The following is a 57,671-nucleotide window of genomic DNA, read 5'->3' as shown; positions in this document are numbered from 1 at the left end:
TGGGTTGGTGTACCATTAGAAAACTGAGTTAATAGCTTTTTAACTATACCTGGGCCTAATTGAGTATATCCTTTATGAACGGCACGAATAGCAACAGCTAATTCTTCTGAGGGTGTATCTTTCAACAAGTAACCCATTGCTCCATTTTGCAACGCTGCTGATACATATTCATCATCATCAAAGGTCGTCAGTACTAAAATTTTAGTTTTGCCAAAACGTTTTTGAATTTGTCGCGTGGCTGCAACTCCATCCATAATGGGCATTCGGATATCCAGCAATACTACATCTGGCTGAAATTCAGCAACTAAATTAATCGCTTGTTCACCGTTTTCTGCTTCTCCCACTATCTCTAAATCTGGTTCTAATTCTAATAACGCTCTTAATCCTTGGCGAATTAAACCTTGGTCATCTACTAGCAGCACTTTAATCATTATGTCAAGCTCGTTAAGGGAATATTAACTGTAATTTTGCAACCAGAACCAGGAGCGCTATTAATATTAAACTCACCTCCAAGCGCTAAAGTGCGATCGCGCATACTATGAAGTCCAAAACCTGTAGTATTTTGCCCTAAATGAAAACCTCTACCATTATCTTGAATTATCAACCGCACATTGCCTTTAGTCGTATTGAGTTCTAGTTTAACCTCTGTGGCATCCGCATATTTAGATACATTTGTCAAAGATTCTTGAATAATCCGGTAAATAGCAGTGTTTATTTCAGGTGGTAGAGGATATTCAAAGTTGATTTCATAAATTGGTAAAATACCATTTGAGCGATGAAAGTTTTCTGAAAGACTAGCGAGCGCCCGTTCTAAAGATTGTTCTTGTAATGGATTTAAACGCATAGTAGAAACAGATTCGCGGACATCTTTTAGCGCTTTTGAACCTAATTCTTTTGCTGTTGCTAGAAATGTTTCAGCCTTACCTGGGTTAGATTGCCATAGTTTTAAAGCGGTTTCTAATTGCAGATTTAAAGCAGTTAGAGAATGTCCTAAAGAATCATGAATTTCACGAGCAATGCGGTTGCGTTCTTTTAAGGTAGCTTGATTTTCAATTTGCATGGCATATTGGCGCAGTTTTTCATTAGCGATCGCTAGCTTTTCTCGACTTTGCCGTTCAGACAATACTGCATTCATCATCAACAACACAAAAACCAAACTTAAGCCAAATACTAGCGACGAATTCAAAATTAAAAATCGATATCGCTCTTGTGCTTGTGGCGATGCTTGAAAATTGAATAACTGATATTTTAGTTGTGTAGTAACTAAAAATAAGCAAAATGATAACCCTGTAATGAATAAACGCCCATTTAACTGAAAAATCAAACAACTACGAGTCACTAAAATTATGTAGAGAAACGGAAATAACCGAGCAAATCTTTCCCCAAAAAGCCCAATTATTAAAATTAATAGAATTTCAATGGCTGTGTAAATTACCTTATTTTTCTGGTTATTACTGGGTAATTTTAAACCCATCGCTGCAAAAATAATCAGACTATAAATTGATAGTTCTGGTAATATGCTACAAACTGACAAGTCTGGAAATGCGCCACAAATTGATAGTTCTAGAGGCTTAGGACGAAAATGCTTTAACGGAGGTGGTATAAAGGCTATCAATGCGGTGATCGCCAGTAATGTCCACTCTAGATAAAGTAGAGACGGAAAAGGATGTTTCTTAATTGGAATTGGACGACTCATTAGCCACGTTGCTCCAGTTATAAATGAGTTAGAAGTTAGGAATTAGAAGTTAAGAGTTTTGCATATTTTAACGGTAGCCTCTACTATTTCAAATTTCCGCTGGCTTATTTAAGACTTAAGAGTAAATCCAGTGTATGGTATAAAAATTATGTAATAAGCTCAATAAACATTTATAAATTAATCATAATAAAAATTTTCATCCTTCCTAACTCCTAACTATTTATTGTCAATCATGTTTGTCTAAATTCAATCATGACTAAAGTCATGGGTAAAACCATGACTTTCTCCTCATGTGATTACTAAAGATAAGTTCTTATGATAGTGGCATCCAACCAGGAAAAACCCACCACACAAGTAATGAAACTCAAAGCATTCTCACTACTCGCTGGAGCGATCGCTCTAACTTTAACTGCTACCTCCTTTGCTGTTAACGCCCAAACAGCTTCTCCTTCACCCGTGTTACTTGCACAAACTCCACAAAAAGAAAGGGGCCCTTGGAAAGAATTGGGTCTAACAGATGCCCAAAAAACCCAAATCCAAGCAATTAAGCGCGATAGCCGCACCAAAATGGAGGCAGTTTTCACCCCAGAACAAAAGGCCAAGTTAGAGGCGGCGAAACAAGCACGTCAGGCTCAACGGCAAGCTGGTCAAGGTCAACGCCAACCAGGTCAACGTCGAGGAAAGGGTGGTTATGCTGACTTAAATCTGACTGAAGCACAGAAAACCCAAATCCGACAAATCAGGGAGTCTGAAAAACAACAGATTCAAGCAGTCTTGACCCCCGAACAGCGCCAAAAAATAGAGCAATTCCGTCAAAATGCTCCTTCGCGCCGTCAACAAGGCAATCCCCAATAAGGCACAAAATATCCCATTGCTTTAAGGGGAGGGAAAGTCGTAGTGAAGCCCAGAAATTGGATAATTTATTTTTTGGAGTTCCCTAATAATTTTTCAAAAAATAGCTAACTTGACTGATGTCTAAGCATTGTTTTCCATAATTAAAAATTAATAGACTTCTTGCAGAAGATGCGGAAAGGGGATGAAATTTTTCCCCTTTCCCTTTCCCTATTTATTGAAACAGAATTCAGGAGTTAGCCCCTCCGGGGAAGTCAAAAGTCAGAATGGGCTAAACCTTAGCTATCCGCTAACAGAATGAATTTTGTGCGACTGGCGGATGGCGCAGCGTCTCGCACCAGAGCGTCAAGATTGCTGACTCCTGAATTCTGACTTCTGAATTCTTCTTCAATCCCATGCTCAATTTAGTAGACTAGACTTTCAAGCTAGTTATAAGTTATGAGTTAATTCAAAACTCCTAGCTTGATTAAAATGTCTAAAGAATTTGCAATTGGTAGTAAAGTCCGGGTTGTGGCACTGCCGCCCTACGTGAAAACTGCTGAACCCATGCCCATGCTGCGCCCCGCCGACGTAATTCACCTTGGCGAAGAGGGTATAGTCATTGACCGCAGACCTGGTGGATATTGGGGTATTCGCTTTACTAGGGGAGCCTTTCTATTAGATAGCCAATATATCGAAAGCACAGATACCCCACCCGAATCTGATTTAAAGTGAGATTAGCAGCAACCAAGAATTGTAAACTTGTGTAAAGTTGTAATTCTGGTTTTCACCATGATTTCCCGCCGCACTTTTTTAAGCATATTATTTGCCAGCTGTATTTCTCTCATCAGCTGGCTGAATTTTACCCCTGCTGCTGACGCCCTTGGTGGTATACTTCCTGCAATTAATCAACCCGCACCAGAGTTTACTTTGCCAACCAATACAGGTAATGGCAAAATTTCCCTCTCTGACTTGCGCGGTAAGTGGCTAGTCCTCTACTTTTATCCAAAAGACTTTACCTCTGGTTGTACTATAGAGGCTCGCCGTTTTCAGCAAGATTTACCCCAATACGTCAAAAAAAATGCCCAGATTATTGGTGTAAGTGCTGATGATATTGATTCTCACGCCGAATTTTGTGATTCAGAGGGACTAAAATTTCCTCTGTTGGCTGACACTGATGGTTCAGTGAGTAAAGCTTACGGTTCGTGGCTGGGCTTTTTATCTATGCGCCATAGTTTTATCATCGATCCTCAAGGCGTATTGCGCGAAACTTTTGTCAAAGTCAACCCAAACATTCATAGTTCAGAAGTGCTAGCACGATTAGAAAAATTACAGTCCGCAGCTTCTTAAACGATTAAGACAAGCATCTCTAAGTTTTTTAATTGCTCTCTTCTCTACGAGACGCTGCGCGAAAGTAGCGGGGCGTTCGCGTTTAGCGTCTCGCCTTCTCTACGAGACGCTACGCGAATGACGAGTATTGCAAATTGCGAATTAGTATGACCGGAGCTAACGGAAACGTTTTCAGCTTCGCTACTGAATTCTTCAACTGGCGATAAGCTGGGGATATCATAGCAGTAGAATAAGTTAATTCTGCGCTTTGGTAATTGATATCAATTGTTCGTAATCCTTTGGTGTATCAATATCGATATCCCCTAGTGGAAACGGAATGGAAAACACGTCATTAAGGTTTTTGTTAATAACTCTTTTTGCCCCTGAATTTTCTTTCAAAGCAGCAAGTTCTAAAAAATATATCTGACTAAATAGAGCAGGTACACCTAATGTTCCTGCATATTCACAAGCTATAATCGGTTTTTTTGTCGAATAATATGCATCAACAAGTTGATTAATAACTTGGTGAGAAACAAATGGTTGGTCGCAAAGTGTAATAACTACTGCTTCTATTTTTTTAGGAAGATTATTTAACAATTCAATACCGCTCTTGATTGAAGCACTCATCCCACAAGCCCAATCCAAGTTCTTAACTACTGTAACGGGAAGTTGCTTAAGTTGGGGATAAATCTGTTCTGCATTTGCTCCAAGTACTACTACTACAGGTTGACAAACTGAAGCGATCGCCATTTCTGTAATGTATTGCAAAAAACTACGTCCTTGGTAAAGCAATAGTTGTTTAGGTGTACCCATCCGAGTAGATGCACCAGCAGCAAGAATCATAATGGCTATAGTTGATTTCTCATTGTCTATTTGCTCAGTGTTAAATACCATAACAGATAAAAACTATGTGGTAAGTAGCAAGTTTGAATTGCTTTCATAGGATTGATGAATTGGTTGATTGCGATTTCTTAAAAAACTACCACTGCGATTTGTTAGCACAGCTTGAATTTCAGCAATAATGGCGATCGCTATTCCTTCAGGTGTATCCGCTCCGATGTCAATCCCAATAGGGCCATGCAATCTTTTTAATTGTTCAGTAGTATAAACTATTCCTTGCGAACGTAAATCTTCAAGTAATCTTTCAGTACGCGCCTTTGGGCCTAAAACTCCTATGTAGCGTGCAGGAGATGGCAGCAATATCTTTAAAATTTCCAGGTCGTCAAGGTAATTATGCGTCATGACCACAGCAACTGTGTAGGCATCTATAAATATCTGTTTTTGTACAGTTTCTCGCCGAGTAAGAATCACATCACAAGGTATAGTAAATCGTGCTTTAGTTGCCTCATTAGCTCGACAATCTACTACAGTAATGTCCCAACCTAATGATTGAGCAAACTGTGCTACAGGTACAGCATCGTAACCTGCACCAAATATTACTGCATGTGTCGGTGGTTTGATAACTTCGATGAAAACTTCTACACTACCTAAAGGTAAGTGATAGTTATTTACCTTTGACTTTTGATGAGCCAAAGCTGCTTGACTATCTGCAAGCAGAGATTGAATTAAATTTGGATCTTTGATGTCGGTGATAATTTTACCATTTGGATATAGCAGTAAGCGCGACCCAAGTTTGACTTTTACTGCGCCTTCAAATGCAAAGACTGTAGCAATAATACCCAAATGTTTTTTATTAAAGCACTCCTGTGTAAAAGCGATCGCATTCGGCGTGTTTTCTCTCTCAAGACGTTCGATGAGAACTTGCACTATTCCATTGCATCCCAGACCAAAGCCCCAAAAAATATCTTCAGAGGCGGTGTTATCGTAAGTAACAACAATTGGTTCGCCGTCTGACATTCGCTGTTGAGTATGCTCAAATACGTCATTCTCCAAACAACCAGCGCTGATTGTTCCAATCATCTCACCTGTATTTGTCATCAACATTTTGGCACCTGGTCGGCGATAGGTTGAACCTTGAGTTTTGACTACAGTGGCAAGGAAAGTGATTTTACCAATTTTTTGACTTGACTCGAAGCCTTCTAAAATTGCTTGTAGTTCGTTCATTTGATTGCTTATTTTTCTGTTTATAGCAGTTTATCAGCTTGAGCAAGAAGTCCTAATGAAAACAATGTGATAGATTGTGCCATTGTGCATTGCTGCTAGTGTCAAACACTTTAAAGCTTTGAGGATCAATACATTTTCTAATCGATAGACTTAGCAGCAATAAATACCGATATAGTAGTCAATCTCCTAGCTTTTTATGAAAATGCATTGAGTCAACTGACACAAGAATTGATTTTAAGAGGATGTGTATAACTCACACCTGCAAAACTACGGTCGCTGTTGGCGTAAACAAAACAGTTAAGAGTTATCCATAAAGTTGATGCCGTTTCACGGCATTTGGAAAACCTCTCTCTAAATCTCTCTCCTTTTAGGAGAGAGACTTTGAATTTCTCCCTTCCCGCATCGGGGAGGGGGTTAGGGGGTTAGGTTTTAGGTAGACTTTTCACTTTATGTGCAAAAGTCAGGTATCATTGTCGCGTATGAAGTTCTTGCTCATACTGGTAATGTAGCGATCGCCATATCTACAGCAGTTTGTCTAAGGTAATTGGCAAATCGCGGACGCGCTTACCTGTGGCATGATAGACAGCATTAGCGATCGCCGCCGCAGTGCCGGTAATGCCAATTTCACCAATTCCTTTGACACCAAGCGGGTTGATATGTGGATCATGTTCATCGACAAACAACACTTGAATATCGGGAATGTCTGCATTCACAGGTACGTGATATTCAGCTAAATCATTGTTAACAACGCGTCCTCGATTTGGGTCTATTACCGTATGTTCCATTAACGCCATACCGATGCCATAGACAATCCCACCGATTAGCTGACTGTTGGCTGTTTTAGCATTGAGGATGCGTCCTACACCAAAAGTTCCCACCCAACGCGATACTCGCACTTCACCCAAATCAGGCTCAACGCGAACTTCGGCAAACTGCGCTCCAAATGCGTGCATTGAGAACTTTTCTTGTTCTTCTCCAGGCTTGGCATCTGCACGCGCTTCGATCATTTTCATTCCGTGCCGTGCCAAGATTGCCTGATAAGTTTCGCTGGCAGAGGATTTATTTTTTAAGAAAAAGCTGCCATCTTGAGCAATGACATCCTCAGCGTTTGAATTATAAAGGGGCGATTTTTGATCGGCAAGTGCTAATTGCAAAAGCTGACTGCGAGCTTGATTTCCCGCTAAATGCACGGCTGAACTGACACTGGCGGCGGTTTGTGAACCACCGGAAATGGGGGATTGTGGCATCTTGGTATCCCCTAGTTCAAAGCGAACTTTGTTAACTGGTAGACCAAGTGCCTCAGCTGCAACTTGAGTCATGACAGTGTAAGTCCCTGTGCCAATATCTTGCGAACCGCTCAATACAACAGCTGTACCGTCTGCCATAATTCGGGCGATCGCTGATGCTGGAGAACGGTAGCTAGGATAAGTGGCTGTCGCCATGCCCCAACCAATTAAATAATTACCGTCTCGCATCGAACGGGGTGTAGGATTGCGCTTTTGCCAGCCAAACTTTTCTGCGCCTAATCTGTAGCATTCTCTAAGTGACTTGCTCGACCAAGGTAGCCCTTTAGTAGGATCGACTTCAGCATAGTTACGCAAACGCAACTCAATGGGATCGATATTGAGCGCATAAGCCAGTTCGTCCATTGCCGATTCTAGGGCAAAGGAGCCAGAAGCTTCTCCAGGCGCACGCATATAGGTTGGTGTTCCTTGATCGATCTCAACTAGATGGTGTCTGGTTGAGATATTCGGGCTAGCGTAGATCATGCGTACACTCTTACCAACTGGTTCGATAAATTCATCGAAAGTTGAAGTTTGGGAAGTTCCAGCGTGTCGCAGAGCGGTCAATTTGCCATCGCGGGTTGCGCCTAGAGAAACCTGTTGAATTGTCTCTGGGCGAAAGCCAACAGGGCCATACATCTGTGTCCGTCCCAAAACTAATTTCACTGGGCGATTAACCTGCCGTGCTGCGATCGCCGCTAGCGGCACATGCGACCAAGCCATCCCTTTGCAGCCGAAGCCACCGCCAACAAAGTAAGACAGAATGCGGACTTTCTCAGGCTCAATTCCTAATACTCCCGCAACTTTTTGTTGAGTTGAAAAGATTCCTTGAGTTGCGTCATACAGCAATAGTTCATCGCCTTGCCAAACTGCTGTTGTGGCATGAGGCTCCATTGGATTGTGATTTTCGATTGGTGTAGTATAGGTTTGATCGATGCGAACAGCAGCATTTGCTAATCCCTGGTTGACATTGCCGTGAGTTAAATCGGGCGGTTCCCCTCCAGGTATTTTACCTTTAGGCAAGTATGCCTTAGCGAGGTTGTCCCGCATATTAATGGTGGGTTTCTCTTCCTCATAGCGGATTTGTACGAGGGAAGCAGCATACATAGCTTGTTCAAAGGTAGTGGCAACGACAACAGCAATATGCTGACCGCTATACAGGACAATGTTATCTTGTAGCACTTGCAGCTTGCGACCGCCGCCCTTTTCTCCAGAAGCTTTGGGTGCATTGAGGTGGGTAATAACTGCTAATACACCGGGTACTTGTTCCGCCGCCTTTGTATCAATTTGGGCTATCTTACCTTTAGCGATCGTGCTTTGAACTGTTACTGCATAAGCAAGCTTGGCAACTGGAAACTCAGCCGCATAGCGGGCGCCACCAGTTACCTTGAGATGTCCATCAACTCGATTTAACGGTTTGCCGACAACTGTATTTGTATCGCTTGTATTCATGCCATCCCTCCCACCGTTGCCAGCGCTTTAACAATTGTGCGTTTAGTGAGTTCGACCTTAAAACCGTTGTATTTTTGAGGTTTAGCTCCGGCGATCGCAGTATCCGCAGCTGCTTGAAATGTTGCTTCGTTTGCAGGCTTGTTCAAAAGTATTTTTTCAGCTTCAAAGGCACGCCAGGGCTTTGTTCCCACCCCACCCAGGGCAATGCGTGCCGAGCGAATGATGTCATTTTGAATATCTAATACCGCCGCAACCGATACCACTGCAAAGGCATAAGAGGCGCGATCGCGGACTTTTAAATAGTGCGATCGCTGGGCATTGGTTGAAGCAGGTAAATCAACGGCAACAATTAACTCTCCATGTTCTAAAACTGTTTCCCTTTCTGGCGTTTCGCCAGGTAGAAGATGAAAATCTACAAGGGGAATACTGCGCTCTCCCCTCGGCCCGCGTGTCTGCACAACGGCATCGAGTGCCACCATTGCCACCGCCATATCAGACGGATGGGAGGCAATACAGCGATCGCTACCGCCAAGAATCGCGTGAATCCGGTTGTAGCCCTCAATTGCCGCACAACCTGAACCGGGAACGCGCTTGTTACAGGGCATCGAAGTATCGCGGAAGTAGTAACACCGGGTACGTTGCAGCAAATTTCCGCCCACTGTCGCCATGTTTCGCAGTTGCGGCGATGCCCCAGACAGCAACGCCTCCGACAGTACAGGATAACGCTCTTGAATGATCGGATTATAAGCAACATCGCTATTGCTTGCCGTTGCTCCAATCCGCACACCGTTACCCTGTACTTCTATCTTGCTCAGTGGGAGTGGGTTAATGTCAACCAACTCTCTTGGGGTCTGGACATTTAGCTTCATCAAATCGATGAGGCTAGTACCACCAGCGATATACGAAGCTTGAGCATCTGGAGTAACCAACGCCACGGCATTTTCTGCTTGTCCTGCTTTCTTATAGCTAAACGGCTGCATCTTTTTTTCCCTCTAAAACATTGCGGACAGCAGCCACGATATTTGGATAAGCCCCACAACGGCAAATATTGCCGCTCATCAGTTCACGAATGTCGGCATCAGATTTAGCGTGTCCTTCGTTGACTAAACCCACTGCCGAACAAATCTGTCCTGGCGTGCAGTAGCCGCACTGAAAGGCATCATGAGCAACAAACGCAGCTTGCATCGGGTGCAGATTGTTTCCTTGTTCTAGTCCTTCAATAGTTGTGATTTTTGCGTCGGTGTGCATAATTGCAAATGTCAGGCACGAATTAATGCGTTGCCCATCAACCAGCACCGTGCAAGCACCGCACTGGCCATGATCGCAACCTTTTTTAGTACCAATTAATCCTATGTATTCCCGAAGTGCATCAAGTAAGGTAACACGCGGTTCAATTTGCAAACTATGTGATGTTCCATTGACTTGTAGCGTCACCTTCACAGTTTCAGAAGTAGAATTTGCCAGCATTGGGGTAGTTTTTTTTACTTGAGTTTGTGCTACAGCTTTCTCTACAAAATTAGCGATCATAGTTCCTACTGTGCTGATAATCATCAATTGACCTAACTTGCGGCGTCTTAGGGCAAACCTCATCTGTTTACTCCATTCTGTTTTTGTTGGTAATAATATTGAGTAATTCTTTTGAGTCCAATTCTTTATAAAAATGACATTGTTAACAGAATACAATTTCATCTTGTTATCGTCTCTCTATCAGAAGATTTATGCCATAAGTCTCATCTATAGTTGTCATAATGTTCTTAATTTTTGTCTAAGTTCCCGCTAACTGTAGGTGCTTATGCACAAGAAAGCCAGCTATTAAAATTCCCCGCCTCTTTAGAGACAGGGAGCTTCAATAAGCTGACATTCCACAATTATTCGTTTAGCATTACTGAAATGCCTTTGTGGATGCTGGCAAGACTTTTTTCTATCACGAAGGAATAGCTGCTGATGGATGTTTTTTCAGCTTACTTGCAAACAATTACTAATTAGACATTCAGACAATAAACCCATATTTTCTCAATACAGTCTTAGCTTGACTGCCAGATAAAAACTGGACAAATTGTTTGGCAGCAGAAATATTTTTACTGCCTCTAATTACTGCTACTGGATAGACAATCGGTGAGTGAAGCTTTTCGTCAGCAGTGACTACGACTTTTACCTTGTTGGAAGTTTTGGCATCAGTGGCATAAACTATGCCCGCTTGGGCATTACCACTTTCTACTGCTGCCAAAACTTGACGCACATTGTTACCAAAGACAAATTTTGATTTAAGCTGATCATAAAGTTTCAAATTCTTTAAGACTTCCTCTCCATATTGCCCTGCCGGTACACTCCTGGGTTCACCGATCGCAATTTTCTTAATCTTGCTATTTATTAAATTGGAGAAACTACTGATACCAACAACATCCTGAGCCACAATCAAGACTAGACTGTTATTTGCCAAGTTAGTACGGCTACCTGGTAGCAACAGTCCTTTTTGTTCTAAGGCATCCACCTGCTTTTTAGCAGCAGAAATAAAGATATCCGCAGGCGCACCTTGTTCAATCTGTTGCTGCAAAGCACCAGAAGCCCCAAAGTTATAACTAATGTTGATATTTGATTTACTTTGTTGGTATAAAGGCTTAATTTCTTCCAGCGCATCTTTTAAGCTAGAAGCTGCGGACACGATTATGTTGGTGCTTGATTGTGCTACTCCAGGAGAAGGAGTAACCAATGGTAAACCCATTGCCAGGAGCAAGCCTGCAACTGCTATACCCAGAAAGCCAAGAATTTGTTTTCTTTTCATAGAAAAGGTGCAATATAGGTTTTTTCCGAAAATTGATGCTAGTTAAAATCGTACCAGCAATACCAACTTTTAACCAACTTTCTCGGTAAAATGCCTAAAAAACAACAAGGGTTGTTGCATCAGTTTTTTGGATGTTCCTTAATTTGGCGATCGCTTCCCTACTTACTCAATAAAAAATATCAACTTTTGCGAAAAACTGGAGTTTTCGGGTGAAGTCTTACTAGCCTGATTACTAGCTGTCAAACAGCTAGTAACTTGATTTATGCTTAACTAAAGTTTGCTGCTGCTATTAGTGGAGGCTTGCAATGTCCGGTTTGGGTTCTACTCGTTGGGGTGCTTTAGTGACTATCGCTCTAGGTGTCAGCTTTTGTACCATTGATTGTGCGATCGCTCAAATTACTCCAGATGGCACTTTACCTAATAACACTAGGGTCACAAGAGAGGGTGACACCTTTAACATTACTGGAGGAACTCAAGCTGGCGGTAATCTGTTTCACAGCTTTGGCGAGTTTTCTGTGCCTACTAACGGCGCTGCTTCTTTTAATAATGCTGTAGATATTCAAAATATTATTAGTCGAGTTACAGGTGGGTCAGTCTCCAACATTGATGGATTAATTCGCGCTAACGGTACGGCTAATTTGTTTCTAATTAATCCGTCGGGAATTATTTTTGGTAAGAATGCCTCGTTAGATATTCGGGGGGCATTTACTGCCACAACTGCGAATGAGATAAAGTTGGGAGAGAAAGGGTTATTTAGTGCTACTGAACCAGCAAAAAGTAATTTACTAACTATACAACCAAATGCGTTATTTGTTAATGCTTTAAAAAATCAGCAAGCCCAAATAAATAATCAAGCTAATTTAACTGTTGGGGAGGGGAAGAATATAACTCTATTTGGGGCTAATGTTTCCAACACAGGTATATTAACAGCACAGAATGGGACAATTAATTTAACAGGTGCAGAAAATTTAATAGTTAGAGGAAATTTAGATACAAATACATTATTGCTAAATACTAAAAATATAACTATTGCTGAAAATACACCAGATAATAGTCGAGCGACAATTTATAAATCTACAGTAGAAGGGCTGTCTGGAAATACTAATATTATTCTCCAGGCAACAAATGATATTACCATTAAGACGTTAAGTGGTAATAGTTTAAATTTAGCTAATGGTAGCGGTAAAGTTACTTTTAATGCTGGTGTTGATGGAGATGGAATTGGTAATTTTCAAATGCAAACCGCCGACACCATCAAAACCAATGGTAGAGATATTGGCATTTCTGGAGCGAGTTTGACACTAGGTACTATTGATACTAAATACGATAATCTGGGGGGAGGCAATATAACTTTAACTGCCACAGAGGGCAATATCTCTACTCAATCCCTTCAGTCCTTCTCATATTCATCTTATGACACGGCTGGAAATGGTGGGGAGATTACTTTGACTGCACAGGGCAATATCTCTACTCTCGACCTTGACTCCTTCTCATATTCATCTTATGACACGGCTGGAAATGGTGGGGAGATTACTCTGACTGCACAGGGCAATATCTCTACTCTCGACCTTGACTCCTACTCACGTTCAGATTATGACAGGGCAAGAAATGGTGGGGAGATTACTCTGACTGCACAGGGCAATATCTCTACTCTCGACCTTGACTCCTCCTCATTTTCAGGTTCAGTTTCAGGCACAGGAGGAAATGGTGGGGATATTACTCTGACTGCACAGGGTAATATCTTTACTCAGTTTCTTAACTCCATATCATCTTCATATTATGGCAATGGTGGGGATATTACTGTAACTGCACAGGGCGATATCTCTACTCAACAACAGGTCAACTCCTACTCATATTCATCTGATGAGGGCACAACAGCAGCAGGAAATAGTGGGGATATTACTCTCACTGCACAGGGCAATATTTTTACTCGCTACCTTAACTCCTCCTCACCTTTTGGAACGGGAGGAAATAGTGGAGATATTACTGTGACTGCACAGGGCAATATCTCTACTGAATCCCTTAACTCCAATTCATCTTCAACTTATGGCACAGCAGGAAATGCTGGGGATATTACTCTCACTGCACAGGGCAATATCTCTACTGAATCCGTTAACTCATACTCATATTCATCTTATGGCACAGCAGCAGGAAATGGTGGGGATATTACTGTGAATGCACAAGGCAATATCTCTACTCTTGGCGAGCTCGACTCCTCCTCATATTCACCCTATGGCACAGCAGGAAATGGTGGGAGAATTACACTCACTGCACAGGGTGATATTAAGGGCACCAGATATTATGAAGATGTAGTTACTGTTTTTTCTTCATTTTCTGTTTCTAAAACCAGAGTTTCAGGACAAGGTGGTAACGTTACTTTAGCGGCTAAAAATCAAATTACAGATTTAGAAATTTTAACTCTGTCTTCTAACTCCAAATCTGGAGATGTTCAAATTAAGGGTTTTGGGGATTTATCGCTGACAAATACTGACATTATTACCAGTAAACAGGTAACTATCAAGAATCGGTTTCTAGGAGAAGACACTATCCTAGATGTCGCAGGAGTAGGTCAATCAGGGAATGTAACTGTTAGCAGTACAGGTAATCTCACCTTTAACAATAGTCGCATTGAAAGTGACGCCAGAGGCAGCGACCCCCCAGGAAACATAACTATCACCAGTCCTAGTACTGTCACCTTCAATAATAATAATATTAGTAAAATTACAAGTAACACTAGCAGTCAAGGTCAAGCCGGCAATATTCAAATTAATGCCAATAACTTAGTCCTTACAGATGCTTCAGAAATCTCAGCTTCCACGACAGCAGATGGAAAAGCCGGAGACATCACCCTCAACACTCCTACTTTAACAGTAGCCAATGCTGGGAAAATCTTCGCCACAACCACAGGCATCGGTGATGGCGGGACAATCACCATCAACGCGCCCAATAAAGTTAATCTTGGTATTGGTGTGCAAGACTTTACTCCCATCCTCTCTGTGGAAACGAGTGGTGCAGGAAAAGCCGGGGATATCATTGTTAATACTCCTAACCTCACCGTATCCGATACTGCCCGCATCACTGCAACTGCGACTAAAACAGCCACTAATACCCAAGGTGGTGGTAGCATCACCTTAAACGCCTCTAAAATAGACCTAGCGGGTATTGTTGGTGTTTTTGCTGAAACCCGAGGAGAAGCACCCGCAGGCACATTAAAACTTAATCCTTATCAAAACCAGCCCGATTTAGACATTACTCTTTTCCCTAGTTCCATTATTTCCGCTTCCACTTCTGCCAGTGGTAAAGGTGGTGACTTAATTCTCGCAGCACCAGAAACTATTAACATTGCAGGTCAAGGTAAATTAACAGTAGAAAGTACAGGTACAGGTGACGCAGGTAATATTCAAATTACCACTCAAAAGTTAGACATTAATGATGGCGTGCAAATATCAGCTTCTACTAATAATATTGGTAAAGGGGGTAATATTCAGGTCAATGCTAATAACTTAATAGCCAATAATGGCGCACAATTCTTAACTGCGACCTCCGGTAATGCCCAAGCCGGAAATATTAACTTAGAAATCCGTGACCAGATCAGCTTATCTGGAACAGATACCGGATTATTTGCTAACACCGAAAAAGGTTCAATAGGCTATGGTGGTAATATTAACCTGATCACAAATGATTTCTCTTTAAGTAATGGTGGGCGAGTAAGTACCAGCAGTGAGGGAGAAGGGAAAGCCGGAGATATTAATATTAATTCTGGTTCCACAACACTTGATAACCAAGGATTTATTGCAGCAGCAAGCAACTCTGGTGATGGTGGAAATATCAATTTAACTGTCGATGATCTTTTACTATTGCGTGGCGGTAGTGAAATATCCACCACCGCAGGCACAGACCAGAAGGGTGGAAACGGAGGTAACATCAATATCAATGCTCCTAATGGTTTCATCGTTGCCGTGCCTGGTGAAAACAGCGATATCACTGCCAATGCTTTTACAGGTAAAGGTGGGAGAGTGCATATCAAAGCGAATGGCATTTATGGTATTAAGTTTCGTGAAAGTCCAACTCTCTTGAGTGACATCACTGCTAGTTCAGAATTTGGTACACAAGGGACTGTAGAACTCAATACACCTGGCATCGACCCTAACAGTGGCTTAGTTGAGTTACCCACGATGGCTGTAGAAACTGAAGTAGCGCAAGTCTGCGATAGTCCAGGTTATGCTCAAAGCAGCTTTATCATTACTGGAAGCGGCGGTTTACCTCCTAATCCCACCAAGGATGTTCTCCCAAACGGCACAGTAGAAGTAGGTTGGGTATCACTCAAGCCTAGCAGCGATGCCAATTGGAGACGCTACGCGAACGGTGGGCTACGCCGGAGCAGCAATCCACCTCTTACCACTAAGGCACTAACACCAACACCAGAACCTATTGTAGAAGCAAGTGGATGGGCGGTAAACAAAAAGGGAGAGGTAGTACTTACAGCTAATTTATCTGCTGGCGGTCGTGGTTCATGGCACAAAGATGTACCTTGCAGTGCAACTCATGCTCATCAGTAAATGCTGTGATACCAATTCTCTATAAAGACGGGCTACGAATTGTAGTGATTGATGGAACTTGCTTAGATATCCCAGATAGTAATGAAAATACAAGGGTTTTTGGTCGTCTCGGTAGTCCTCCTGGAACGCGAGCAGGATTTCCCAAAGTTAGATTAGTGATTTTGGTAGAAGCTGGGACAAATTTAATATTCGACGCATTAATCTGCCCATATCGGATTGGAAAGCGAGTCAGGGGATTAAAGCTATTATGCTCAGTAACGTCACGAAGTTGATGTGGGATAGGGATTTGCATTACGCACAGCGATGATGCAAGCAACACCCAGTAAAGGTGTTTTGCCCCGCGATCGCAATTCTGGGAGTAGCTGAATGTAAAATATTTCTTTGAATACTGGATGTTGAGCGGCTGCCCAATTATGAAATAGATAAATTGGTCGTTCTAAGTACAACGTTCAGTACAAGTGCCTATGCCCTATTTTCAAGATAGTTGTTTGCAAGCCAATTGAGGCTGTGCTTTTAGGTAAGTTTTCTATCTTACAGTTAAAAAGTTCTGAAATATCACGGTAAGCTAGTTGGAATTACAACTGATGATTGTGTCAATAAATTGTCAAATTAGCTGCTCAGTTTTTCGGGGTGAAATTTGCGATGACTGTAAATCTGAAGTCTTTAGAAAACCCAACCCATATAGGGGCCGATTCAAAAACTGCTCCTAGCACTAAGAGAACCAGCTACGTTCCCTCGCAACATCGACGTATCCTTTGTATCTTTCCTAAGTACAGCCGCTCCTTTGGCACTTTTCATCATGCCTACCCACTTATGGGTAATGTCCGGGCTTTTATGCCACCCCAAGGTATTTTAATTGTGGCTGCCTACTTACCTAAAGAATGGGAAGTGCGGTTTATTGATGAGAATGTCAAATCAGCAACCAGAGCAGATTACCAATGGTGTGATGTGGTGATTGTCAGTGGAATGCATATCCAAAAACCACAGATTAATCAAATTAATGAACTTGCCCATCGAGCGGGCAAAATTACAGTTGTCGGTGGCCCCTCGGTATCTGGGTGTCCAGAATATTATCCTGAGTTTGATATTTTACATTTGGGTGAATTGGGAGATGGAAGCGATCGCATGATCGAGTATTTAGACCAAAACCTGGAACGTCCTCAAGCGCAAATTCGCTTTGAAACCAAGGAACGTTTACCCCTAACAGAGTTTCCTACTCCAGCTTATCATTTGCTGAATATCAATGATTATTTCCTGGCAAATGTGCAGTTTTCTAGTGGTTGCCCTTATCACTGCGAGTTTTGTGATATTCCAGAACTCTATGGCAATAGTCCCCGGATGAAAACACCAGAGCAAGTAGTCGCAGAGTTAGATGCAATGCGACAATCTGGCAATCTGGGGGCAGTGTATTTTGTTGATGATAACTTTGTTGGCGATCGCCGCGCCGCCATGAAGTTGCTTCCTCATCTGATTGACTGGCAAAAACGCTATGGCTACCCCATCCAGTTTGCCTGTGAAGCAACGCTCAACTTAGCTCAAAGTCCAAAACTGCTGGAAATGATGCGCGAAGCCTATTTTTGCACAATCTTTTGCGGTATCGAAACACCAGAACCAAATGCTCTCCACGCCATTTCTAAAGACCAAAATCTGAGTATGCCAATCTTAAAAGCAATTCAGGTTTTAAATAGCTATGGCATGGAAGTAGTATCAGGAATCATCATCGGGTTAGATACAGATACACCAGAAACAGCAGACCGAATTATCGAATTTATTCGGGCATCCCAAATTCCCATGTTGACAATTAACCTACTTCATGCATTACCGAGAACTCCTTTATGGCGGAGGTTAGAAGCAGAAGGACGGCTTGTGTTTGATGAAAGCCGCGAATCAAATGTTGAGTTTTTGATGCCCTACGAGCAAGTTGTTGAGATGTGGCGGCGCTGCATCACAACTGCTTATGAGCCAGAATTTTTATATCAACGGTTTGCCTACAACATAGAACACACCTATCCAAACCGCATTGAAGTACCTAACAGCCCAGCTCGTACCTCTGGGGCTAATATTCGCAAAGGTTTAACTTATTTAACCAATATTTTGCTGCGAGTAGGCATATTTAGTAACTATCGTCAAACTTTTTGGAAAATGGCCAAGCCAGCATTAAAAGCAGGTAATATTGAAAACTTGATTCACGTTGGACTTGTCGGACATCATTTGATTAAGTTTGCCCAAGATTGTGCCAAAAACGAAGAATCAGCTTCGTTTTATTCCCAAAAAATCCTGACTAAAGTTCGTAGTTAATAAGCTAAAAGTTTTTTAACGATAAATTATGCGTAATTCATAATATTTCCTCGTTCCCGTGTTTCACATGGAAACGAGGAATCCCCAATAAATTAAATTACGTTAGCGCAGCGTTAGCGAGTCATCGAGCGTCATTACGTAGCTTGCTTCTCGCCGGAGGCGAGTATTACAAATTATTTTAACAGGGCATCAAAGCATCAAATCTCCCCAGTACTGCCATATCTTCTGCATCTAACTCCGCCGGAATACCACTGCGAATCAATTCCGAAAAGTCTTCATTGGGAATCATAACAGTCAATGTGTACAAGCGAGTAGAACCAGTATTTTTAATCAAATGAGTACCAGTGGGAGGCACTAATAAACTATCTCCAGCTTTGATTGTGGCACTCTTGCCGTCACAGATGGCGATCCCTTCCCCTTTGAGGACAAAAAACATTTCCACCGCCCACTGATGGCGATTTGGGGGTGTTTCTCCACCAACATCGAAAATTTCTATGCAGCAAGTCAACGAAGTATTAGCACTTGTCGAATCGAAGATAATTGCTAATCGATTCGAGGCGTCGGGACTGATGCGATATACTTGGTAATCTTTGCTAGATCTGATAACCGGAATTACACAACGAGTAGCGTACATTTATTTATCCCCTCTGAAGTTATCGATGGGTATGAAAATTCCTAAAATCCGAGCTTTGAATCACAGAATTTTAGATTTTAAATTTTGGATTTTGGATTGAGCGCTCACACCGTAACCCTCCGGGGGAGCAAGCTACCCGTAGCGTTCCGCAGGAAAGTCCAAAATTTAAAAAAGTCTGAGAGCAAGCGACTTTAAACGCGAGAACAAATCTAAAATCTAAAATTCTTAATCGTTCGCACAGCGTCCCGTAGGGAAGAAAGAGCATTCATGCATGGGATCAATCTAAAATCTAAAATCCAAAATCCAAAATTGATTCACTCCTCACCCTTTTGCAGCGCTGTTAAAATTTCTTGGGAGTCAGTCACAAAACCGAAGCATTGTTTAACATTGTACAATGTCGCTAGCCAACAATATTCAGGAGAAGTGGTAGCGGTACAGTCTTTAACTAACACGCAATCATATCCTAAGAAGTTGGCATCACATAAGGTAGTTAGGACACATTGATCGGCATTAACACCAGCAAAAAATAATGTTGTCTTTCCCAGATTCCGCAAGATGCTATCCAAGGGTGTATCCCAAAATCCACTCATGCGGTATTTGTCCACACAAATATCTTCGGGTATTTTTTCTAGTTCGTCTACTACTGCTGCGGCCCAACTACCTGCCATGAGTACTCTAGCACCATTGCTTGGCAGTGGATCGCCCAATCCCACTCCCTCCCCTGTGGGATTATAGACGTGGCGCGAAGCAGCACTAATATTGAGCAAGTCGGGACGATTTCCCCAATTTATCCAAATGACTGGAACACCAGCCTCACGCAGTTCTGGAAGTAGGTTGTTCAAAGGTTTAATAGGCTGAAGCGCTGGAGTTACGTCCACGCCGATATGCGCTAACCAGCCATCAGGGTGACAGAAGTCGTTTTGCATATCAATGATGAGGATAGCAGCTTTTGCCAAGTCTAGGCGCAGGGTTTTAGTTTCTGTTGATAAAAGAACGGGTTGTGGAGCCTTTTGAGGACGAGTGATATCTGCGATCGCATCATTCACTGTCCACGCATTTGGTGGAACTCCCAATGTCCGTAATGGTAAATTCATAAAATTGCAATACCGAACGCCATTTTCTATTTTGTAACTTGAAATTCACTTGAGAATACAATTACTTAATCAAGGTTAAATATGGTAAATTTCACCATCCAGAATGTTTTGATTGCCGCCGATGATGATTATGCAACGGTAGATGTACAGATTATAGATGGTGCAATTGCAGCCATTGCCCCCAATCTACAGGTAATCGGCACACCTATAGATGGCAAAAATAAGCTATTGCTACCTGGCTTTTTCAACGCCCACACCCACTCATCAGAGATGTGGCAACGGGGAATCATGTCAGCTTTCCCTTTAGAATTATGGTTGGCGGAACTGTATGATTTTGCCCCTCTCGATCCCGAACAGGTTTATCTCAGCGCTTTGGGTACTGCGGTGGAAACTCTACTTTCCGGCGGGACGAGTGTAGTAGATCACCTGGTGTTAATTCCCGGACTTGAGTTAGAAACGATCGCCATTGCAACTCGCGCTTACAAAGAAGTGGGAATTCGTGCCTTTATCGCCCCCTTAATTCAAGATGAGTCCCTCAGTGCAGGTATTCCATCTGGGGAATCAGCCCAAACTCATGAACCTTATTTTCGCTCAACTGCGGCAACATTGGAAATCATCGAAGAAGCGGTAAGACAGTTTCATCGCCCGGATGAGGGTATAAATATTTTAGTTGCACCAACAGGTATACAATTGTGTACTGATGCTTTGTTTACAGGATGTAGTGAGTTAAGCGATCACTATAATCTTTGTCGTCACTCCCATTTACTCGAAACCAGGGCACAGGAAAAACTCGCCCAAGAGAAGTACGGTTGTACTGCTGTAGAACATTTGAAAAGAATCGGATATCTGAGCGATCGTACAACTCTAGCTCATTGCGTTTGGTTAAATGATGCTGATATCGCCATTCTCGCCGAAACTCAATCTACAGTTGTTCATAATCCCTTAAGTAATTTGCGTTTAGGCAGTGGCATCGCTCCCATTTTAAAATATCGTCAAGCTGGAGTAAATGTAACTTTTGGTTGCGATGGTGCTTCGAGTAATGACTCTCAAGACTTGCTAGAAGCAATCAAAATGGGTTCTATTTTACATAATGTTACAGACTCAAATTATCAAAACTGGATTACGCCCAGACAAGCTGTAGAAATGGCATCCTTGGGAGGCGCAAAAGGACTAAATATAGCAGACAAACTCGGTTCCCTTACTGTGGGTAAACAAGCCGATTTGGTACTTTATGACCTCACCAATTTATCATTACTACCCCGTACAGATCCCATTGGCTTATTAGTCTTAGGTCGTCCTACTAATGTTGTTGATAGTGCTTGGGTAAATGGTAAGCAAATTGTTGCTGATGGCAAAGTTACCACAATTAATGTTGATGAATTGCGACAAGAATTATTTAACCGCAGTCAATGGGAGACAAAGCGCAAATCTGAAAGCGTCGCTCAAATTGAAGCTCATTATCGCACGGTTATGGGGTTATGAAAGACAAATCAATACAGAACTGCGGCAAAAAATTCGTGCTTTGGTGTTTAATGTCCAGTTAGAGGATGAGAAAAATATACTTAATAACGTTGACGAGCATAGTTTCAAAGATTACAGTAGGACTTGAATGATGAGTTTTTAGATATGAAATCCTACACAGACATATACGAGCACTATCATAAGAATGTTTATCTCTATGCAGAGAAAGAATATTCTTGGTATAAACAAGCTGACAATTTAAAAGATGCTGTCAGAAAAGCTTTTCTTAGCGAAGACGAGCAGGGAAAACTTCATAGTTATCAAAGGCGTGTTGGTCGTCGGCGTCTAGCTTTAGCGGCTGAGATTGCTTTAGAAGATTTAGATACTCAGTGTACTATTGATTTTGAAAACTTTAATAATATTTATAAATTTGTTCAGGATGTTAGAAATAAAGTAGAAGGATTTGGCGAATTAGCCAATTATGATGTTGCCCTTCGCATTACTAAATATCTAGGTTTTCAACTTCAGGAAGTATATCTTCATGCGGGTGTTACGACTGGATTTCGCGCTTTAGGATTGAATGTAAAAGAGAGAGATATTATACCTGTAGAAGAATTTCCTGAACCCTTTAAGCAATTAAGCGGAGATCATCTAGAAAATTTACTTTGCATCTACAAAGAAATGTTAGATGCTTCTTCTGTCGAGTTCCCAAAAACTTGTATTCGCCCAAAAACAAATTCTTCTTGCATCAACAAAAACGGCTGCGCTTAAAATGCTAATAATAAATAAAGGGGTTGATTTTGCCTAACTAGCAGCCTCCGATTTGTTCCCTTTTATTGCTATGCCTATCCTGCAAATCGGTCAAAGCATTATCTCCTACACAGTGCGATCGCTATAGCAACCGTACTAAACAGCATTGATGTTAGCTTTAAGAGTAAAGCGTTGTATGAGAGCAATTCACCATGTCTTCAGCAGCAATTACCACCGTGATCAAAATGATGGAGTCTTTACCCATTGAGGTACAAGATCGAATTGCAGAGCATCTGCGGGAGTACATTGATGATCTGCAAGATGAAATCAGATGGAATCAATCATTCCAGAAAACACAATCAAAACTTATTGCTGCTGCTAAAGAAGCCAAACAAGAAATTGCAGAGGGACAAGCCACTGCAATGAACTACGACGAGCTATGAAGTCAGCAGTACTTCCTTCTTTACACCATCAAAACCCTAGTAATTCACTACAAACCCATAAAAATACGCGGATTTTTGTGTATGCTTTGTGGCTAAGTGCCATTGTCATACATCTCCGGGAGTAAATATGGAAAGCGCTATTTCTGCGTTGGGGATTTTAGTTTTTATCGGTATATCCTACGCCTTCTCGGTTAATCGTCGTGCGGTGCGTTGGCGTGTGGTGGCATGGGGTTTGGGATTGGAGTTTGCATTGGCGCTAATGATTCTTAAAACTCCTTGGGGTTTGAATGTGTTTAAATCTCTGGGAGATATTGTCAGCCAATTTTTAGCATTTTCTGATGTTGGTGCAAAATTTGTCTTTGGAGAAAATTTTAAGGATCATTTCTTTGCTTTCCAAGTACTGCCGACAATTATCTTTTTCTCTTCCTTCATCAGCGTTTTGTATTACTACGGCATTTTACAGCGAGTCGTAAATGTGATGGCGTGGGTAATGATGAAGACGATGAAAACATCCGGTTCTGAATCTTTATCCTGTGCAGGTAACATCTTTTTGGGGCCAACAGAGTCGGTGTTGATGGTTAAACCTTATATAGCGAAGATGACGCAATCAGAACTTCATGCCGTGATGACGGGTGGTTTTGCCACAATTGCCGGTGGAGTATTAGGGGCATATCTCTCCTTTGGGATACCAGCAGAACACCTGATTGCTGCTTTTTTTATGACTGCTCCCACATCGTTGGTGGTATCAAAATTGCTGTACCCAGAAACAGAAGTATCAGAGACGGCTGGCAACGTAAAAGCAGATGTAGAAACCAATTATGTAAATGTAATTGATGCTGCTACTACCGGAGCAATTGATGGTGTGAAATTAGCAGTTAATGTTGGGGTGATGATTATTGCTTTTTTAGGATTATTAGCTGCTCTGAATGCACTGCTGGGATGGTTGGGGGCATTTGTGGGTTTACAGCAACTGTCATTACAGTGGATTTTATCTTTTATTATGGCTCCCGTAGCTTGGCTGATGGGCGTACCTTGGGCTGATTGTCGGCAAGTAGGGGCTTTATTGGGTACAAAAACAATTCTGAATGAGTTTATTGCTTTTTTGGATTTAAAGACACTAATTGAAAGTGGTAAAATTTCCCAACGTGCAGTAATTATTGCGACTTACGCCTTATGTAATTTTGCAAATATCGGTTCAATTGGAATTACTATTGGCGGTATTACTGGAATAGCACCTAATCGCCAGCATGATTTAGCTCGTATGGGTGTAAGGTCAATGATTGGCGGATTGTTAGCAAGTTTTATTACCGCTTGTATTGCTGCAATGTTGATTTGAAGGAGGCGGGAGCTAGGGGGCGGGGGATACAGGGGAAAAGAGGGTTTTCCGATTTTTGCGATCGCCCTTACCCCCTATGCTAGAGAAAGCGATCGCTGGGTAAATTTTAGCAGCCGGGTTTCCAAAACACGTTGCCAAACCAGTACGACCAACTTAATTACTAACCTCAATTGCAGATTTGCTAGTGCAAGGGTATAACTAAAACTTTTTATAATGACGCTTCCAGTAGCTTAAAACGCCAGAATACGGTGCATTTATGTGAAAACACTGGGTTTAGTGGTGGAGTAAAACCGGATTTATTATCCTACCTCCAGAGGAATTATGAGCAAAAATGTTACATATTAGACACTTTAAAAATCCTTATTTATCCGTAGATTCATTTTTGTAAAATTGTATTTTGCAAAAAAATAATTCCTAGTCAAAAATCTTGGCGCAATCATGCCCACAATTTTTGATTGCGATCGCTAATTTTCAGTCTAGTATTAGAAAATTTACCATCATAGACAACTATCTAAAGAGTGAAAGTTATTCCTCGGAACCTAGCCATTAGTTAGTTGTATAATTTCGCTCAAAGATTAATAATACAAAATATCGCCAAGACAAATTTTATTTCTTAAATGTTGCTAAAGATCATGATGCATGTAGCTTGACGGCATTAACCATCTTCTGCAATTATAAAGAGATGGCTATTAAAAGCTAATTATTCTAGTGCTTGGCTGCGATTTTATAACTGATAAAATCGCCTACTCGCATGTAAGGATCTTTATTTTTGCAACATACCATATAGCACAATATCGTTGCTTATGGTTATTAGTGTTATATGCGGTTTTTTAAAAACCAAATAGAAATTTTGTACTACGTGTGGTGAACATTTAGATAATTGAGGATATTTCCATGTTTAGTTCCTTTCGTTGGCCATCAGCAAGGGTTGCTTTAGTAGTTCTGGGAATGACAGCTGCTACAATCACTCCCATAGTAATTTCTACCCCAGCTTTATCTCAAAATACTGTTCCATCTACGACACCATCGCCTGCAACACCATCACCTGAAACACAATCACCTGCAACACCATCGCCTACTTCATCAGTAAACTTGTCTGATGTTTCCTCAGATTATTGGGCGCGTCCCTTCATTCAAGCCTTAGCTGACAATAATGTAATTAGTGGCTTTCCAGATGGCAGCTTTAGGCCAAATCAAGGTGTTACTCGTGCTGAGTTTGCCGCCCTAATTCAAAAAGCTTTCCCTAACCAAAATCGAGTTCGGCAATTAAGTGCAGGTGGATTTAAGGATGTTCCTGCTGGCTATTGGGCAGCTTCTGCAATTCAGAACGCCTACGAAACTGGATTTCTGGCAGGCTATCCTGGGAACGTATTTAGACCAAGTGAACAAATACCGAAGGTACAGGCGATCGTTGCTGTAACCAGTGGTTTGGGTTTAACTGGTAGCACCACTGGAACCAGTACTGACCTCAGCACCTACTACACCGACGCTTCAGCTATCCCGAACTATGCTGTTGCTAATGTGACAGCAGCAACGCAATCTAATATTGTTGTTAATTATCCCGATGTAAAACAACTCAATCCGCAACAGCCTCTAACTCGTGCTGAAGCTGCGGCACTCTTATATCAAGCTTTGGCTAAACAAGGAAGAGTGCAACCCATTGCTAGCAATCTTCCAGCTACTCAATATATTGTCGGTGCAACTCAAACCGGTAATGATATTGTTTCTCTTGCTGCATCCAGTACTTCTTTGACAACTCTGACTTCTTTATTAAAGACAGCTGGTTTAACAGATATTCTTCAACAGCCTGGCCCTTATACAGTCTTCGCTCCCACCGATCAAGCATTTGCTGCTTTACCTGCTGCTACCTTACAGCAGTTACAGCAACCAGAAAACAGAGATGCATTGATAAAGATTTTGTCATACCATGTGGTTCCTGGTGCAGTAACTTCTAGTCAACTATCGGCTGGAGAACTGAGAACCTCTGAACAAAGCCCTGTAAATATTCAAATTGATCGCGCTAATAATCAAGTCTCGGTGAATAATGCCAGAGTTATCCAGGCGGATGTCCAAGCTAGCAATGGTGTTATCCATGCAATTAATCAAGTCCTCGTCCCACCTGATGTTAACATTAGTCAGTTAAATCAGCCGCCAACAGGAAATACAGATGGCACAACGCCTAATGTAAGACCAGGTAGAACTACTCTTGGTGGCCCTAGCTACATCGGGGGTGGTGGTAACATTGGTTTGAGCGGTGACGATACAGCTTTGGGCGACAGCAACTTTGCAGTGTTCAGCAAAATTGGTCTGACACGCAATATCTCAGTCCGTCCATCAGTGATCTTTGGGGATGATACATTGTTTTTGGTTCCGTTGACTTTAGATTTTACTCCTCGCGCAAGCGCTGAGGTGGGCCAACGAACTTTCTCTATCTCTCCTTATCTGGGTGCTGGCGTAGCCATAGAAACTAATGTCGATACTGATTTTGGATTACTGCTAACTGGTGGTGTAGACGTTCCTCTCGGTACTCGATTTACGTTAAATGGCGCTGTAAATGCTGCTTTTATGGATGAAACTGATGTCGGGCTACAATTAGGACTTGGCTACAACTTCTAATTGAAGATAGAAATAGGGGCAATTCATGAATTGCCCCTACCTAGAAATAAAAGTCTCGGCTGTTGTTTGCGTAATTTATAGCCATTTTCAATCCAGTAAGGTATAAGTATGCAAATAAACCTAACTCCCTTCCCGAAACGAGAATGGGGAACAATTCAAAGCCTCTCTCCTTTTAGGAGAGAGGAATGGAAATGAGGTCAAAATTGTACCTCACGCTTGTCGAGAACTGCTATATAAACAACTAGAAATCAGTATACTAAGATCGCTTGATAGCTAAAGTCAGTCCATCAGCGATGGGGACAAGGGAGAGCGTTATCCGTTCGTCATGATGTAACTTCTCGTTGAGCGCCCGGATAGCTTGGGTGCTTTCATCTTGATTTTGCGGGTTAGCAACTTGTCCTGACCATAAAACATTATCAATAGCAATCAATCCACCTGGACGTATTAATTGTAGCGATCGCTCATAATATCCATCATAATTTTCTTTATCAGCATCAATAAAAGCAAAATCAAATGTCTCGGCTTGTCCAGTTGCCAATAGCTGATCTAAAGTTTCTAAACCTGGTGCCAAGCGCAGATCAATTTTATCAGCAACCCCGGCTTCTTGCCAATATCGACGGGCGATCGCAGTAAATTCTTCACTCACATCAGCAGCGATTATCTTCCCATCAGCCGGGAGCGCCAAAGCTACAGAAAGTGAGCTATAACCAGTAAAGACTCCAACTTCCAGGGTTTTCTTAGCTCCAATAAGCTGTACCAAAAGCCTCATAAACTGCCCTTGTTCTGGTGAAATCTGCATTCCACTTCGAGGATGCCTGGCGGTTTCTTGGCGCAACTTCAAAAGAATCTCCGGTTCCCGCAACGAAACAGATAAAAGGTAATTATAGAGTTGGTTATCAAGACCTATAGACTGTTTTGGCATGGTAGATAAGAGAATTGAAAGAATCTACAGTTATACTATCGCCCAAGAATCGTTTATCAGGAATCCCCAATAAGCTTAATCTCTATCGTCTTCGTCTGTTCGTCTGGGTCTAGTATTTGTATTCAAATACACCAATTTTTTAATTTAAAAACTTGCCAAAATGGCAACCAGATTCTGATTAGCCAAGTTAAATTGTACAAAGATAAACGACTTCAAGGGTTTTGTTATCAGCAACTACCACGTAAGAAAATCCCTTTTGTAAAACCCTATTTACTAAGTGATTTACAAGAAAAAACTATCTCTACCAATTATTTGCAGAATATTTTTATCAGCAGATAAATATTAATAATCAGGTTTGGCATTTGCTGCAACAGGAATATTAAATGCGGCGTTGTTGTTGAAGTACGCATTAGTCCCCAAATAAGGGCAACGTCTGTATACATTCCTGTTCACTTCAGTAGCAAATGGCTGAGTGGGAGTTTGAAAGCTGACTGATATGCTTCCTCCCACTCTCTTTTTATTTAATTCTAGGACTTATGCAAAAAGGCAGTGAAAATCTTGATTTCCCGTAGGGGCAATTCATGTAGATTTAAAAATGAGTATCTTGTAAAAAGTCAATAATCGCTGCATTCAACGCTTCAAAAGCACCAGATGAAGCATCATGATAACAGTTAGACAAAATTTTTAATTTAGAATTGGGAATATTTTGATGCAGTTTTTCCCCATGAATAGCAGGAAACCAACTATCTTGCTCACCCCACAAAACTAATGTAGGGCACTTAATTGCACTTAGGTTATTTTGAATTTTGGTAAGCATATTAGGCTTATTTTCTTGCCAATTCTCAATTTCTCGCGCTGCTATTTGTAACTCTTCAGCGACTTTTGCAACTGTACCAGGTAGCTCAATAAACGGGTAAGTTATCCAATAGACATCTTCCTGTGTCAAAATTGATGGATCAAATAATACTCTACGTCTTTCTATCGCCATAATTTCTCTAAATAGAGGTGCAAACAAATATGCTAGACGTAAAGAATCAATTGTTTGTATTATTTCCAAGGGTATTTGGGCAAGTAACCACATAGCCCAATGGGGTAGACGTTCGGCAAAAATAGGTACGTTTACGACTATAAGTCGCCCGACTAACTGCGGATTTTCTTGAGCAAGGGCAAGGGCAACCAATCCCCCCAAAGATTCAGCCACAATCACTGCGGGTTCGTCACATAATGCCTCAATAACTCTTTTAAACTCAATAACTTGATGACCGTTGTCTTCTCTACGCGACAATGGTTTTTCGGAAAAACCAAAACCTTTAGCATCAAAACAAATTACCCGAAAATATTTAGATAATGGTGCTATACTATGGCGCCAGTTATAGCTCCAACTCCCCATGCCATGTAATAGAATTAGCGGTTTACCTTTACCTTTTTCGCCATAAGAAATTTGTACAGGATAACCTTTAGCATCAGTAATAATTAGACTTTGCCGCCCTTTCGGAAAAGTAGCTTGCCACCAATCTTTCATTCCGTTATTAATAAATAATTTAACCGCCAGTTAAGGCGTTCCACAGCATTCTAACTAGTATCACTGGTAATGCTACTAAAACAATGGCAATCAGCAATAATCCTACCAAAACGCCAAAGATAAACCACCCGTCTGCACTCTTTTGCTGGCTAGGAAACTTTAAGTAATCTTCTAATAGCTTGATATTATTAGTGTTAGCTCGCCAGGTAAAATCAAAAAAGTCGCCCAAAACAGGCACAGCGCCTACTAAGCCATCAATGATCACATTTAGAACCATTTTGCCTAAAGTGGCTCTAGATACACCCAGTCGCGCTGCTTCTAGGATGATGTAGCTAGAAAACATGATTCCCAAAAAATCACCACCAATAGGTATAAGTCCTAAAATTGGATCTAGACCAAAACCAATCTGTGTACCAGGAATGGTAATAACATTATCCAGCAGCCGACTTAACTGACGCAGGCGCTTCAAGGTGGGTGCTTTGGCATCAGGTTCAATCATCGAAAATCGAAAAGGAGAATCAGGCATGAAAGCGATCGCTAAGTTTGTCTTGAGTCGTTAGATATTCTACTCCCCTACTAAACTTTTGCAAAAATTTTCTCAGGGATTTATAACGATATTTACAATTTAATATTTTTTACGAGATCCTGACGTGCTTTTGGGCGCATATCTTCGCCGACAGTCACGTTCAACTGATCGCCGATTAACAGAACCGCAGCACTCATCGATAGCCAAAGCATTAAAACTATTACAGCCCCTACTGCGCCATAGACTTTATTATAATTGCCAAAATTCGCCACATAAAGCCGAAATAGAGCAGACAACATCGCCCAGAAAACAGCTGCTAAAATTGCTCCAGGCATCATTGGTGTGCCTGAGTTCCATTGGCTTGGGCCATAGCGATATATAAAGCTAAAGGCGACAGCAACAATACTTAAAGCTAAAGGCCAGCGTAACAGCTGCCAAAGATGTAACAAGAAAATCAAAGAACCATTTCCGCGTACTACCATTACCAACAGTAGGTCACTGGTAAAGACCAAGAAAGAAGCCAACACTAAAAGCAACATAGTACCGGCTGTTAATGCCAGAGAGACGAGCTTGGCTTTCCAAAAGGGACGGATGCTTTCTGAAGGAATTTGATGGATTTGGTCGAAGGCAGTCATAGCGGTACTCACCGCCCCAGAAGCAGTCCAAATTGCTAATACGAAGCTCAGAGAAAATAAACCACTGTTTCTAGAATTAGTAATTTCTGTGGTAGCAAAATCACGAATCAGAGTCAGGGCTTGTTCAGGTAGGACTTGACTGAGTTGTACCGCCAGTTGTTTAAAGGTAGCTTGTAAAGATTCTGCTAATAAGCCAATGGCTGTAACGATCGCAAGAATTGCCGGAAACAGAGATAACATAGCATTGAAGGCGATTTCTGAGGCGAGTCCAAAAAGTCGTCTTTCCATTGTCCTAGCAAAAGTTTTTTTGAGCGTGCCCCAATTGAGGTGGCGAAAGAAGCGTAAAAAACGAGGCTTTGGCATAATTTAGAGTTAAAACTGGTCGGCTTTATTAACTACTTTGCCAAATTTTGCGTAGCGATCGCATTTATCTTTTTACCGCAATAATACTTAGTAGGGAGTAGGGAGCTGGGAAAAAAACTAATGACAAATTATTTATGAATCAAGATTTAACACAAGAGTGGTTGACAGAAATCCAGACAATCAAAGAGCAGATGGCGGGACTTCAAAGCGATCGCGATGCTGCTTGGGAAAGCGCCCAAAAATGGCGTCAGCTTTACAACACAGAAGCAGAACAACGGCGCACAGATGCTCAATTGTCCCAACAGGCGATCGCATCCCTCAAGGCAGAATTGCATAAGCTTCAGGGTCTTGAGATGGAGACACTGGCTGCTGGAACACCAGTAACAGCGATCCAACAAGAAATAGAACAACTGAAATCTGTAGAGGAATTGCAAGCTAAACTCATCACCGTAATCAAAGAACGCGATCGCCTCTTGCAAGCTTTGAAAACTGAGCAGGATAACCACGCTCAAACCCGCAATAGCCTTACTACTGCCTTGGGTGATGCTATTGATAGCTTGACACAGGAACGAGCCAGAGGAGAGAAAGAGAGTAAATAAAGGACTTCCAACTAAAAAAGTAATCAATCGTTTTGGAAGGCAGGGGGAGAAAAAATTGGATAGTGATGTTGGATGTAGAAATTGAGTAATTTAATTCTTGGATGGGATGTCCCTAACCTACCGCTAAATGCTTATGCTTCGTAACTCTATCCTTGTCTCGGCTGAATGCCAGATGCAAGTAATGTTTCTATCGATTTACTATCTAGGGGTTTGGAGAAGAAATATCCCTGTGCGTACTTGCATTTCATGGCTCTAAGTAGTGCCAGTTGCTCTACAGTTTCTACGCCCTCTGCTATTACATCTATATTTAGACTCTGGGCTAGGGTGATGATCGCTTGAACAATCTCCAAGTTTTCGCCGTTAGCACCAATTTTGGTAATAAAAGAACGATCAATCTTCAAGGCATTACTTGCAAAGCGGTGCAGGTAACTCAAGGATGAATAGCCTATACCAAAATCATCTAAGTGTATTTGGATATTCATTTCTTGCAGTTGCAAGAGCATAAAAGTTGCTGATTGTATATCTTCCATCAGTACGCTTTCAGTAATCTCCAGCTTTAAATTGCTGCCTTCCAGACCAGTCTCTTGCATAATTTGGGAAATTTGCTCAATTAGCCCAGACTGTGAGAACTGTTTAGCGGAAAGATTTACACTGATTGTCAAGAGTGGGTCAGTAGGAAATTGTATTTGCCAAGCACGCATCTGCCGACAAGCTTCGCTCAGTACCCAATAACCAATAGGGATAATCAACCCAGTTTCTTCTGCTAGGGGAATAAAGTTGTCTGGAGGAATTAATCCCTGTTGTGGGTGCTGCCAGCGAACAAGAGCTTCAAAACCAATAATTTTGTAAGTTTCTAACAACACAATTGGCTGGTAGTAAACCTGAAACTCCTGGTGTTCAACTGCCCGCCGTAGATCCATCTCTAACTCTAATAGCTCCGTTATTTGCCTGTACATGCTTGAGTCAAATATCTCATGGCGTGCCTTACCCAATGTCTTAGCGCGATACATTGCAATGTCAGCATCTCGCAGTAGTTCCTCTGGTAGGTTGTAATTATCCTTATTTAAAGCAATGCCAATGCTGACGGTGGTAAATACCTCATATCCACTGAGTTGGAACGCAGATGTCAAAGCTTCGTGTATCCGCTCCACTACGCCTATTACGTCATGGATGTTGTTGATATCCTCAAGCAAAATCGTAAACTCATCTCCCCCTAGACGAGCAACTGTGTCTCCAAGACGCAGGCAATTCTCCAGTCTGCGAGCAAGGGCAGTTAATAGTTGATCACCAATTGTATGGCCGAGACTGTCGTTGACAACTTTAAAGCGATCTAGGTCTAGAAAGAGAACAGCAAATGTATAGTTCGCACGTCGTTTTGCCAGCATCAGCGCCCGTTCTAGTCGTTCCATAAATAAGGCGCGGTTTGGCAGACCCGTTAGTATATCGTGAAAAGCGTCATAAATTAATTGCGCCTCTGCAAGTTTTAGAGCAGTAATGTTGCGAGAAATACTGAGAACAAAAAATACTGAGCCATCGCTAGCCAACTCAGGTACAAGACGGGTATGGTAATGTTTTGTTTGGGAAGCGATCGCTAAACTGCATTCAAACTCCGTCTCTTCCTTAGTTTGAAAAACTTGCCCAAGCTTGCGATCGCATATCCGGCAAAATTCTTCTGGCAGATTTAACTCTGCGTTTGTTTTGCCGATAAATGTTTCGGCTGATATTCCTGTAACCTTTTCAATAACTGGATTAACGTAAACGTAGCGCAATTGAGTGTTAAATCTGGAAATAATATCAGGTGCATTTTCAACTAGTGCTTTGAATTCTTGCTGGCGACGCGCTAGTGCCTCCAATATCTGCTTACGCTCGGTAATATCCTGAAAAACGCAAACTGCACCCGTGATGTTACCGTTATCATCTTTAATCGCTGCAATACTATCATCAATTGGGATTTCTGTACCGTTTTTAGTAATAAGTATCGTTTTTTCTGGTAGACTGACAGTAACGCCAGAACGAAGGACTTGCTTGATGGGACTTTCAATTATTATCCGAGTCTCTTCATGAGCAATATTGAATATTTCTGTTGCTTCTTTACCAAACGCATCTGAATAATTCCAACCCGTTAGCTCTTCTGCAATAGGATTCATAAAAGTTACAAATCCAGATTCATCGCTAGTAATTACAGCATCTCCAATACTTTTAAGTACAGCAGTCAGCCATTGTTCATTCTGTTTTAATTTTTTTTCTGTTCGATGTTTGGAAAGCGTAATCTCAATAGTGAACTTTAATTCCTTTTCTTTGAAAGGCTTGAGAATGTAGCCAAATGGCTCTGTTTCCTTTGCTCGATTCAATGTTGATTCATCTGCATTAACAGTAAGATATATTACTGGAATTTTAAAAACATTATGAATTATTTGAGCGGCCTCCACACCGTCCATCTTTCCTTTGAGATGAATATCCATTAAAACTAAATCTAGAGAATTATCTGCTGCTTTCTTAATTGCTTCTTCTCCAGAATCGGCAAGCCCCATAACAGTGTATCCAAATTTTCTTAGCCGATTTTGTATATCCATTGCTACGATGATTTCATCTTCAACAACTAATATATTTACTGGATTCATGATTTTTAAACTTATAGTTTTATAAACTTTTAATCGGGAATATAATTTTATACTCTACTCCGTTATAGCTGATAAAATCGATATTGCCTTGTAGCTGATGTGTTAGACCTTTGACTAATCGCAAACCTAATGATTCTGTAGCTTGAAAGTCAAAATCTTGGGCAAAACCGACACCATTATCACTGATAGTAAGTGTGAATAAATTTGCTTCTATGGAGCAGAATTCAATACAAATTTCTCCCAATTCTCTTTTGGGAAAGGCATATTTTAGGGAATTTGAAATAAGTTCATTGATAATCAAGCCGCAAGGAATAGCTGCATCAATGGCTAAAAAAACCTCCTCAACGTTCATTTTTAAGGTAATAGCGCTGGAATTAACGTTATATGAATAAAATAAATTAGTTACTAAATCTTGGATATACTCACCAAAATTAATCTTTGCCAAGTCTTGAGATTGATATAGTTTCTCGTGGATCAGAGCCATTGAGTCAATCCGGTTCTGACTATCTTTGAATACCTCAAGGGCTTGATTGTCCTTGATATACTCTGCTTGCAGGTTGAGCAGACTAGAAATAATCTGCAAATTATTTTTGACCCGGTGATGAATTTCTTTCAATAGCACCTCTTTTTCTTGAAGCGATGCTTTAATCTGCTCCTGTGCTTGTTTACGCTCCCGTCTCACCTGTGCCTCACGTAACTCGCGGGCAACAGCAGGGATAAGTCGTGCTAAATTGCCTTTGATGATGTAATCATGGGCACCAGCTTTCATGGCTGCTACTGCGGTATCTTCACCAATAGTTCCTGAAACAATAATAAATGGCAAGTCAAGTCCACTTTTCTTGACTTGCTTCAATGCAGCAGGGGCGCTAAAGGTAGGCATGGAATAATCACAGATGACGATATCCCATATTTGACCTGCGATCGCAGCTTTCATGGCTGTGGGTGTATCAATCCGTTCAAAGGTTACTTGATAGCCACCACGTTGCAGTTCACGCAGCACCAACAAAGCATCATCTTCTGAATCCTCAACAAGTAATACGCGCAGTGGTATACCCATGTAATTCGTAATTTGTAATTAAGAAAGTCAGCCCTGCCCCCTGCCCCCTGTCCCCTGCCTTCTTCGGTAAGCTATACCCTTGGTGGTGATTCGTTCAACACAAACCAGTACAATCCTAGTTGTCGCACTGCTTCACTGAATTGAGAAAAGTTTACTGGTTTGCGAACATAGCTGTTGGCACCCAAGCTGTAACCATTGATTAAGTCTTGCTCCTCCTTGGAGGAGGTGAGAATGACGACGGGAAGGATTTTTGTTCTGTCGTCGCTTCGCAGGTGTCGCAAAACTTCCAAACCATCCATTTTAGGCAACTTCAAATCTAGGAGAATGAGATTCGGCATAACGCTCATGTCGCGATCGGCGTATACACCTTTCCCAAAGAGATAGTCTAGGGCTTCTACTCCATCGCGTGCCACTATTACCTCGTTCATAATATTGTTTTTCTTAAGTGCGCGTAGGGTTAGCGCTTCATCATCAGGATTATCTTCTACAAGTAAAATCATGTTGTATGTTCTCCTATAGCTAAAGGGTGAAGTAAAATGTTGCGCCTTGCTCTACTGCACTTTGGGCCCAGACACGGCCACCATGACGGTGGACAATGCGCTGCACAGTAGCTAGTCCGATACCAGTGCCTTCAAACTCAGTCATAGCGTGCAGGCGCTGAAAAGCACCAAAGAGTTTCTCAACATAGGCCATATCGAAGCCTGTGCCATCGTCACGGACAAAATATACATGGGTGTCATCTTCCTGCAAAAACCCAAATTCTATGCGTGCTTTTTGATTTTTTCCTGTAAACTTCCACGCGTTACCCAGCAGGTTTTCTAGCACGATCCCTAAAAGATGAGTATCACCATTGGCAACCAATCCCGGTGTAATTACAAACTCTACTTGGCGTTCTGGTTGTGTTCTGTGCAACTCTGTGGCGATCGCTTCCACCAGTGCGCTCAGATCCACCTTTTCGTAACGCATCTCACTACGCGTCAGTCGTGACAGATTCAGTAAATCGTCGATCAGTTGTGCCATTCGCTGGGTGGCTGCACGAACTCGCTGTAGGTAGTTTTGGCCTAGTGCGTCAAGGTTATCACTATAATCTTCTAGTAGCGCTTGGCTAAAGCCGTCGATGCTCCGCAAGGGGGCCCGCAGATCGTGAGACACAGAATAACTAAATGCTTCCATCTCTTTATTAGTGGCTTCGAGTTGTGCTGTGCGTTCTGCAACTCGCCCCTCAAGCTCAACGTTCAAGCGCAGAATCTCTGACTCTGCCTTTTTACGCTCATTAATTTCAGTTTGCAATTCTTCGTTAGTGTTTCTCAGTTCGGCAGTCCGTTTGCTAACCTCTATTTCTAACTCATCACGAGCTTTTTGCAGAGAATTTTCCATCCGCTTGCGTTTGAGAAGTTCTTGATTGGTAATTATGGCTGCTAAACCGACGATCGCAGAAGCGATAACGCTGCCAAAAATAGTCAGCAAAGTTGTTTGATGAGCGCTAATGTTCGCCTCTATCGACCTCTGTTTCAACAACTGATTCTCTTCGTTCTCCATATCTCTAGTCAGCATTCGGATGTCCTCCATGATCTGCTGACCCTGATCTGTCTGAACTATTTGCAGCGCGGACTCTAAATTTTTGCTCCTGGCGTTAATCGCCTGTTCCATCAAAACTAGTTTTTTGGCGACCAGGGGTTCAAGGCGATCGAGCCGCCGTTGTTGATTGGGGTTATCCGCAGTCAATTGGCGCAAAGTCTTAATATTCTGAGTAATCTCGCTAGTTGCAGTGCGATAGGGTGCTAGATACCGTTCTTTACCCGTGAGAAGATAGCCCCGTTGTCCAGTTTCTGCATCTTTGACCTGTGACATTACTTCTTTAGTCTTTTCTAGCACCTCGCGTGTATGTGTTACCCATTGAGCGTTTTCTCTATACTGAAGCAAACTAAGATACGAAATTACGCCAACACCAGTCATAATTGCGACTGCTATTACAAAACTGCCCGTATTCTTTTTGTAAATAGCCCATTCCATTTTTTACCTTCCTAGTTGAAAAAGTAGCTGCTGACTAAATTGGTAAAAACGGTGAGCCATCTCTGTAGACGGGTAACACCTATTAGTGCAGTGTTAGCGACCTTAGAAAGAAAGTCCTTACCCCTAAGCAAGCTATGCGTTAGCGTCGTACCACCGCACAGAAGGAGAAGGGTGACTAGCAGCCAGAGTCCAAGCGGCTATATCTTCGTTCTAACCAAACAAGACCCATGAAAAAATTGGCTTGCTGAATAAGAAAATTTATATAAAGACGCGATATATCGCCTGTCTACCTCTTGATTCATACTCTAAATCAGTAATGCCAAACGTTTTTCACGGTACTACTCGTCATAGTCGTGCTAACTGATACCAAGTTTCTTAACTTCTAGAGCAAATTAGCTCTAATAAAGGATACCTATATTAGTTAATTATTGGGAGCGTATATTTCCTGACTCATGGGAAGACAAATAATAAACTTTATTAAATTATTCAGTATATCCCGCACCCATTTTCAAGAGATTCTCGCTTGCATAAATTATGTAAATACGATATTGAAATTCAGCAATTGCACTTAAATATTAGCTTGATATTAAATTGATGTATTTAGTGTTTGGAATAGATAGAGACATAAAGTAATGTCAGTGACGCTTTGGAATTGCTGGAATAAGGTAAAAATAATAGGGTATGGGGATAATTAACTTATGCAACCAACTCAAGGCAAGGTAAAGTACCCATGTTTAGGCGCTTAATTATGATTGTTACTGCCGCTATACTCTTTAGCAGTTCCTTGACGCTGGCACAGACTAAAAACCCCAAAGCACCGGATAAATTTCCTCCTAATCCCCTAGAAATTACCACACCCGATCCACTGCTACCACGTTTGCCCAAAGATAAACAGCCGTTAACTCTCCAAGAACAGCAAAAGTTAGAACCAGTGCTGGATGCTTTAAATCAAGAAGCAGCAGCGAAACTGCAAGCAGGAGATCAGGTGGCGGCGTTTGAAATTTGGAACCGGGAACTTCGTTTGCGCCGCTTTTTAGGTTCATTAGCAGAGGTGCAAGCACTATCACGAGTCGGGGCGATCGCCTGGAAGCAAAATGATGCACAAGAAGTACAATATATTACGCAGCGATTGCAAGCAATTCAAAAGCAGGCACAATCTCAGAAAACAACTGCCCCAATTGATCTAGAATTGTGGCGATCGCTAGGTCAAGCTTATCAAAATGTGCGATCGCCTAAACTAGCTGCGGAAGCTTACGACCAAGTTTTGCTAGTTGTGCGGCAGCAAAAAGATACAACAGCACTCATACAAACCCTCAAGACAATTGGAGAGGTGCATTTGAGTTGGTTTGATTATCCCAAAGCTGCGCCAATCTACGAGGAATTGTTGAGTCTAGCTAGTTCTCAAGGCGAACGTGTAAACCAGGTAACATATCTGCGACAGTTGGCTGAAATTTACGACCGAACAAGCCAACCACAGCAGTCATTGAATGTACTTAATAAACTAGTAGAAATTTACGTTAGTGAAAATAATCTTACTGAAATACCAGAATTAAAGCTAGCGATCGCTTCAGATTACGAATCTCTGGCAAAGAAAGATCCTAACTTACTGCTAGAAGCTTTTAATAATTATCAAGAAGCTTATACTACTGCTTGGCAATTAAAGGAGTTCGTTCGTGCTGGTGAAGCTTTGCAAAAGTTAATTGCGCTGTACCGCGCTCAAGGACAAACAGACGAGGCTTTGCAGGCTAGCCAAATTCTTGTGGAAACAGAGACGCAAGCGGCCAATTTTTACGGGCTGATGCAAGCTTATGACCAAATTGGGCAATTGTATGTAGAACGCAAAGAATTTCCTCAAGCACTAATAGCTTTTCAAAAAGGGTTAGAAGTAGCGCAACAACTCAAACATGAGGAAGCATACTTTGCTGGGCAAATTAAAAAAGTCTCGAAAGCAAATTTGTAAGCAGTCTTAACGCTATTCAATTCTCGAATTTTGGATTGAAGGATTCAAAATTCAAATGTGAGAAAAGAAATTCTGATCTGAGACTTCCAAATAAAAAAAGACTCAATTACAATGTAATTTTGAAAAATAGCGTAGGCGCAGCCCAACGTAGGCATCGCCTCGCCCTTTTCACTCCTTTGCCATTGAAGCCGCAAACGCTTATTTGCTAAGATTTTCAGTGCGACAACATTGAAACAGGGCAACTTCTCATCACCATGCCAACATCTACAATTGACGATAAAGATGCAGCAGCTATCCAAGCTGCCAGAGTCGGGGTTGCAATATGCGATCGCACCGCCTGGGGACGTATAAAAGTAGCTGGCGACGATCGCCTCAACTTCTTACACAACCAAAGTACTAACAATTTCCAAATACTCAAGCCAGGACAAGGTTGTGATACTGTTTTCGTCACTTCCACAGCCAGAACAATTGATTTAGCAACCGCCTACGTTAGAGAAGATGCGGTAATCCTGCTGGTTTCACCTAACCGCCGCCAATATCTCATGGAATGGCTGGATAAATATATTTTCTTTGCCGACAAGGTGGAATTATCTGATATCACAGAAGACACCAACACCTTCAGCCTGATTGGCCCAGGAAGCGACGCTGTTTTAGAAAAGTTGGGTATTGGCGAACTCATTGGGCAACCTTACGGAAGTCACAAAGTATACACCATTGCTCCGGCTGAAGAAGTGCGGATTGCTGTGGGTAGTGGGTTAGCTGCTCCCGGATATACCTTAACTTTCCCCAATACTGATAAATCTTCGGTGTGGAATAAATTGTTAGAAGCTGGGGCAGTAGAAATGAGCGATCGCGCCTGGGATGCCTTGCGAATCTTACAAGGGCGCCCCGCCCCAGATGCAGAACTCACAGATGATTATAATCCTCTGGAAGTTGGTTTGTGGCAAACAATTTCTTTTACTAAAGGTTGCTATATTGGGCAAGAAACTATTGCTCGATTAAATACATATAAAGGTGTAAAACAACACCTTTTGGGTATCCGCCTCAGTGCCCCTGCTTCAGTTGGAAGTGCGATCGCAGTTGGAGATGAAAAGGTCGGCAAACTTACCAGTTACACAGAAACCACTGATGGTTACTTTGGACTAGGTTACATTCGTACTAAAGCTGGTGGCGTGGGCTTGAAAGTCAAAGTGGGAGAAACTGAAGGTGAAGTCATAGAAATCCCGTTTGTTTCTCACGATTACCCATAACTAATTCAAGTCAAAATATCTTCTTCTTTATCCCTAGTGCCATAACAAAACTCATCTACCCAAGAAGCTATACTGCGGGCATTAGTGGTTTCTAGATTCACTTTGCTATTAACATTTTCTGGTTGAATATTCGGGTGTTTGCCGTTACTTTTAACCTCAGTAGTAATTGCTCGCGATGCCCCTGAAGGGAGCCGCCCAAGGGGCGATCGCACTGGTTTACCATTACTGTTAATCTCAGTGGTAATTGCCAATGATGCACCCACAGGGATTCGGCCAGATGGTGCGTTGCTTTTAACCTCAGTAGCTAATGCCACAGATGGCATTTTAGCTTTGCTGTTAACCTCACTGGTCATTGTCGCCGATCCTCGTGAAGGTAACTGACCAGAGTGCCAGCGTACTGGTTGATGTTCCTTTAGCAAACCGGAGGATGGCGTTTTTGCCGGAGTGTCTGGAGCAACTTTAGTTGCTGCAACTACCAACTCAGGTTTGCGTGTGCGAACTACCTCAGTAGTAGCTGTAAATGATGGCACAACTTGATCGGCGCGTGGCAAGTTGGAATCTAGAGTATTGGCAAGAGAATGAGAAGCAATCTTGCTGGCAGTTACAACCGATGATAGATGTTTATCCTCAGAATATTTCTCATCTGGCAACTCGCTTTCAACTTGGCTTATAACTATAGAATGCTCTGATTTTATTAAACGTAACTCTTGATCAGGACTGAAGTTAAGACCTAAAGCGGCGACTATTTTATCTGGATCGTTACTCAGATCCATCATAAAAGCAAGTATTTCATCAAACTGGGGTTCTAAAACAGAGAGTGTTGCCAAAATAAAACCGGACAAAGGACGGCGCAGACCATCGTAAGTGCCCCAAATTCGCATTTTGACCAGCCAGGAAATATTTTGCTCGTAGTAACTCAGCCAGTTTTGTTTTAAGGATTGACGCAGCTGTTGGATATTCATGGGATGCCTCACTTCAGTCAACAATATTGCAGACATTGATATTGAAAATTTGGCTTTATTTCTGGGGATGAAACCGATAATAGAGCATCTGTTGGACTCTTTCACCACCTAGCAAATGATTTTCTATCAGTAGAGATACTTCATCGGGTTGAACGCTGCTATACCAGACCATATCGGGTAATACCAGCACCATTGGCCCATTGCCGCATTGTCCTAAACAGCTGCTAGCCGTTACCGTTACACCAGGGATTGGCAAAGCTGCAAAAGCTGCTAAAACCTTAACTGCACCTTGCTTTTTGCAAGTGCGATTTTGACAAACCCGCACACATTTAGGAGAAGAGGGTTGGTCTATTGTGGGGAAGTTTGATGGTTGAGTTGTCATTTGTCCTTTGTCCTACCCTACGGGAAGCCGCCAAAGAGCGTCTATGTCATTTGTCATTGCGTCAAAAGTCGAAGCCAATGACCAATGACTAATGACTAATGACTAATCTATTGAAAGTCCTTTTGAGGCTAGCCATTCAGGATTGAATATCCGCGACTGATAGCGGGAACCACTATCACATAAGATAGTGACAATGGTATGTCCTGGCCCCAACTGCTTCGCTATGGCAACAGCTGCGCCAACATTAATGCCTGTTGAGCCGCCCATTAACAACCCATCTTTTCTTAGCAGTTGGTAAACTACCCGTAAAGCTTCTTGGTCATCGATTTGAATGGCATCGTCGGCAGGTGCGCCTTCCATATTGGCTGTGACGCGACCATTACCAATGCCTTCGGTGATGGAATTTCCTTCTGTATTGAGTTCGCCGGTTTTGACATAGCTATAAAGTGCGCTACCCAGTGGATCGGCAACAACGCATTTAATCGCCGGATTTTGTTCTTTTAAGTACAACGCCACACCAGCATAAGTACCACCAGTACCAGTTGCAGTGGTCCATGCATCTATTTTACCATCTGTCTGTGTCCAAATTTCTGGCCCTGTGGTTTCATAGTGGGCGCGGCGGTTGGCTAAGTTATCAAACTGATTTGCCCAAATAGCGTTTTCCAACTCAGCAGCAACTCTACCAGATAGTTTGACGTAGTTGTTTGGGTCTTTGTAGGGTAGAGCAGGCACGGGACGAACTTCTGCGCCTAGTGCTGTCAGTGCGTCTATTTTTTCTTGTGACTGAGTATCGGGAATAATAATTAGGCATTTGTAGCCTTTGGCGTTGCAAATATGTGCCAGCCCAATGCCAGTATTACCAGCAGTTCCTTCTACAACGGTGCCACCGGGTTTGAGTAAACCTTTTTCTTCTGCGTCTTTGATAATATAAAGTGCGGCGCGGTCTTTGACGGAACCGCCAGGATTGAGAAATTCAGCTTTAGCGAGGATTTCACATCCTGTTTCTTCACTGAAACTGTTTAAGCGAATCAGAGGTGTGTTGCCAACAGCGCCGACGAAGCCATTCTTAATATCCATTTTGACTATACCTGTGTGAGTATCTATAAAAATTTTGGCTTATAGCGGTGGCATAATTTACATCTAATTTGCCTAAAATCAGATGATGTGTACATTATCAAACTTTACTCATATTCAAAACAAACTCAGGTAATACCGATTCACCGCTAATATTCGCGGGATTTTCCAAACATTTCTCTGGTACACCAGGACGATAAATATAGACTCGGCAATGCTTGCGGTCAATTAGCAAGGCTAGCTGTACTCCTGGCTCTTTCATCTATTCCTGCATTTTTTCCTTCAACGGTTGGAGGTTATCAGAAGGCAATCTCTGTTCAACTACAAATCCAATATGCGATCGCTTTCCTCTGAGATTGTTGTCACTGTGGGAAAATAAAATAATTAAAGACGCGATTCATCGCGTCTCTACAAGGGGCGATCAAAAAAACGATGCCTGCGGCGGGCTACGCCTACGCATATCCATACTGTTCACAATATCTATTTTATCAGGGGCGATCGCTGCTTTCACATTTGCTTCCAGCGCCTGAATAAACTCTTCTTTTTCCTCCCTCCCACATCGTCACGTCCTAACCACAGCAAAATCACCTCTTTCGTAAGGGCACAGCATTGCTATGCCCCTACAGCATGGTCTATTTGCGTAGTTTACCGCCGTAGGCATCGCAGTATTTCGGATATCAGACGAGCGATACAATTGCTAAATTGTAGTTGTCAAATTAGCTTTGATAATCACATCATTGAAATCCCTGTCGCCACCACCAGGCAAATCCTCAAAGCCAAAGGTGTTACTTGCTAATAGGCGAATGTGATCCGACTGATCGGAATTAGCACCCAAGAATGGAAAATAAACCGCCGGATCGTTATTAGAATTGTTATCTAAAAGCGCATCAGGGCTACCGTTAACAATAATAAAGGGAACAAAAATCGCACCCGGTTGGAAAGTACCACTGTAAGTAGCACTACCTTGGTTACTCACACTTAAATCAATACCAGCAACCCGACCACGCACAGCAGCCTGAGTATAACCAGCCTGTCCCGTGAGAATATCAGCATTGCCGTCGCCATTGGTATCAATTCCACCATTTTCATCAGTCACTTGATAGAAGCCAACGTAATTGTTGTAAGACGCCTCTCTATAAACGTTAAATTTAGCGTTCACTGATTGTTTGACATCTCGCAAATCAATCACTTCCCCTTGGAATTTGTTTTGGAGATTTGTACCCAAAGGTAGAGCTTGATCTGTCTGCTTAATTTTCACCACTAGATCGTTAAAATCTGTGGCACTGTTACCAGAAGCATCCTTCCAACCGAGAGAGAAACCATCATCACCCAAGTCTGTAATTTTTTGGGTTGAGACGCTAGAAAACAGTAATTTTCCGATGGAGTTAGGATTATAGCGTACACCATCAAGCGTACCGTCTTGGACTAATAAGAATCTAAAACTCTGACCAGAATTCAATTCCAGCAGAGTGGTGAGATTATTGGTGTCAAATCCATTAGGGATATTAGCGATCGCAGATAAAATTACCTCTGACCGATCTAAAGCAGCTTTGGCATAACCTTCAGCACCAGGGGCAATACCATTAATCGTACCTTTAGCATCATCAACAGTAAATAAACCCAGTTCATTCACCAGCTTAGAACTGTGTCCAGTGAGTTTGATTTCCAGTTTGGCTTTAATATCCTCACTTGTAATGTTAAAGACATCATCATTCGGGTTAGTGAGACGGCTGGGTGTTTCAACATTATTATTAACATTAATAGTCAATCCCTTCTCAAAGGTGAGATTACCATCATCAGTGGTACGAACGCGGATTTTGTAACTAGACTTAGTTTTAAAGTCTGGAGAATTGTTGATTTTGAGGCTATTGCTATCAATGGTGAAGGCATTATTATCAACATCGTCAATTCCCGAAACTAAGCTGTATGCAAAATTATCGTTTTGATCTGGGTCAGTGCTGCTGAATGTGCCGATGTCCGTGTTGGCTGTTGCTTTATCATTGACGGTGTTGGCACTTAACTCCAAATCACTGGGGACATCATTAACTGCGGTGAGATTAATGTCGCGGGTTACAGCAGTGCTATTTAAGCTGCCATCATTGACGACAAAGTTGATAGTGCGGGGAGTGGTGCTAAGATTATCGCTGCTGTTTTGATATGTAACAGATTGCAGGGCAGTTTGATAGTCGGCGACGGTGGCACTGCCAGTTAAGGTTAAGACACCGTTAGTATAGCTGCCAGTAATGCCATTTTGGTCGTTGAAAGCGAGGGTGTCTTCTGTGGCGAGAAAACCGTTGGTAATGGTGACAGTGGCACTACTGAGGTTGGGGGAGTCGGCATCGGTGATAGTGATGCCAGGGTCGATGATTGTCGCGGAGTCGTTTTCGGTGTAGGCGAGGGCGGTGTTGGTGGCGGTAGTGACTGGGGCAAGGTTAACATTTAGCAGCACTGAGACGGTATTGCTGCTGATGTTAGCGGCAGCCAAGTCCAGCTTGCTGTCACCGTTAAAGTCTGCCACTGTTACTGATTGGGGATTACTGCCGACGGTGAAGTTGGTGGCAGTGGCAAAGCCGCCAGTGCCGTCGCCTAGCAGCACTGAGACGTTGTTGCTGTAGAAGTTAGCGGCAGCCAAGTCCAGCTTGCCGTCGCCGTTGAAGTCTCCCACTGTTACTGATTGGGGACTACTGCCGACGGTGAAGTTGGTGGCAGTAGCAAAGCCGCCAGTGCCGTCGCCTAGCAGCACTGAGACGTTGTCGCTGTCGTGGTTAGCGGTAGCTAAGTCGAGCTTGCCGTCGCTGTTAAAGTCTCTCCCTGTTAGTGACACAGGATGATTAGTGCCGACGGTGAAGTTGGTGGCGGTGGCAAAGCCGCCTGTACCGTCGCCTAGCAGCACGGAGACGTTGTAGCTGAAGTGGTTAGCAGCAGCCAAGTCCAGCTTGCCGTCGCCGTTGAAGTCTGCCACTGTTATTGATTGGGGATTACTGCCGACGGTGAAGTTAGTGGCGGTGGCAAAGCCGCCAGTGCCGTCGCCTAGCAGCACTGAGACGTTGTTGCTGTAGAAGTTAGCGGCAGCCAAGTCCAGCTTGCCGTCGCCGTTGAAGTCTGCCACTGTTATTGAATACGGACTACTGCCGACGGTGAAGTTGGTGGCAGTGGCAAAGCCGCCAGTGCCGTTTCCTAGCAGCAGGGAGACGTTGTTGCTGTTGACGTTAGCGGCAGCCAAGTCCAGCTTGCTGTCGCCGTTGAAGTCTCCTACTGTTACTGATCGGGGATTACTGCCGGCGGTGAAGTTGGTGGCAGTGGCAAAGCCGCCAGTGCCGTCGCCTAGCAGCAGGGAGACGTTGTTGCTGTTGACGTTAGCGGCAGCCAAGTCCAGCTTGCCGTCGCCGTTGAAGTCTCCTACTGTTATTGATTGGGGATTACTGCCGACGGTGAAGTTGGTGGCGGTGCCAAAGGTAGCAAATACTCCAGGGTAGGCTTCCTTAACTTCTGGTTGCAACGCCAGAGTAGAGCCAATTTGCCCTATCTTCACCTCTAGTTCCCAGGTTCCCCCATGTTGGGCATTGCCGATTTTCTGGGCTGAGGCGGCGATGTTTGCCCCAGTAAGTTGATGTAGCTGTTCTATAAAGGTTTTTCCCGTTTCTCCTCTGGCGACTTCACACCCATAAATGAGGATTTCGGCAGCAAGCCATTGTTGTAGTTGCTGGCGATAGGTGTAAAGGTTGTCTAAACTTAGTTGGCTATTACCTAGTTGCAAACTGCCGGGGCTACCGTGGGCAATTATCTGGATACTGGCTGCGGGATGGTTTTTTGAGAGGGCGCTGATTTGGGCGATGCCGTCTTCGTGTTTGTTGAGAGTAATTACTTTGGCTGTGGGTATGATGCCTTGGACGAGTATTTGATGATCGTCAATTGCTGAGTCGATGATGACTAGGGTGTGCTTTGTGATAGTTGCAGTTGTCATAATGTTTAAGTATTTCCCTGTTTTGGTATTATTTTGACCTTAAGTAAAATCACTTGGTCGTCAGATCCGCGACTTCTCTAATAAGTCGGGGATCTTCCTCGTCAGTAGGATTGCGGCGGCGAAGAGCGGGGGCGAGAAATGTTTTAATGAATTTTACGTAGCTATTGACTTGATTTTGTATGTATGTATAGTTAATAACTAAACGCCCAACACTCTAGCAATGTTTATTACTAGTGTCAAAAGTTAATTTTTTTGCCAATGATCGTACAATCCACTGCTAAAGCTGCTCTCCCTGTAGAAATACTCGCCTCGCGTAATTTCATCGACTGGCTACAATCCCAGCAAATTAGTCTGGCTTTCTCTACCTATCAAAGTTCGCGTCTGATGCTGTTAGGGGTGAACACCCACGGACAATTGTCGGGATTTGAGCGCGTTTTTGACCGCGCAATGGGGTTATATGCTACCCCAGAACGAATTTATCTCAGTTCTAGATCCCAACTTTGGCAGTTAGATAATGTGCTGACTCCAGGACAACTTTATGATGGTTATGACAAGCTGTATATTCCCCGGATTGCTTATACTACTGGGGATTTAGATATTCATGATTTGGCGGTGGAAGCTGGTAACGAACGCATTATTTTTATCAGTACTATATTAAATTGTTTAGCAACGGTGAGCGATCGCCATAGTTGCATTCCTTTATGGAAACCTAAATTTATTTCTAGTTTGGTAAATGAAGATCGCTGTCACCTCAATGGTTTGGCGATGGTGGACGGTAAACCCCGCTATGTTACCCTCTGTGGTGAATCTGATGTAGTGGATGGTTGGCGGGACAAGCGACAAAGCGGCGGTTGTATTATTGATATTCAATCTGATCGGGTAATTGCTAGGGGTTTATCTATGCCCCACGCCCCACGATTTTATCAGGGTAAGTTGTGGTTGCTGAATGCTGGCACGGGGGAATTTGGTTATATTGATTCCGATGGAGTATTTCAGGCTGTTACTTTTTGTCCTGGTTTTCTGCGTGGTTTGGCATTTACTGGTGATTATGCCATTGTCGGCTTATCTAAGCCCCGCGACAAAACTTTTTCTGGTTTAAAACTGGATGAGAATTTAGTCAATAAAGGTGCTGAACCCCGATGTGGGTTGATGGTCATTGACTTGAAAACGGGTCAAGTTGTCCACTGGCTACGTCTAGAAGGAGAAGTGACGGAACTTTATGATGTGCAGGTGTTACCAGGAGTCCGTCGCCCACAAGCTTTAGGATTCCAGACTCAGGAGATTCAGCAGTTGATTACCCTCGATCCACGTTCTCCTCTCATAGAGGGAAATTTGCAAACTGACAAGTCAGCGCCTACACAAGAATTTACTGACAACGCAAATCGGAACAATACGATATGTGCAATCACGCCTCAGAATCAAGACTGGCCTAATTCTGATTGGTTATGGCCAACCCCCCAGCACCAATTAAGAGCCGTAGAACAGCTTTATCAACAAGCATTAGCTTTACAAACACAACTACAATTTACAGAAGCGATCGCTTTATACGAACAGATAATCGCCCAATATCCCCAATATGCTCCCGCTTGGTATCAGTTGGGCGTAATTATGGACAATCAAGGACAAACTAACCAAGCTATTCTGGCTTACCAACAGGCATTGACCATTAACCCGAAATATGCAGAAGCACATAATAGTTTAGGTATCGTAGAAGTAGCCCAGAAAAACTTAGAAAAAGCGATCGCTTGTTTTGAGTCTGCAATTCTCAGCAACCCGAACTATGCTTTTGCTCACAATAATCTTGGTCTAGCTTGGCAAATGCAAGGTAAGCTATCAGCAGCAGCAGCTAAGTTTCAAGAGGCTTTACAGAAAAATCCCGATTATCCAGAAGCTTATCTAAATCTTGGCATAGTCTTAGAGGCGCAAGAGAATTTAGAAGGTGCGATCGCTTGTTATCGTTCAGCTATTCGCCTCAACCCAGACTATATTAAAGCATATAACCGTTTAGGGTTAGCACTGTTATCTTTGGCGATCACGACTCAAGGTCAAGTAGATGAAGCCAGGGTAGCATTTGAAAAGGTTTTACAACTGCAACCAGACTCGGCTGAAGCATTCAATTACTTGTTTTACCTCAAAGAAATGACTTGCGATTGGCGTAGTCGTCAGTCTGATTTAACCCGCATCGGGGAACAAACTCTCTCTGAGGTTGAGAAGGCAAAACCGACAACAATCGGCCCCTTTGATAGCTTACACAAGCCTTGGGACAAGACTTTTTTGCTAGAAATAGCTCGGACTCATGGAGAAAATATTAAAGCACAATGGGCAAGTCAAAAGCAATCTCTCAATTTTACTCATTCCCGTTCCTTGAATGGGCGGCTACGCATTGGCTATTTATCCAATGATTTCCGCAACCATGCTACTAGTCATTTGATGAAAAGCTTATTTAACCTGCACGAGCTAGCTAATTTTGAGATATTTGCTTACTCTTTCGGCGCAGACGACAATAGCGAATACCGCCAACACATAACTGTTAACAGCGAACACTTCCGAGATATTACTACTTTATCTATAGAAGAAAGCGCTCGCCAAATTTATGATGATGGTATTCATATATTAATCGATCTCAAAGGTTACACTGCTGGTTCTCGCACTGCTATTTTGGCTTTGCAACCTGCTCCCATTCAGGTTAGCTATTTGGGCTATCCTGGAACGATGGGTGCTGACTTTATCGATTATATTATTAGCGATCCAGTAATCACACCGCCAGAATTTGCTGATGGTTTTAGCGAGAAGCTAGTCACCTTACCCCACAGCTATCAAGTCAACGATTATCAACAAGCGATCGCTTCTACCCCTGTGGCTCGTTATCAGTATGGTTTACCTGAGTCGGGTTTTGTCTTTTGCTGCTTCAATAACAACTATAAAATTGAACCGCAGATTTTCGATGTTTGGATGAGAATTCTCGCCGCAGTTCCAGGAAGTGTCCTTTGGTTAATTGTGAGATTTCCTGCTGCTGAGGATAATCTTAAAAGAGAAGCCCAAGCGCGAGGAATTAATAGCGAGCGCTTAATTTTTGCCCAATATCACACCAAAGCAGAACATTTAGCAAGACATCAATTAGCAGACTTATTTCTAGATACCCTTTATTATAATGCTCACACTACTGCTAGTGATGCTTTATGGGCAGGTTTACCAGTCGTCACTTGTATAGGAAAAACCTTTGCTTCTCGTGTTGGGGCTAGTTTGCTGAGGGCAGTTGGTTTACCAGACTTAATCACTAATAACTTAGAACAATATGAGCAATTGGCAATACATTTAGGCCATTCCCCTACAGCATTGCAGGAACTCAAACAGAGATTAGCACAGAATCGTACTACTTATCCTCTGTTTGATACACCACGCTTTACCCGCAATCTTGAACTTGCCTATTCTGCTATGTGGGAGATTTATGCTGCTGGAAACCCGCCAAAAACAATAGAGGTGAGCTAGTACCGCAAGGCGGAAGTCACGCATTCAAAAGTTAAAAGTCAAAAGTATTATGGAATAAGCTCTTTAGAGATTCTAAATGGTTGCTCTATTTCCGCCATAGCGTACTAGATATATTTCAAATATGAGTTTTATATGTTATGTCATGTCCGCTTGATTACTTATTAAACCTGAATCACCCCACCCCGCCAAAGCTACGCTTTATCTCCCCTCCCCAAGAATCTACCGTGTATACACAAGTCAAATTACCCCCCTTAATCCCTCCGATGCATTAAAACAAGAAATCTAGTTCCCTCCCCTTTATAAGGGGAGGGTTAGGGTGGGGTCTTGGTTAATCAGCCATTTCAGACTTGTGTATACACCGTAGCCCCAAGAATAAGGCTACGGTGTACACACAAGTGCTGTCCACATACGTTTCAAATCTTTTACCATTTTTCTTAGAGTGAAACTGTCACAGTCACCAACATACTGCCCAAAACTAAAGTTCGGCGGCTCATAGCTGAAGTCCACGCTTTGTAGACTAAATTAATCATTCAGTCCACTTGAGTGGACTTTAGCTATGAGACTCGGAATTCATTCCGAGGCGGAATAAAAACGCAGTGCGAGATTTATCAATAAAGATATGGCTGCGGCAAAACTTGTGTGTACACCGTAGCCGATGCTAAGGGGAGCCAGTGCGGTCTTGGGGTCTCCCCAAGTGGATATCTGGCGTGTGGGGTGCAATGACTGTGGGAAATATATAACTAATTACCCAGATTTGATATTTGTTCAGAACACGAGCTTATTCATTCAGAACAGGAGCTTATTCGTTCAGAACACGAGCTTATTCATTCAGAACAGGAGCTTATTCATTCAGAACAGGAGCTTATTCGTTCAGAACACGAGCTTATTCGTTCAGAACACGAGCTTATTCGTTCAGAACACGAGCTTATTGGTTCAGAACACGAGCTTATTGGTTCACAACACGAGCTTATTGGTTCACAACACAAGTCTTTTATCGTGTAATTACTGAGCTAATAATCCAATCTTATTACAAAAAACACCTTTTTCTGCAAGCTTTACTGAACCACTATACCGTTCCGTTGAGACACTCTAGAAAGATAAAGTTTAGTAAAAAGTCTGCATTGATGTCACGCCAAAAAAGAAGCTCTACCGTGCTAGAAAAAACCGAACAGAGAGTAATCGGATTTAAATCGATTAATTCCAGCCTCGACTTTGGTGATTCGATCAGCTTAAACCATTTAACCGAGTTAACCGGGCAACTCCGCAACCAGATTGACCAGTATAATATGATGCTAACTGCCATTGACTCAGCAAAGGAACAAATAGAAACGCTTGAAAAGACCATTCGGGAAACCTCAGAGCGCTTGGTTAGTGGTGTAGCGTTGAAGTATGGCAAAGACAGCCGGGAATACGAGATGACAGGCGGAGTACGCAAGAGCGAGCGCATTCGTAAAGCCACCATCACCCGGTTAAAATCGACCGCAGACTTAAAAGCAACTTCTAAACAGACGGCGTAACAGGCAAAAATTAGGCATCATTTATTACAGTGAATGATGCCCCTTGCGTAGGCGTAGCCCTTTGCAGGCATCGCGCGATTACACCTTAGTAGTTAGGCACTTCGCATTGATTCTGGAAAGCAGGTGCATTTTGTGGTAGCAAACTCTATATATTTTTGGAATCTAAAAAAACCAATCTTTAATTAAGGTGTATTGTTATGACTGAGCAAGTAGCAACTGACAGATTTATCCAAGATTTAGAGCGGGTTGCTCAAGTGCGATCGGAGATTTCTGTATGTTTGAGTAAACTAGCCCAAACAATTAACCAAGCTGAGTTGGCTGGAGACTCTTCATCAGGAAAACTCAGTTTAGAGCGAGATATTGAAGATATTACAATAGCTAGTAAAAACCTCCGCCAAGGTGTATTTCGCCTTTTAGTATTAGGCGATATGAAACGCGGAAAAAGTACGTTTCTTAATGCCTTAATTGGAGAAAACTTATTACCGAGCGATGTTACCCTTGTACCGCAGTGTTAACAGTTCTACGCTATGGCCCAGAAAAGAAAGTTACCATTCATTTTAATGATGAAAAAAGCCCACAACAGCTAGACTTTCAGAACTTTAAATATAAATATACCATTGATCCGGCTGAAGCTAAAAAACTAGAGCAGGAGAAAAAACAAGCATTTCCTGATGTTGATTATGCAGTAGTTGAATATCCCTTAACGCTACTAGAAAAAGGAATTGAAATTGTCGATAGTCCGGGATTGAATGATACAGAAGCGCGAAACGAATTATCTTTGGGTTATGTAAACAACTGCCATGCAATTTTGTTTGTGATGAGAGCTTCTCAACCTTGTACCTTGGGTGAGCGTCGCTACTTAGAAAATTATATCAAAGGTCGAGGATTGACAGTTTTCTTCTTAGTTAACGCTTGGGATCAAGTACGAGAATCATTGATTGATCCTGATGATGTTGAAGAATTACAAGCATCAGAGAATAGATTGCGGCAAGTCTTTAACGCGAATTTAGCAGAATATTGTACTGTAGAAGGTCAGAATATTTATGACGAACGAGTGTTTGAGCTTTCGTCAATTCAAGCACTCAGACGACGGTTAAAAAATCCCCAAGCTGATTTAGAGGGGACTGGCTTTCCGAAGTTTATGGATTCGCTTAATACTTTTCTTACCAGAGAACGTGCGATCGCAGAACTCCGTCAAGTGAGAACCTTAGCAAGACTTGCCTGCAATCATACCCGCGAAGCAGTTGCTAGACGTATACCATTACTTGATCAAGATGTAAATGAATTAAAAAAACGGATTGATTCAGTAGAACCAGAGTTTAACAAACTCACAGGTATTCGAGATGAATTTCAAAAAGAAATTATCAATACCAGAGACACTCAAGCAAGAACGATTTCCGAATCTTTTCGCAGCTACGTTTTAAACTTAGGTAATACCTTTGAAACCGATTTCTTGCGCTATCAGCCGGAATTAAATTTGTTTGATTTTCTCAGTAGTGGTAAACGAGAAGCATTTAACACCGCACTGCAAAAAGCCTTTGAGCAATATATCACTGACAAATCTGCTGCTTGGACATTAACTGCTGAAAAAGATATCAATGCAGCTTTTAAAGAACTTTCTCGCAGTGCTGCACAATATGGCGCGTCTTACAGTCAAGTTACAGATAAAATAACAGAAAAGCTCACTGGACAAGATGTAAAAGTAAATACCACAACTACTGCTGAAGATGATAAATCTCCTGGCTGGGCAAAATGGGCAATGGGATTGTTATCAATATCTAACGGAAATCTTGCTGGTTTGGCACTAGCCGGAGCCGGATTTGATTGGAAAAATATCTTGTTAAACTACTTTACTGTAATTGGCATTGGTGGGATAATTTCGGCAGTGACAGGTATTTTTCTTGGCCCCATCGGGTTTGCGCTGCTAGGTTTAGGAATTGGATTTTTGCAAGCAGATCAAGCGCGTAAAGAGTTAGTTAAAACAGCGAAGAAAGAGTTAGTTAAACATCTCCCTCAAATCGCACATGAGCAATCTCAGGTTGTATACAATGCTGTAAAAGAGTGTTTTGACTCTTACGAAAGAGAAGTGGGTAAGCGGATTAATGATGATATTCTCTCTCGAAAATCTGAATTAGATAATCTAGTCAAGCAGAAACAAACCCGTGAAATCAATCGTGAGGGTGAGTTCAAGCGTTTAAAAAACTTACAGAAAGATGTAATAGCTCAGTTGCAAAAAATTGAGGCCGCGTATAGCAATTTATTAGCTTATTATAGTTGATAAATCTCATTACTTTCGTTCCCAGCTTCTGGCTGGGAATACCTACTGGGAGGCTCCGCCTTCCATAACTATAAGAATGTGAGGTAATTGCATTACCAGGCGGAGACTGGGAACGAGGAACTATGCAACAACAGTATGAAGGTTATAAGGATTTAGCAGATTCTCTTAAATCTGTATCTGCATTACTGAATTTAGAACGCAAATCGCAACTGCATCAAGATATAATTACCATCTGCAATCATCTCGTTAATCCTAGCTTTCGGATTGCGGTATTTGGCCCTTTTAATCATGGCAAATCTACCTTACTTAATGCCATGCTAGGGAATCGCACCTTACCAATTGATTTAATTCCCACTACAGGCACAGCAATTACTGTCAAGTATGGTTCTGATGTGCAAACTCGCATCATGTTGGTAGACGGTACAGAAGTCTATCGCAGTGGCACAGAAGTTTTACAACAATTTGCAATTCTTGATGGCAATAGGCAGATGCGAAAAGATGTAGCATCTGTAGAAATTTTTTGTCCGCATCCCTTCTTAGAAACAGGTGTAGAATTTCTTGATTTACCGGGAACGAATGATAGAGATGAACAAGATAATTTAGTCCGAGAACAACTTTTAAGTGCAGATTTAGTTATACAATTATTAGATGCACGTAAGTTAATGACTTTAGGTGAGCGGGAAAACTTACGAGATTGGCTATTAGATCGCGGTATTAAAACAGTTGTTTTTGTCGCTAATTTTCTTAACTTACTCGAACCCGACGAGCAAAAACAGGTTCAAAATCGCTTGCTGTTTGTTGCAGAAAGCTTTCGAGCCGAATTACCTCCAGATTTTAGCAATTTATATCGCGTTGATGCTTTACCTGCTTTAAGAGCTAGATTAAAAGGCGATGTTGCTGCTGCTAATAGTAGCGGTTTAGTGGCTTTTGAAACAGCTTTGCAAAATATTGTAGGGATTTTGCAACCAAATCGTGGTAATGTAAGTTTGCCAAGGGTGCAAGCGATCGCTTCTGAAATGCAATACTCATTAAAAGCTAAAATTGACCCGATTGTTCTTGAAATAAAATCCTTTGATGATAAAGAGAACAGCAAAGTTGAAATTAAACGAAAAGCCGCTAATTTAATCTATAAAGGTTTTTCTACTAGTGTGGGAGAGTTACGTGATTGGCTAGCATTACCCAAATTACTCACAAAATATCAAGCTGATGCGGCAGTTGCATTGGTAGAAAATAACTTTAAATATTGGCAAACAAATACTCTTAAAAAAGACCTAGCCCAATTAAAATTTGCTGCGGTGAAATGGCTTTATCAAGCTTACGAGTTTTTTCAAGAAGAACGACCGCAAGATTTAATAATTCCCTTTCCTAGCGAACCACAAGTAATATTACCATCAAAGCCAAGCAATACTGATGATTTGAGTGAACCTGGTTCCATCGCTGTTGGTGGTGGTATTGGTTGGTTGTTAGGTGGCCCAGTGGGTGCTGCTGTCGTCGGGAGTATTTCTTATCTGCTAAACAAGAATATCCAAAAACAAGACGATCAATTAGCAAAGGAATCTTATGATCAGGAAGTTGCTAAACTTTGTATAACTGCAATTGAAGATTATTTATCTGGCTTCAGTAGTCAAGGGTTATCTATTTTGACGGAATATGAACAGAAAGCCCAAAAAGTAATTTGTTTTGAAATTAGTCAAGAGCCGCTAGAAATTACTAAAAAACGTGAAAGTTTGCAGCAATTGCAAAACGGTTTTAATCAGTTGCTACGAGAGTTAGAAAAAGTCAAAATATCTTCAAATCATCAACCTTATAAAGAAATACCTAAATACAATAATACCAATAGAAAATATTCACCACAGCCAGAGAGAGTTGAAAGTTCTCCTAAAAAAGATCCTGGTGTTAAGCAACAACAGGAAAATACTGCTAAGAATACTCAGACAAGGGTAAAATCTGTTTCTCCACCGCCAAAAGCTTCTCCCTCTCCACGTCCAGAAGAGGTAGAGGCGAAATTTCGTGAGTGGGAACTCAATGAGGAAATAGCGCGAATGAAAGCAGAGATATCATCGCCTGGTTCTCAAACTAGCAAACAGCAAAATACAACTCAAAGCAACAAAGCACCCAACCAACCAAAAACCCAGACTGAAAAAGATAAGATTACTAGCGCCTACAGCATTTTAGGATTGCAAACAAATGCTTCTCAGGCTGAGGTAAAGCAGGCTTATCGAACTTTAGTAAAAAAATGGCATCCAGATTTGTTTGTGAATCAGCCACAACTGCTAAAACAAGCACAAGAGAAAATGCACTTAGTAAATGAAGCTTACACAACTTTGAGTGATAAATGAACAACAAGAACCCCGATTTCTCAGAGAAGTTGGGGTTCTTTAGATTTCATCCTAATTTCATTTCTGGCTGCAAAGCTAAGAAGTAAATATAGAATTAGGAAACTGTTAGGTGAGATTTATGCAACTGCTATCTTTGAGGAATGGGTTTTTGGCGTTAACCTTGAGTGCGATCGCTTCAGCCGGTGGGTTAATCACAGGATGTACCAATACTGCTTCCCAGAACGAAAGCCAAGCCCTAAAGGAAACTGTCACTAATGCTAATGACAAGCAGATGATGAATCACGGTGGTGGCATGAATCACAGTATGGGAATGGATTTAGGCCCAGCCGATGCTAATTTTGATTTACGATTTATCGACGCTATGATACCGCACCATCAAGGGGCTGTGGAAATGGCTAAAGAAGCGCAGCAGAAATCAAAACGTCCTGAAATCAAAAAGCTAGCAGACAATATCATCAAATCGCAAAACCAAGAAATCACTCAGATGAAGCAGTGGCGACAAGCTTGGTATCCCAAGGCGGGAGATAAACCAATGGCTTACAACAGTCAAATGGGCCACATGATGGAAATGTCGTCTGATCAAATGAAAACTATGATGATGAGTCAGGATTTAGGTGCAGCCGATGCGGAGTTTGATCTGCGCTTTATCAATGCGATGATTCCTCACCATGAAGGGGCTGTAACAATGGCGCAAGATGCCTTAAGTAAGTCTAAGCGCCCTGAAATCAAGAAATTAGCCCAAGAAATTGTTAAAGCCCAAGAGATAGAAATTAAAGAAATGCAACAGTGGCGGAAAGCTTGGTACAACAAGTAGACGCTCAATGACTCGCTAACGTAATTCGGGATAGGTGTTTGGTTATTTCAGGAGCGATGTCTACGAAGGACTACGCCTACGCAGCAGAATTTCATCCTAATTTCATTTCTCAATGAAAGACTGGGTAGTGAAACCGAACCACTGTATTTTCTCTGCCTCTGTATCCAAAGACTTTTGATAGCGATGCCTAACCCCTATTCCCAACCACTTACAGTTCTTCGCTGTGTTTCTGGGACACTTTTCAATATTTTGTTACTTGCTAGTCCCGCAGTTGTTTTGGCTCACGCTGGACACGGAAATGAATTTCAAGGAGGAAGTGAAACAACTGGTGCTAGTAGCTCTATTCAAGTTGATGCCCAAACAGCCAAACGGCTAGGAATTAAAGTTGAACCTGTCAAACGCCAGCAGCTAGCTGTTGATATTAAAACTACCGGACAGATTGAAACTCTACCCAGCCAAAAAGTGGAAGTAAATACCCCAATTTCTCAAGCGAAAGTGGTTGAGTTATTGGTGGAAGCTGGTGTGATGGTGAAAAAAGGTCAACCAGTTGCCGTTATATCCAGTCCTGAACTGGTGGAAATGCGGGTTAACTCCCAAGAAAAACTTGCCCAAGGTCAGGCTGATTTACAGCAAGCGCAGGCTGATTTAAGACTAGCTCAACAAAACCGCGATCGCTATCAACAAATAGCCGCAGCTGAAATAGCTCAAGCACAGAGCCAAGTGGCTTTTGCTCAAGAAAAGTTTAACCAAGATCAA

At 42.1% G+C, this 57,671-nt stretch carries 41 protein-coding genes and 3 pseudogenes (2 of these 44 cut by a window edge); 21 read left to right on the top strand and 23 right to left on the bottom strand.

The annotated features are described in order from the left end of the window. A protein-coding gene (locus LC608_RS20865) for a response regulator transcription factor (RefSeq protein WP_229555333.1) crosses the window boundary here: on the bottom strand, positions 1–431 show its 5' portion. It extends 232 nt beyond the left edge of the window; the window shows 431 of its 663 coding nt (coding positions 1–431); the start codon lies at positions 429–431; its stop codon lies off the left edge, out of view. Next, positions 431–1,696, bottom strand: coding sequence for a sensor histidine kinase (locus tag LC608_RS20860; RefSeq protein WP_229555332.1), 1,266 nt, complete (start codon positions 1,694–1,696; stop codon positions 431–433). The genes LC608_RS20865 and LC608_RS20860 overlap by 1 nt, the downstream gene beginning before the upstream one ends. A gap of 357 nt (positions 1,697–2,053) precedes the next feature. On the opposite strand from LC608_RS20860, the gene LC608_RS20855 reads away from it, so the two are divergent. From LC608_RS20855 to LC608_RS20845, 3 genes are all read left to right on the top strand, one after another. Next, the gene (locus tag LC608_RS20855; protein ID WP_229555350.1) at positions 2,054–2,551 is read left to right on the top strand and encodes a Spy/CpxP family protein refolding chaperone; all 498 of its coding nucleotides are present in this window, start codon (positions 2,054–2,056) and stop codon (positions 2,549–2,551) included. A 468-nt stretch (positions 2,552–3,019) separates the two neighbouring features. Further along, a complete protein-coding gene (gene sipA / locus LC608_RS20850) occupies positions 3,020–3,262 on the top strand; it encodes a regulatory protein SipA (protein WP_229555331.1) in 243 nt (80 codons plus the stop codon). Between the two features lie 57 nt (positions 3,263–3,319). Continuing rightward, positions 3,320–3,877: a peroxiredoxin gene (locus tag LC608_RS20845; protein WP_229555349.1), complete on the top strand. Its 558-nt coding sequence runs from the start codon at positions 3,320–3,322 to the stop codon at positions 3,875–3,877. A 234-nt stretch (positions 3,878–4,111) separates the two neighbouring features. Here the strand turns inward: LC608_RS20845 and LC608_RS20840 are convergent, their stop codons facing one another. The 6 genes from LC608_RS20840 to modA all read right to left on the bottom strand — a co-directional run bounded on the left by LC608_RS20840 (position 4,112) and on the right by modA (position 11,437). Then, the gene (locus tag LC608_RS20840; protein WP_229555330.1) at positions 4,112–4,750 is read right to left on the bottom strand and encodes an NTP transferase domain-containing protein; all 639 of its coding nucleotides are present in this window, start codon (positions 4,748–4,750) and stop codon (positions 4,112–4,114) included. Positions 4,751–4,762: 12 nt separating this feature from the next. After that, a complete protein-coding gene (locus LC608_RS20835; protein ID WP_229555329.1) occupies positions 4,763–5,920 on the bottom strand; it encodes an XdhC family protein in 1,158 nt (385 codons plus the stop codon). A gap of 521 nt (positions 5,921–6,441) precedes the next feature. Then, positions 6,442–8,655, bottom strand: coding sequence for a xanthine dehydrogenase family protein molybdopterin-binding subunit (locus LC608_RS20830; protein WP_229555328.1), 2,214 nt, complete (start codon positions 8,653–8,655; stop codon positions 6,442–6,444). Then, positions 8,652–9,635 (bottom strand): xanthine dehydrogenase family protein subunit M, encoded by a 984-nt coding sequence (locus LC608_RS20825; protein WP_229555327.1) that lies wholly within the window; start codon positions 9,633–9,635, stop codon positions 8,652–8,654. Before LC608_RS20825 ends, LC608_RS20830 begins: the two co-directional genes overlap by 4 nt. After that, a complete protein-coding gene (locus tag LC608_RS20820; protein ID WP_229555326.1) occupies positions 9,622–10,245 on the bottom strand; it encodes a (2Fe-2S)-binding protein in 624 nt (207 codons plus the stop codon). Before LC608_RS20820 ends, LC608_RS20825 begins: the two co-directional genes overlap by 14 nt. A gap of 400 nt (positions 10,246–10,645) precedes the next feature. Next, the gene (gene modA, locus LC608_RS20815; RefSeq protein WP_229555325.1) at positions 10,646–11,437 is read right to left on the bottom strand and encodes a molybdate ABC transporter substrate-binding protein; all 792 of its coding nucleotides are present in this window, start codon (positions 11,435–11,437) and stop codon (positions 10,646–10,648) included. Positions 11,438–11,527: 90 nt separating this feature from the next. Between modA and LC608_RS36935 the strand changes: the two genes are divergently transcribed. The 4 genes and pseudogenes from LC608_RS36935 (at position 11,528) to LC608_RS20800 (ending at position 18,294) form a co-directional block, all read left to right on the top strand. After that, entirely contained in the window at positions 11,528–11,650 is a 123-nt protein-coding gene (locus LC608_RS36935; RefSeq protein WP_267871146.1) for a hypothetical protein, read from the top strand. A 92-nt stretch (positions 11,651–11,742) separates the two neighbouring features. Beyond that, positions 11,743–15,996, top strand: a complete 4,254-nt coding sequence (locus LC608_RS20810; protein WP_229555324.1) for a filamentous hemagglutinin N-terminal domain-containing protein — start codon at positions 11,743–11,745, stop codon at positions 15,994–15,996. Between the two features lie 32 nt (positions 15,997–16,028). Then, positions 16,029–16,326 (top strand): annotated as a pseudogene (locus LC608_RS20805) (IS4 family transposase); the annotation flags it as partial. Positions 16,327–16,638: 312 nt separating this feature from the next. After that, positions 16,639–18,294, top strand: coding sequence for a B12-binding domain-containing radical SAM protein (locus LC608_RS20800; protein ID WP_229555323.1), 1,656 nt, complete (start codon positions 16,639–16,641; stop codon positions 18,292–18,294). Between the two features lie 178 nt (positions 18,295–18,472). Here LC608_RS20800 and LC608_RS20795 read toward each other — a convergent pair whose 3' ends face one another. Together LC608_RS20795 and LC608_RS20790 are read right to left on the bottom strand one after the other, a co-directional pair. Continuing rightward, the gene (locus LC608_RS20795; protein ID WP_229555322.1) at positions 18,473–18,928 is read right to left on the bottom strand and encodes a cupin domain-containing protein; all 456 of its coding nucleotides are present in this window, start codon (positions 18,926–18,928) and stop codon (positions 18,473–18,475) included. Positions 18,929–19,242: 314 nt separating this feature from the next. Further along, positions 19,243–20,022 carry a cysteine hydrolase family protein gene (locus LC608_RS20790; RefSeq protein ID WP_229555321.1) on the bottom strand — a complete coding sequence of 260 codons (780 nt, stop codon included), beginning with the start codon at positions 20,020–20,022 and terminating at the stop codon, positions 19,243–19,245. A gap of 81 nt (positions 20,023–20,103) precedes the next feature. Between LC608_RS20790 and LC608_RS20785 the strand changes: the two genes are divergently transcribed. The 5 genes from LC608_RS20785 to LC608_RS20765 all read left to right on the top strand — a co-directional run bounded on the left by LC608_RS20785 (position 20,104) and on the right by LC608_RS20765 (position 26,628). Further along, positions 20,104–21,504 (top strand): amidohydrolase, encoded by a 1,401-nt coding sequence (locus tag LC608_RS20785; RefSeq protein WP_229555320.1) that lies wholly within the window; start codon positions 20,104–20,106, stop codon positions 21,502–21,504. 144 nt (positions 21,505–21,648) lie between these two features. Beyond that, positions 21,649–22,254, top strand: a complete 606-nt coding sequence (locus LC608_RS20780; RefSeq protein ID WP_229555319.1) for a hypothetical protein — start codon at positions 21,649–21,651, stop codon at positions 22,252–22,254. Between the two features lie 191 nt (positions 22,255–22,445). Next, positions 22,446–22,676 (top strand): hypothetical protein, encoded by a 231-nt coding sequence (locus LC608_RS20775; protein WP_229555318.1) that lies wholly within the window; start codon positions 22,446–22,448, stop codon positions 22,674–22,676. A 127-nt stretch (positions 22,677–22,803) separates the two neighbouring features. Beyond that, positions 22,804–24,012 carry a NupC/NupG family nucleoside CNT transporter gene (locus LC608_RS20770; protein WP_229555317.1) on the top strand — a complete coding sequence of 403 codons (1,209 nt, stop codon included), beginning with the start codon at positions 22,804–22,806 and terminating at the stop codon, positions 24,010–24,012. 894 nt (positions 24,013–24,906) lie between these two features. Beyond that, entirely contained in the window at positions 24,907–26,628 is a 1,722-nt protein-coding gene (locus tag LC608_RS20765) for a fasciclin domain-containing protein (protein ID WP_229555316.1), read from the top strand. A gap of 256 nt (positions 26,629–26,884) precedes the next feature. Here the strand turns inward: LC608_RS20765 and LC608_RS20760 are convergent, their stop codons facing one another. The 4 genes from LC608_RS20760 to LC608_RS20745 all read right to left on the bottom strand — a co-directional run bounded on the left by LC608_RS20760 (position 26,885) and on the right by LC608_RS20745 (position 30,596). Continuing rightward, positions 26,885–27,550 carry a class I SAM-dependent methyltransferase gene (locus tag LC608_RS20760; RefSeq protein ID WP_229555315.1) on the bottom strand — a complete coding sequence of 222 codons (666 nt, stop codon included), beginning with the start codon at positions 27,548–27,550 and terminating at the stop codon, positions 26,885–26,887. A gap of 589 nt (positions 27,551–28,139) precedes the next feature. Beyond that, positions 28,140–29,072, bottom strand: coding sequence for an alpha/beta fold hydrolase (locus LC608_RS20755; protein ID WP_229555314.1), 933 nt, complete (start codon positions 29,070–29,072; stop codon positions 28,140–28,142). A gap of 19 nt (positions 29,073–29,091) precedes the next feature. Next, entirely contained in the window at positions 29,092–29,598 is a 507-nt protein-coding gene (locus LC608_RS20750) for a DUF4112 domain-containing protein (protein ID WP_229555313.1), read from the bottom strand. A 92-nt stretch (positions 29,599–29,690) separates the two neighbouring features. Next, the gene (locus tag LC608_RS20745; RefSeq protein ID WP_229555312.1) at positions 29,691–30,596 is read right to left on the bottom strand and encodes a YihY/virulence factor BrkB family protein; all 906 of its coding nucleotides are present in this window, start codon (positions 30,594–30,596) and stop codon (positions 29,691–29,693) included. 134 nt (positions 30,597–30,730) lie between these two features. Between LC608_RS20745 and LC608_RS20740 the strand changes: the two genes are divergently transcribed. Continuing rightward, the gene (locus tag LC608_RS20740) at positions 30,731–31,195 is read left to right on the top strand and encodes a hypothetical protein (protein WP_229555311.1); all 465 of its coding nucleotides are present in this window, start codon (positions 30,731–30,733) and stop codon (positions 31,193–31,195) included. A 146-nt stretch (positions 31,196–31,341) separates the two neighbouring features. Here LC608_RS20740 and LC608_RS20735 read toward each other — a convergent pair whose 3' ends face one another. From LC608_RS20735 to LC608_RS20720, 4 genes are all read right to left on the bottom strand, one after another. Beyond that, positions 31,342–33,816, bottom strand: a complete 2,475-nt coding sequence (locus tag LC608_RS20735) for an EAL domain-containing protein (RefSeq protein WP_229555310.1) — start codon at positions 33,814–33,816, stop codon at positions 31,342–31,344. Between the two features lie 19 nt (positions 33,817–33,835). Next, the gene (locus LC608_RS20730) at positions 33,836–34,873 is read right to left on the bottom strand and encodes a sensor histidine kinase (RefSeq protein WP_229555309.1); all 1,038 of its coding nucleotides are present in this window, start codon (positions 34,871–34,873) and stop codon (positions 33,836–33,838) included. A gap of 71 nt (positions 34,874–34,944) precedes the next feature. Further along, entirely contained in the window at positions 34,945–35,373 is a 429-nt protein-coding gene (locus LC608_RS20725; protein WP_229555308.1) for a response regulator, read from the bottom strand. A 19-nt stretch (positions 35,374–35,392) separates the two neighbouring features. Continuing rightward, on the bottom strand, positions 35,393–36,886 hold the full coding sequence (locus tag LC608_RS20720; RefSeq protein WP_229555307.1) for a CHASE3 domain-containing protein: 1,494 nt from the start codon (positions 36,884–36,886) through the stop codon (positions 35,393–35,395). Positions 36,887–37,616: 730 nt separating this feature from the next. On the opposite strand from LC608_RS20720, the gene LC608_RS20715 reads away from it, so the two are divergent. Together LC608_RS20715 and LC608_RS20710 are read left to right on the top strand one after the other, a co-directional pair. Beyond that, positions 37,617–38,846, top strand: a complete 1,230-nt coding sequence (locus LC608_RS20715) for a lipopolysaccharide assembly protein LapB (RefSeq protein ID WP_229555306.1) — start codon at positions 37,617–37,619, stop codon at positions 38,844–38,846. Positions 38,847–39,100: 254 nt separating this feature from the next. Further along, positions 39,101–40,096, top strand: coding sequence for a folate-binding protein YgfZ (locus LC608_RS20710; protein ID WP_229555305.1), 996 nt, complete (start codon positions 39,101–39,103; stop codon positions 40,094–40,096). Positions 40,097–40,101: 5 nt separating this feature from the next. Here LC608_RS20710 and LC608_RS20705 read toward each other — a convergent pair whose 3' ends face one another. The 5 genes and pseudogenes from LC608_RS20705 to LC608_RS20685 form a co-directional block, all read right to left on the bottom strand. Next, complete coding sequence (locus LC608_RS20705) at positions 40,102–41,058, bottom strand: DUF5331 domain-containing protein (RefSeq protein WP_229555304.1); 957 nt, start codon at positions 41,056–41,058, stop codon at positions 40,102–40,104. Between the two features lie 55 nt (positions 41,059–41,113). Further along, complete coding sequence (locus tag LC608_RS20700; protein ID WP_229555303.1) at positions 41,114–41,440, bottom strand: ferredoxin; 327 nt, start codon at positions 41,438–41,440, stop codon at positions 41,114–41,116. Positions 41,441–41,542: 102 nt separating this feature from the next. After that, positions 41,543–42,517: a cysteine synthase A gene (locus LC608_RS20695; protein WP_229555302.1), complete on the bottom strand. Its 975-nt coding sequence runs from the start codon at positions 42,515–42,517 to the stop codon at positions 41,543–41,545. Between the two features lie 97 nt (positions 42,518–42,614). Further along, positions 42,615–42,842: pseudogene (locus tag LC608_RS20690) on the bottom strand (Uma2 family endonuclease); the annotation flags it as partial. Between the two features lie 369 nt (positions 42,843–43,211). Next, positions 43,212–46,478: an FG-GAP-like repeat-containing protein gene (locus LC608_RS20685; RefSeq protein ID WP_229555301.1), complete on the bottom strand. Its 3,267-nt coding sequence runs from the start codon at positions 46,476–46,478 to the stop codon at positions 43,212–43,214. 258 nt (positions 46,479–46,736) lie between these two features. On the opposite strand from LC608_RS20685, the gene LC608_RS20680 reads away from it, so the two are divergent. The 6 genes and pseudogenes from LC608_RS20680 to LC608_RS20655 all read left to right on the top strand — a co-directional run. After that, on the top strand, positions 46,737–49,967 hold the full coding sequence (locus LC608_RS20680; RefSeq protein ID WP_229555300.1) for a TIGR03032 family protein: 3,231 nt from the start codon (positions 46,737–46,739) through the stop codon (positions 49,965–49,967). Positions 49,968–51,091: 1,124 nt separating this feature from the next. Next, the gene (locus LC608_RS20675; RefSeq protein WP_229555299.1) at positions 51,092–51,484 is read left to right on the top strand and encodes a hypothetical protein; all 393 of its coding nucleotides are present in this window, start codon (positions 51,092–51,094) and stop codon (positions 51,482–51,484) included. A 197-nt stretch (positions 51,485–51,681) separates the two neighbouring features. After that, a pseudogene (locus LC608_RS20670) lies at positions 51,682–53,762 on the top strand (dynamin family protein). 122 nt (positions 53,763–53,884) lie between these two features. After that, on the top strand, positions 53,885–56,101 hold the full coding sequence (locus tag LC608_RS20665; RefSeq protein WP_229555298.1) for a dynamin family protein: 2,217 nt from the start codon (positions 53,885–53,887) through the stop codon (positions 56,099–56,101). A gap of 118 nt (positions 56,102–56,219) precedes the next feature. Next, positions 56,220–56,915: a DUF305 domain-containing protein gene (locus LC608_RS20660; protein WP_229555297.1), complete on the top strand. Its 696-nt coding sequence runs from the start codon at positions 56,220–56,222 to the stop codon at positions 56,913–56,915. A 183-nt stretch (positions 56,916–57,098) separates the two neighbouring features. Beyond that, positions 57,099–57,671, top strand: the 5' portion of a protein-coding gene (locus LC608_RS20655) for an efflux RND transporter periplasmic adaptor subunit (RefSeq protein WP_229555296.1). It continues 1,053 nt past the right edge of the window; only the first 573 of its 1,626 coding nucleotides appear in the window; it begins with the start codon at positions 57,099–57,101; its stop codon lies beyond the right edge, outside the window.

This window comes from Nostoc sp. XA010, assembly GCF_020829625.1.
In the GTDB taxonomy this organism is placed as follows: Bacteria; Cyanobacteriota; Cyanobacteriia; order Cyanobacteriales; family Nostocaceae; genus Nostoc.
This window is presented reverse-complemented; position numbering and strand designations above follow the sequence as displayed.

Coding starts and splice junctions, on each gene's coding strand:
- LC608_RS20775 (WP_229555318.1), top strand. CDS start 22,446: ATGTCTTCAGCAGCAATTACCACCGTGATCAAAATGATGGAGTCTTTA.
- LC608_RS20770 (WP_229555317.1), top strand. CDS start 22,804: ATGGAAAGCGCTATTTCTGCGTTGGGGATTTTAGTTTTTATCGGTATA.
- LC608_RS20780 (WP_229555319.1), top strand. CDS start 21,649: ATGAAATCCTACACAGACATATACGAGCACTATCATAAGAATGTTTAT.
- LC608_RS20740 (WP_229555311.1), top strand. CDS start 30,731: ATGAATCAAGATTTAACACAAGAGTGGTTGACAGAAATCCAGACAATC.
- LC608_RS20720 (WP_229555307.1), bottom strand. CDS start 36,886: ATGGAATGGGCTATTTACAAAAAGAATACGGGCAGTTTTGTAATAGCA.
- LC608_RS20725 (WP_229555308.1), bottom strand. CDS start 35,373: ATGATTTTACTTGTAGAAGATAATCCTGATGATGAAGCGCTAACCCTA.
- LC608_RS20795 (WP_229555322.1), bottom strand. CDS start 18,928: ATGTACGCTACTCGTTGTGTAATTCCGGTTATCAGATCTAGCAAAGAT.
- LC608_RS20665 (WP_229555298.1), top strand. CDS start 53,885: ATGCAACAACAGTATGAAGGTTATAAGGATTTAGCAGATTCTCTTAAA.
- LC608_RS20675 (WP_229555299.1), top strand. CDS start 51,092: ATGTCACGCCAAAAAAGAAGCTCTACCGTGCTAGAAAAAACCGAACAG.
- LC608_RS20700 (WP_229555303.1), bottom strand. CDS start 41,440: ATGACAACTCAACCATCAAACTTCCCCACAATAGACCAACCCTCTTCT.
- LC608_RS20710 (WP_229555305.1), top strand. CDS start 39,101: ATGCCAACATCTACAATTGACGATAAAGATGCAGCAGCTATCCAAGCT.
- LC608_RS20660 (WP_229555297.1), top strand. CDS start 56,220: ATGCAACTGCTATCTTTGAGGAATGGGTTTTTGGCGTTAACCTTGAGT.
- LC608_RS20730 (WP_229555309.1), bottom strand. CDS start 34,873: ATGGGTATACCACTGCGCGTATTACTTGTTGAGGATTCAGAAGATGAT.
- LC608_RS20705 (WP_229555304.1), bottom strand. CDS start 41,058: ATGAATATCCAACAGCTGCGTCAATCCTTAAAACAAAACTGGCTGAGT.
- LC608_RS20790 (WP_229555321.1), bottom strand. CDS start 20,022: ATGAATTTACCATTACGGACATTGGGAGTTCCACCAAATGCGTGGACA.
- LC608_RS20755 (WP_229555314.1), bottom strand. CDS start 29,072: ATGAAAGATTGGTGGCAAGCTACTTTTCCGAAAGGGCGGCAAAGTCTA.
- LC608_RS20835 (WP_229555329.1), bottom strand. CDS start 5,920: ATGAACGAACTACAAGCAATTTTAGAAGGCTTCGAGTCAAGTCAAAAA.
- LC608_RS20745 (WP_229555312.1), bottom strand. CDS start 30,596: ATGCCAAAGCCTCGTTTTTTACGCTTCTTTCGCCACCTCAATTGGGGC.
- LC608_RS20860 (WP_229555332.1), bottom strand. CDS start 1,696: ATGAGTCGTCCAATTCCAATTAAGAAACATCCTTTTCCGTCTCTACTT.
- sipA (WP_229555331.1), top strand. CDS start 3,020: ATGTCTAAAGAATTTGCAATTGGTAGTAAAGTCCGGGTTGTGGCACTG.
- modA (WP_229555325.1), bottom strand. CDS start 11,437: ATGAAAAGAAAACAAATTCTTGGCTTTCTGGGTATAGCAGTTGCAGGC.
- LC608_RS20785 (WP_229555320.1), top strand. CDS start 20,104: ATGGTAAATTTCACCATCCAGAATGTTTTGATTGCCGCCGATGATGAT.
- LC608_RS20765 (WP_229555316.1), top strand. CDS start 24,907: ATGTTTAGTTCCTTTCGTTGGCCATCAGCAAGGGTTGCTTTAGTAGTT.
- LC608_RS20800 (WP_229555323.1), top strand. CDS start 16,639: ATGACTGTAAATCTGAAGTCTTTAGAAAACCCAACCCATATAGGGGCC.
- LC608_RS20825 (WP_229555327.1), bottom strand. CDS start 9,635: ATGCAGCCGTTTAGCTATAAGAAAGCAGGACAAGCAGAAAATGCCGTG.
- LC608_RS20855 (WP_229555350.1), top strand. CDS start 2,054: ATGAAACTCAAAGCATTCTCACTACTCGCTGGAGCGATCGCTCTAACT.
- LC608_RS20735 (WP_229555310.1), bottom strand. CDS start 33,816: ATGAATCCAGTAAATATATTAGTTGTTGAAGATGAAATCATCGTAGCA.
- LC608_RS20760 (WP_229555315.1), bottom strand. CDS start 27,550: ATGCCAAAACAGTCTATAGGTCTTGATAACCAACTCTATAATTACCTT.
- LC608_RS20750 (WP_229555313.1), bottom strand. CDS start 29,598: ATGCCTGATTCTCCTTTTCGATTTTCGATGATTGAACCTGATGCCAAA.
- LC608_RS20845 (WP_229555349.1), top strand. CDS start 3,320: ATGATTTCCCGCCGCACTTTTTTAAGCATATTATTTGCCAGCTGTATT.
- LC608_RS20810 (WP_229555324.1), top strand. CDS start 11,743: ATGTCCGGTTTGGGTTCTACTCGTTGGGGTGCTTTAGTGACTATCGCT.
- LC608_RS20680 (WP_229555300.1), top strand. CDS start 46,737: ATGATCGTACAATCCACTGCTAAAGCTGCTCTCCCTGTAGAAATACTC.
- LC608_RS36935 (WP_267871146.1), top strand. CDS start 11,528: ATGCCTAAAAAACAACAAGGGTTGTTGCATCAGTTTTTTGGATGTTCC.
- LC608_RS20695 (WP_229555302.1), bottom strand. CDS start 42,517: ATGGATATTAAGAATGGCTTCGTCGGCGCTGTTGGCAACACACCTCTG.
- LC608_RS20715 (WP_229555306.1), top strand. CDS start 37,617: ATGTTTAGGCGCTTAATTATGATTGTTACTGCCGCTATACTCTTTAGC.
- LC608_RS20820 (WP_229555326.1), bottom strand. CDS start 10,245: ATGAGGTTTGCCCTAAGACGCCGCAAGTTAGGTCAATTGATGATTATC.
- LC608_RS20840 (WP_229555330.1), bottom strand. CDS start 4,750: ATGGTATTTAACACTGAGCAAATAGACAATGAGAAATCAACTATAGCC.
- LC608_RS20830 (WP_229555328.1), bottom strand. CDS start 8,655: ATGAATACAAGCGATACAAATACAGTTGTCGGCAAACCGTTAAATCGA.
- LC608_RS20685 (WP_229555301.1), bottom strand. CDS start 46,478: ATGACAACTGCAACTATCACAAAGCACACCCTAGTCATCATCGACTCA.